The organism is Streptomyces thermovulgaris (assembly GCF_002155915.1).
GTDB classification, from domain to species: domain Bacteria; phylum Actinomycetota; class Actinomycetes; order Streptomycetales; family Streptomycetaceae; genus Streptomyces; species Streptomyces thermovulgaris.
On record NZ_MUME01000012.1, the window covers coordinates 1 to 48,309 of the forward strand.

The following is a 48,309-nucleotide window of genomic DNA, read 5'->3' on the forward strand; positions in this document are numbered from 1 at the left end:
GGACGGGAGAGACGAGGGGCGGAAGGAACGGGACGGGGGCGGGCGAGGAGCGCTCCCGTCGCCGCCGCGGTCACTCCTCGGGCGGGCTCAGCGGCGCCTGCCACACCAGCCTGGTCCCGCCGCCCTCGGGCGTGGTCCACTCCAGGTCGCCGCCCAGTTTGCGGGCCCGCTCGGCCATGTTGGCCAGCCCGCTGCGACGGCCCTCGGGCGGGATGCCCACGCCGTTGTCGGTGACCACGACACGCACCGTCCTGCCGTCGGTCTCCAGCACCGCCTCCGCGCGGCCGGCGTGCGCGTGCCGGGCGATGTTGGCCAGCGCCTCGGACAGGACGGCCACCACGTCGTCGGCGATCTCCTTGGGGACATGGGTGTCGAGCAGACCCTCCATCCGCACGCTGGGCGCGAAGCCCAGCACCGGCGTGGCCTCCTCGACCACGCGCACCGCACGGGCCCGCAGCCCGGGGGACTTGTCGTCGCCGTGCATGCGCAGACCGAAGATCGTCGACCTGATGATCTTGATGGTCTCGTCCAGGTCGTCCACCGCCCGCAGCACCCGCTCCTTGGCCCCTTCGTGGTCGATGAGCCGTCCGGCGCTCTGCAGGGTCATACCGGTGGCGAACAGCCGCTGGATCGCCAGGTCGTGCAGGTCCCGGGCGATGCGGTCGCGGTCCTCCAGCAGGGCGATCTGCTCGGCGTCCTGCCGGCGCTCGGCCAGTTCCATGGCGATGGAGGCCTGCGCGGCGAAGCCCCGCAGCGGTTCCAGTTCCTTCTCCGAGAAGTCGGGCGCCCCGGCCTCCCGGGCCAGCAGGACCACCCCCTGGATGTGGTCGTCCGAGGCCCCGATGGGCACGGCGACGGCCGGCCCCAGGCCGGCGAACCGCGGCGGGCCGGCCGAGATCCGCGGATCGTGGGCGACGTTCCGGCTGCTCACGGGTGCCCCGCTGGCGAACGCCGCTCCGGTGAGGGTGCCCTCGACGGGCAGCAGCAGCCCGCGGTGCGCCTCCGCCCGCAGGCCGATGGCCAGTTCCACCGTGAGCGTGTCGGTGCCCTTGACCGGTGTCGACATCACCGCCAGCGCGGCCCCCGTGATCTCACGCGCCCGCTCGGCGATCAGCTTGAGCACGTCCGCCGGGGCGGCGCCCGACATCAGGCTGTGGGTGATCTCCGCGGTGGCCCGCAGCCAGCGCTCGCGCAGCCGCGACTCCTCGTACAGCCGCGCGTTGTCGATGGCCACGCCCGCCGCCACCGCGAGCGTGGACAGCACCGACTCGTCGTCCTCGTCGAACTCCAGCCCGCCCCGCTTCTCGGTCAGGTAGAGATTGCCGAAGACCTGGTCCCGCACCCGGATCGGGACACCGAGGAAGGTGTTCATCTGCGGGTGGTGCTCCGGGAAGCCGTACGACGCCGGGTGCTCCGAGATCTTCGACAGCCGCAGCGGCTTCGGGTCGCGGATCAGCTCGCCGAGGATGCCGTGTCCCTCCGGGTAGGGGCCGATCCGGGCGACCTCCTCCTCGCTGACCCCGACGGTGTAGAACCCCGACAGCCGCCTGCCGTCCGGGCCGATCACGCCCAGTGCCGCGTACTCCGCGTCGACGAGCGTCGCCGCCGCCTCGACGAGGCTGTGCAGCACCTGTTCCAGGTTCAGTTCCCGGCCGACGGAGAGCACCGCCTCCAAGAGGCTGTGCACCCGGTCCCGGGTTCCGCGGGCGGCGTCCAGTCGCGCCTGCAACTCCTCCAGCAGCTCGTCCAGGCGTAGCTGCGGCAGTCGTACACGGGCCTTCCCGGACTCCTCGGAGCTTCCCACCGGTGATCCTCCAAGCCCCCACGAAGTGACGTGTCCCGTTCCGCTCACCTGACACAGTAGCGGCTGCGACACAAGCGGGTTGCAGGGTCATCACGGTGCCCGGCCGGCCTTGGCAACTGATGAAATTGCAAAACTTTGCAATTTCATAGATCCTATGGCGGTTCCCCGACCACCGAGAGAAAGCCGAGGTTCACCGCTCGATGACGTCCGTACTCAGCCGGGGCCGGTCCCGGATCGCGTCCCTGCTGCCATCACGGGCCGATCTGGCCGGCATGGGCCGCAACCCCCGCCGCGACCTGCTCGCCGGCCTGACCGTGGCGATCGTCGCCCTCCCGCTCGCCCTCGGCTTCGGCGTCTCCTCCGGGCTCGGTGCCGAGGCAGGACTGGCCACCGCGGTGGTCGCGGGCGCGCTCGCCGCGCTGTTCGGCGGTTCCGACTTCCAGGTGTCCGGGCCCACCGGCGCCATGACGGTGGTCCTGGTGCCGATCTTCGCCCAGCACGGCGCCTCCGGGGTGCTCACGGTCGGGCTGCTGGCCGGTGTGATGCTGGTCGCCCTGGCCGCGCTGCGGGCCGGGAAGTACATGCGGTACGTGCCCGCTCCCGTGGTGGAGGGCTTCACCCTGGGCATCGCCTGCGTGATCGGCCTGCAGCAGATCCCGAACGCGCTCGGGGTGGAGCAGCCCGAGGGCGAGCGGGTGCTCGTCGTCGCCTGGCGGGCCCTGGAGGAGTTCGCACGGCACCCGAACTGGGCGGCGCTCGGCTGCGCCCTCGCGGTCGCCGCGGTCATGCTCGTGGGCGCGCGGTGGCGGCCGACCGTGCCGTTCTCCATCCTCGCCGTGATCGCGGCGACCGTCACCGTCGAGGTGGCCGGTCTGGAGGGGGTGCGGCCGATCGGCGACCTGCCCTCCGGGCTGCCCGCGCCGTCCCTGGACTTCCTCGACCCCGGCGCGCTCGGTTCGCTGCTCGCCCCGGCGGTGGCGGTCGCCGCGCTGGCCGCGCTGGAGTCCCTGCTGTCCGCCTCGGTCGCCGACGGCATGACGGTGGGCCGGCAGCACGACCCGGACCGGGAGCTGTTCGGACAGGGACTGGCCAACATCGCCTCTCCCCTGTTCGGCGGAGTGCCCGCGACCGGCGCGATAGCCCGGACCGCCGTCAACGTCCGCACCGGAGCCTGCTCGCGGCTCTCCTCCCTCACCCACGCCGTCGTCCTCGCGGTGATCGTCTTCGCCGCCGCCCCGCTGGTGTCCCGCATTCCGCTGGCGGCCCTGGCGGGCGTCCTGCTGGCGACCGCGGTCCGCATGGTCGAGGTCGGCTCGCTGCGGGCCATGGCCAAGGCGACCCGTTCGGACGCGGCGATCCTCTCCCTGACCGCCCTGGCCACGCTGGCCCTGGACCTGGTCCAGGCGGTCGTCATCGGCCTCCTCCTGGCCGGTGCCCTGGCGCTGCGCGCCGTGGCCCGCCAGGCCCGCCTCGACCAGATACCCCTGGACCAGGGCGACCACAGCCGCGAGGAGCACGCCCTGCTCGCCGAGCACATCGTCGCCTACCGCATCGACGGGCCGCTGTTCTTCGCCGCCGCCCACCGCTTCCTGCTGGAGCTGAGCGAGGTGGCCGACGTGCGCGTGGTGATCCTGCGCATGTCCCGCATCTCCACCATGGACGCCACCGGGGCCCTGGTGCTCAAGGACGCCGTGGAGAAGCTCAACCGGCGCGGCATCGTCGTCCTGGCCTCCGGCATACGCCCCGGCCAGCGCCAGGTCCTGAACTCCGTCGGTGTGCTGGACCTGCTGCACCGCAAGGGCGGGGAGTACGCCACCACACCCGAGGCGATCCGGGCCGCGCGCGCCTACCTGGAGACGGCCGGCCTGCTGCAGCCGGGGGAGGCTCCGGACGCTTCCCAGCCCGCGCACGGAATTGCGCGATTGCGCAATTCTTGATGTTGTTACCGCCTGTTGCGACGCCCACGAGCAGAGCCAGGACGAAACGATGGTGACCACGCCGCTCTACCAACTGAAGGCCGAGTTCTTCAAGACGCTCGGTCATCCCGCACGCATCCGTGTCCTGGAGCTGCTCAGCGAACGCGAGCACGCGGTGTCCGAGATGCTGCCCGAGGTGGGCATCGAACCCGCCGCCCTCTCCCAGCAACTGGCCGTCCTGCGCCGGGCCGGCCTGGTCGTCTCCCGCAAGCAGGGCTCGACCGTCCACTACTCGCTGACCGATCCGCACGTGGCCGAGCTGCTGCGGGTGGCACGGACGATCCTGTCCGGAGTCCTCGCGGGGCAGGCGGAGATGCTGGCCGACCTGCAGGCGGCGCAGGGCGAGAGCCCGCGCCCGCCCGGCAGCGCCCCGGCCCGCTGACGAACCGCTCCCGGAGCCCCGCCACGAGTGGCGGCGGGCCCCGGGACCGGGCGGGACGGCCGACGGCGATTCCGGACGCCGCGGCGGCGGACGCGCCCGCGGTCGGCCGGGCCCGGGTGGCGCCGGCGCCCGCTGCTCGCTGCCCGCGGTCACGTGGCGATCGGGACGACGGCGCAGAGGAACGCGAGACGCACGAGACGCACAAGAAACACCAAGAAACACGGAGAAGGCCGCTCGTCCGGTGTGCCGTGTGCCTGTACCCGGACGGGCGTGCCGGGCACGGAACGCACCAGGGCGCACCCATGGCGGGGTGGCCGCCGTCCGCCTGGATCACGTCGATCCCGCTGATGCGCCGGCCTCGCAACGTCCTTGAGAAAGCACCACCTGCGGGCCGACACGGTCGAGCGGCGCGCCGTCGAGAGCGACGCCGAGCAGGACGGGAGCGCGGCCGAGGTCCGCTCGATCTCCGCCCAGGACGGCAGCGCACGGCGCCTGTCCACGCCGCGCACGGCGATCGGGAAACGCAGGCGGTTCTTGCGACGGGCGAGGCCGGCCGCGGTGAGGACGCCGTACAGGAGCGGCCCGGTGAAACGGCAGGTGCCGGATGCCGCCGGCGGCGCACCCGGCCCGCCGTTCCCTGCAAACGCATGTGCGAGGACTTCCCGCACGATACTTCGCAGACGCGAGGAAGCAGGCGGCTTCATCCCCGCACATGCGCCAGTATCATCGCCGTATGCGCAGCCACTGGACCGGAGGCGCGATCGCCCTGCCCGGTGCCGGCACCGGCACCATGAGGCGCCTGGGCGACCGCGGGAGACCGACCGCTGCGGTCGCCGAAGGACCGCGGACGCGCCCGTTCAGGACCACCAGGACCAGACGAGTCCGTTCAGGACCAGAGGGAGTCGGCCCCGTGACCATCCGTTCCGTCCGCCGGACCCGCCGCATGCTGCGGGTGACCGGGACAGGTGCCGTCGCCCTCGTGGCCCTCGGCGCCTGCTCGCCGCCCGGCTCGGACTCCTCCGCGTCCGCCTCCTCGTCGTCGAAGCCGTCCGGTGAGGTGACGGTCTTCGCGGCCGCCTCGCTCAAGGAGAGCTTCACCGCCCTGGGCAGGAAGTTCGAGAAGGACCACCCGGGCACGAAGGTCGCCTTCAGCTTCGGCGGCAGCGACACGCTCGCCGCGAGCATCACCGCCGGCGCCCCGGCCGACGTGTTCGCCGCCGCCGGTCCCAGGCCGATGGAGATCGTCACGGAGAGAGGGGAGACGGCCGGCGCCCCGGCCGCCTTCGTCCGCAACCGGCTGGAGATCGCCACCCTGCCGGACGCCCCCGACAAGCCGGCCTCCCTGAAGGACCTCACCAGGTCCGGTCTGAAGGTCGTGCTCTGCGACAGGACGGTGCCGTGCGGCGCCGCCGCGCAGAAGGCCCTGGCCGCCGGCGGCGTCGAGCTCACCCCGGTGTCCTACGAGAAGGACGTCAAGTCCGCCTTGAACAAGGTGGTGCTGAAGGAGGCCGACGCCGCCCTCGTCTACAGGACCGATGTGAAGGCGGCGGGTGACAAGGTGCAGGGCGTGGACTTCCCCGAATCCGCCAGGGCCGTCAACGACTACCCCATCGCCCTGCTCAAGAACGCCCGGAACGCCGAGGCCGCCAAGGCGTTCATCGCGCTGGTGCGGTCCCCCGAGGGTCAGCGGGTGCTGGCCGAGGCCGGTTTCCTCAAGCCGTGATCCCGCTCCGCAAGACCGGTGCCGCGCCCCGCCCCCCACGGGTGAGCCACGGCCTCGCCGCACCGGCGCAGACCTCCCGCCCGCGCTCTCCTGCCCGCCCCGGCCCCGCCTGGGTCAGCGGCTCCAGGACAGGACCCGCTTCCGCGTCCGCGACGACGCGGGGCACATGCCCAAGGACGTCGGCCAGGCGCCCGGTTCCGGCATCGGCGCGAGCGGCCACCGGCGACCGCGGCACCTCCGCGGCAGGCGACCCCTGCGGCTCGTGCCCTCGCACCGGGTCTCCGCACGACGGGCGGCGCAGACGTCCGGGCAAGGCCGATCCGGGGAGTGCCCGGACTCTCCGTCACGACGCGGGGCGGCGTTCGCCGGTGCGCCGTGTGCGCGTTCTGCGGGTCTTCGTGCCGATGCTCCGCGTCGCGGCGGAAGCACGACCGGGACGGTCCGGACTTTGAACTCTTCGCCGACAAAGCGTGGACATGCCAAGCAGAAGTCTTCTACCGTGGCGGCACAAGTGCAGCGCAAACCCAGCAGACCGGAACGATTTCCGGCACGGTCCGGTCCCCAACTCGTGGAGGACCATTGCCCCAACGTCTGTTTCCGCGCGCCAGAAGACACTTGATCCCCCTGCTGGCCGGGGCCTTCCTCGTCGGCGGTCCATGCTCCGCTCCCCCGGCTTCCGCCGCGCCCGCGGACATCCCCCCGCAGGAGCCGGGAGTCACCCTCCGTGTGTTCGACGTGCAGACGCCGCTGAGCAAGCTGTGCACCCTGAAACCCGGTCAGACTCCCAACCACGACAAGCTGATGCCGAGGATCGACTGGTCCACGGCCGACGACTTCGGCGGGTTCACCGACCACTTCGTCACCGAGACGTCCGGTTATCTGAACGTGCCGCGCACCGGCAGCTATGTGTTCCGTCTCACCAGCGACGACGGTTCACGGCTGACCATCGACGGCGAGACCGTGATCGACCACGACGGGCTCCACGGGAGCGAGCCGAAGGACGGTGCGGTCCATCTCACCGCCGGTGCGCACCCGTTCCGCATCGACCACTTCGAACGGGACGGCGACCAGCGGCTCCAGCTGGCCTGGAGGCCCCCGGGCGAGAGCGACTTCGCGGTCGTGCCCCGTGAGGCGCTGAGCACCGACGCCGGTGTCGTCCGGGTCACCTCACCGGGCCGCAAGGAGTGCGAGGAGAGCGGCGACTCCCCCGGCGACGGTCTGCCGCTGAACTCCGTACGCCCCGACCTGACGCTCACCGACCTGCGCCCGGAGGGCTTCAAGCCGCAGGTCAGCGGCATGGACTGGCTGCCCGACGGGCGGCTTGCGATCAGCACGTGGGGCGGCACTGACAACGTTGCCGGAGAGGTGTATCTGCTCGACAACGTGACCGGCCGGACGAGCCGGGACAAGGTCACCGTGAAGAAGGTGGCGAGCGGGCTGCGCGAACCCATGGGCATCAAGTACGTGGACGGTTCGCTGTACGTCTCGCAGAAGCACGAGCTGACCCGGCTGGTCGACAAGGACGGCGACGAGGTGACCGACGAGTACCGCACGGTCGCCACCTGGCCGTACGGCGGGAACTTCCACGAGTTCGCCTTCGGCCTGCTCTACCGGGACGGTCACTTCTACGTGAACCTCTCCGTCGCCATCGACTACGGCGGCGCGACCACCACTCCGCAGCCCGCGCCCGGACGCGGAGTCACGTACAGGATCAACAAGAGGACGGGGCGCATCACCCCGGTCGCGGGCGGCCTGCGGACTCCCAACGGCATCGGCTGGGGTCCCGAGGGCGGCATCTTCGTCACCGACAACCAGGGCGGATGGCTTCCCGCGTCGAAGCTCGTCCAGATCGAGCAGGGCCGCTTCTTCAACCACTACACCGAGCCCCCGGGCATCTTCGACGACTCCCCCGTCACCGAGCCGGTGCTGTGGCTGCCGCAGAACGAGATCGCCAACTCGCCCTCCACTCCGCTGTATCTGAAGAAGGGCCCCTTCGCCGGGCAGATGCTGCTGGGCGACGTCACCTACGGCGGTCTGCAGCGCGCCTATCTGGAGAAGGTGCAGGGCCAGTACCAGGGCGCCGTCTTCCGCTACACCCAGGGCCTCGAGGCCGGCGTCAACCGCATCGTCCTGGGGCCCGACGGCGCGATCTACGCCGGCGGTCTGGGAGCCGACGGCAACTGGGGGCAGGAGGGCAAGCTCAGGTACGGCCTGCAGAAGCTGACCCCGAACGGCAGGAACACCTTCGACATCAAGTCGATGCGTGCCGTGCCCGGCGGTTTCGACCTGACGTACACCCAGCCCCTTTCCGCCGCCACCGCCGAACGGCTCGCCGCCCGCTACCGCGTCGAGCAGTGGCGCTACACGCCCACCACGGACTACGGAGGCCGGAAGATCGCCGAGGAGACGCTTCCCGTGCGCTCGGCGACGCTCTCCGAGGACGGCCGTACCGTCAGGCTCCGGCTGGACGGTCTGAAGCTGGGCCGCGTGGTCCACGTCCGCTCCCCGCGTCCCTTCACCTCGGCCGCCGGTGAACCGCTGTGGAGCACCGAGGCCTGGTACACCCTCAACCGGATGCCCGGCAAGCAGCCGCCTCCCGCCACCCTGTACGAGGCCGAGGAGGCACGCCTCACCGGCAAGGCCGGCATCAACACCGACCACACGGGCCATTCCGGCAGCGGTTTCGTCGACCGCTACACCACCGAGGGCAAGGCCGCCACGACCTTCGAGGTGACGGTCCCGAAGACCGGCTCCTACGACGTGGGCCTGCGCTACTCCAACGGGCCGCACCCGTTCCAGGGCACCAAGTCCCTCTCCCTGTACGTCAACGGGAAGAAGGTGCGGCAGACGAGGCTCGCCTCCACCGGTGACTGGGACTCCTGGTCGACGCAGACCGAGAAGCTGGCCCTGCGCGCCGGGCAGAACACGATCTCCTACCGGTACGACCCCGGCGACACCGGTCATGTCAACCTCGACCTGATCACCGTCCGCCCGCACGGGGTCCCGGTCACCCTCTTCGACGGAACGGCCGCGTCGCAGGCCCAGTGGCAGCACACAGACGGCAGAGCCCTGCGGTGGCCGCTCACCGACGAGAAGTCGATGGAGGTGTGCTGCGGTGACATCCGCACCCTGGAGGCGTACCAGGACTTCGCCCTGCACGTGGAGTTCCGCATCCCCCAGCTGCCTCCCGACGTCACCGGACAGGACCGGGGAAACAGCGGCGTCTACCTCCAGGACCGCTACGAGCTCCAGATCCTCGACTCCTACGGCGACACCTCGCCGGCCGCCGACGGGGCCGGGGCGATCTATCTGAAGCGGGCGCCGGACATCAACGCGGCCACGGCTCCCGAGACCTGGCAGACCTATGACGTGGTCTTCCGCGCGGCCCGCTACGACGACAACGGCCGCAAGACCGCCGACGCCCGGGTCACGGTGATCTGGAACGGCAAGAAGGTCCACGACGACGTGACCGTCGACGGACCCACCGCGGGAGGCAGGGCGGAAGGCCCCGCCGCGGGGGCGATCCGGCTGCAGGACCACGGGAACAAGGTCAGGTTCCGCAACATCCGGATCACGCCTCTGCCGTGATCCCGTGATCCCCGCTCCGCCGTGATCCCCGGCCGGGTCGGGCGGGCCCTCGTGGCCGTCCGGCCCGGCCCGGGCCTGCTCCCGGTGCCGTACGCCCCGAGCCCGCACGGACTGCCGGCGGCCGAGTTGCGGCCCGAGGCGATTGGCCGACCATGGAGAAGTGCGCTGCGAGCCTCCAGGTGCACGTATGCCCACATCCGTCCACGTCGCCCGGCCGCCGATGCGCCGAACCCCGGCACACCGAACGCCGGACAAGGCACCGCACGACACCCGTCCTTGATCGTGTCCCCGTCCGCACGCACCGGCCGCGCCCGGACGAGGGGGCGCACAGCGGGAAGCGGAAACCGACGCACGCGCCCGCGTGCACCTGCGACGAGGGGAGTCATCCGTGAGCGGCTTCTCGCCGGGCTTTCGCGGCAGGACTCACGCCTTCGAGGGACGGCTGCCCCCGGGGCAGTACCCGACCGAGTCGTTCCCGGTCCTGTCCGCCGGTCCCACCCCCCATGTGCCGACGGAGGACTGGTCGCTGACCGTCACCAGCGAGACCGGTGAGAGCCGCACATGGAGCTGGGAGGAGATGACGGCCCTGCCGCAGCAGCATCCCACCGTGGACATCCACTGCGTCACCCGCTGGTCGAAGTTCGACACACGGTGGAGCGGCGTGGGGCTCGACACCCTCCTCGAGCAGGTGGAGAGCGACGCCGGCTTCGTCGTCGCGGAGTCCTACGACGGCTACACCACCAACCTCCCGCTGGAGGACCTCACCGGCAACAAGGCGTGGCTGGTCCACTCCTTCGACGGCTACCCGCTCGCCCCCGAGCACGGCGGACCGGCCCGTCTGCTGATCCCGCACCTGTACTTCTGGAAGTCGGCCAAGTGGGTCAGGGCACTGCGGTTCACCACGGAGAACGAGCCCGGGTTCTGGGAGTCGGCCGGCTATCACGACCACGGCGACCCCTGGCGCGAACAGCGCTACTGGAACGACTGATGTCCCGGTGGCTGCCCGCACGGCTGACGCAGCGGACGGACCAGACGGCGACCGGCCGCGCCCTGCGGTTCGACGTCCCCGGCTGGCCGGGCCACGCGCCCGGCCAGCACGTCGATGTCCGGCTCACCGCGGACGACGGCTACCAGGCCGTCCGCAGCTACTCCCTCGCCGCCCCCTCCGACGGGCGGATCATCGAGCTGGGAGTACAGGTGGTGCCGGGCGGTGAAGTGTCGCCGTACCTCGCCGACGACCTGCCGGTCGGTGCGCTCGTCGAGGTCAAGGGACCGCTCGGCGGCTGGTTCCGGTGGACGCCCGGGGACCGCGGACCGCTGCTGCTGATCGGCGGCGGTGCCGGTGTGGTGCCACTGATGGCGATGCTCCGGGCCCGCCGGGCGACCGCCGTCCGCACCGAGCCCTGCGTCCTGATCTACTCCGTGCGCGACCCGGACGAGGTCTGGTACGCGCGGGAGCTGAGCACCCCGGCCGCCGGCGAGGACCTGCGGATCCTCTACACCCGCCGGGCGCCCGCCGGCTCGCCCCGCCCCGCGGGCCGGATCACGGCGGGCGACCTGCCCGGCCCGGAGGACCCGCCGAAGGGCCCTGCCGCCACGACCTACGTCTGCGGCCCGACGGCGTTCGTCGAGCACGTCAACGGCCTTCTGCTGTCCGCCGGCCGGTCGCCGGAGCACATCCGCACGGAACGCTTCGGATGACACCGCCGCACGGCTCCACCACCGCACGCCTTCCTCCGCCTTCCAGCACTTTCCGCCACCGTTCAGCACCGTCCAGCAACGAGGAGTCCCCCGTGAACCAGCTCTCGGTACCGCACCTCGACGGCAACGTCCTCGCCGGCCCGCTCGCCGACGTGTTCGCCGTCGACCCCACCACCGCCTGGCACCGCTGCCCCACCTGCCGCATGCCGTCCAGCATCGGCGAGCTGCACGTCTACGGCACCGGTCCCGGCCCCGGCCTCACCGGGCGCTGCCCCGGCTGCGCCGACCTCGCCCTGCGGGCCGTCGCCCAGCCCGGCCACCTGTGGCTGCAGATCGGCAACGGCGCGGGGGCGTTCCGCTTCCCCCTTCCCCACTCCGCGCGGTGACCGGTGCCCGGACCGTCACCCGACCGTGCCGTGCGCCCGGCAACGGCTGCCGGGCGCACGGCACGGTCGGCGCGTGCAACGCTCGCGCTCCCCGCCTTCTGATCCTCGAGCGGCGCCCCCACGGCTCCGCCGGCGTGGCGAGCCGGGCAGCAGAACCGGCGCTCCACCGGGTGGGACCGTGAGACGGCCTCTCGGTCGAAGGCCACCCCTGTGGGGGCGAGGCCGGCGGCAGGACCGCCGGTACCGGCCACCCGAAATCCGGTCGACGGCCGCCTCACGGGTCCCCTACGGTCACGTGACCGTGAGCAGCAGACTTCGTGAAGTCGCGGCGTGCAACGCCCGTATCGTCGAGGAAGGCTTCTACCGGCTGGCGGACGGCCGCAGGGTCGAGGTCCGCGAGCCGCTCGCCGCGGCCCGCTCGGGCACCGTCAGCTACAGCCCCGACGCGTTGCGGAAGCTCGCCGCCGAGCAGTTCCCGCCGGCGCACCGCACCGTCTTCGAGGTCACGGCGGAGAGCAGCCTGCGGGCGGCGCGCCGTCTGCATCTGGCCGGGGCCGGGCACATCGCGGTGCTCAACTTCGCCTCCGCCCGCAATCCCGGCGGCGGTTACCTCGGCGGCGCCCGCGCGCAGGAGGAGGATCTGTGCCGCACCTCCCTGCTGCATCCGTGCCTGCTCGAGGCTCCCGACTACTACGCGGCGCACCGGGCGTCCCCGGACCTGCTCTACAGCCACCGCGTGATCTGGTCGCCCGCGGTCCCCGTGCACCGGGACGACCGCGGTGAGCTGCTGCCCGAGCCCTACCCCGTGTCCTTCCTGACCTGTCCGGCGCCCAACGCCGGGGAGGTCCTGCGGCGCGATGCGGGCGCGGGCGGGAAGATCGCGCGGACGCTGCGCGAGCGCGCCGGGCTGATACTCGCGGTCGCCGCCCGTCACGGGGTGCGCGAGCTGGTGCTGGGGGCGTGGGGCTGCGGCGTGTTCCGCAACGACCCGGAACATGTCGCCGATGCCTTCCACGCGCACCTGGCGGCCGACAGCGGCGCGTACCGGAACGTGTTCGCAAAGGTGGTGTTCGCGGTGCGGGACCGCACCTCGCGGTCGCCGAACCGGGCCGCCTTCGCCGACCGCTTCGGCGGATAACCGGCGGCCACCGGGCCGGCCGGCCTCCGCACGGGGCCAGAACGGCGTCAGGCCCCCTGGCGGGGCGGCGACGGCCGCGCCGTCGCCCGCTCGCCGAGGCGGAACCGAGCAATACGCGGTACGGGACGCCTCGCCCCGTCCGATCCTCCGGCTCAACCGGACGGACGGTCCGCCGGCTCAACCGGACGGCGCGACCGGGGACCGCGCGCCGAACCACTGCTCGGCGCCCCACTCCTCGAACCGCTCCACCTCGGTGAATCCCGGTTTCGCCGCGAGGCGCACCGAGCGGTCGTTGGCGGTCCGGGTGCAGAGCACCACCGGCCCGCCGGGGAGCACGCCGGCGGACCAGCCGAGTACCGCCGCGCACGCCTCGGCGGCATACCCGCGTCCCCACGCCTTCGGCAGGAACATGCGGCCGAGTCCGGCCTCCCCGCCCTCCGGACGGATGTGTCCCGGACGTCCTGCGTCGCGCCGTTCGAGCGTGACCGTGCCGGTCGTCGCTCCGTCGAGCTCGACCACGAAAAGGCCGGGGCGCCGCCCGGGCACCTCAGGCATCGCGCGCTCGAGCTCCTCACGCGGTCGAGGGCCACCGAGGCGGGTGTGCACCTCTGGCGAGACGAACAGCTCGGTGAACGCCGCGCGGTCCCGGGCTTCGGACTCGCGGAGCACGAGCCGCTCGGTCCTCATCGGGGCCGGCGGCCACATGACGGGGCCGAGTCCGCTCATGGCGGGCAACCCATCGCACGCCCACGAGGACGATCCGAAGAAAAGGTCTCGAGGCTCGTGGGGGAATGAGGTGTTGCCGGGCAGGCACCCGCCACCGGGCGGAATCACCCGGCACGATGGAGCACTACCGGGCCTTGCGGGCGAGCAGGTGGACCTCCTGGAACTGCCGTCGGCCGGTGGGCTGGGGCTCGCGCACCGTCCGGGCCGCCTCGGCCGGCCCGGCCTCGCGCAGCATCGCGGCGGGATGATCGGGCCACCACCGATGGGCCGGTGCCACGGCGTGGTCGAAGACCTGCGTCGGACGGGACGGGCCGTCGCCGGCCGGGAAGCCGATCAGAAGGTGGCCGCCGGGTGCCGGCACGCGGCGGAACTCCGCCGGGACGACGGGCAGTTCCCACGGCGGAGTGCGGCTGGCGGACCACCGTGAGAGCACGCCGTCGGCGATGTCCAGCGCGGTCGTCGAACCCACCGCGAACCGCAGGTGCGGATGGGCCCGCCGCGCCGGCTCGATCATCGCGGGGGAGGCGTCGACGCCGAACGCATCCAGCCCCGACTCCTCCAGGTGGGCGGTGATGCGGCCAGGACCGCACCCCAGGTCCGCGCCCCGCCCGTCCCCGTGCGCACGTACGACCTCGGCGAAGGCCCCCAGGATCACGCGGTCCAGCGGCCTGTCCCGCAGTTCGTCGCGGAACATCTGCGCATACGCGGAAGGCAACGGCGTCGTAGGCCTCGCGGGTGGTGCCGAGGACAGCGCGTCCCTTCATGTCCACGACGTTAGCCCCCGGCCGCGGGGCGCAGCGGGAAGTCATGATCTTCCTCCCGTCCCTTCACCCAGGGCTGTCGTCGGTTCGGAGAAGCCTGCATTCGCTGCACGGCGCTCGACGTCGGCTCCGGGACATCTGTCCGGCTCACCAAGCCGGAAGCCGGTCTCCTCACCCGTCGGGGACGCGTCGAGGCCGAGAGCCGGCTCGGCGAGATCGACGGCATCAGCGCCTCCGCGACGACCGACCTGCACAGCGCGGTCCACATACTCGGACGTCTCGTAGTCCGGCGTGGCCGCAGGTCAGACCTGCGCTGAGGAAGCGTCGGCAGGACCACGAACTGTGCCGACGGTCGGCCTGGAACGGCCCTCCGGCTCCATCGAAGCCAGGCCCTGCAGGCCGTACTCGCCTCAGGTTCGGCGCCGGCGCTCCGCCGAGCGTGCACTCACGGGAGATCCACAGCGATCGCCGCGATTTCTCGCCCCGCGTGGAGCGTTCCACCGCCTGCGGCCGGCCACGCTCATGGCCCTGCCGCCCGGCAGTCGGGCCGCCGCCTCGTGTGTACCGCATACTCCCGGCCTGCCACCGGCTGCCTCCGGCACCGAGCCGGAAGATTCAGCAGGAATTCGATCAGTCACGCATGGAGAGGAAACCGGACAGCGCGGAAAGGACGGCGGGCGCGACTCGGTAGTAGACCCAGGTTCCGCGCCGCTCGGACAGCAGCAGCCCCGCTTCGCGGAGTTTCTTCAAGTGGTGGCTGACAGTGGGCTGAGAGACGCCGACATCCGCGATGTCACATACACAGGCTTCCCTGTCAGGATGAGAGGCGACCTTGGAGAACAGACGCAGCCTCACAGGGTCCCCCAGCGCTTTGAACATGGCGGCCGCGATCTCGGCTTCTTTTTCGGTGAGCTCCCGCTCCGTGAGGGAGGGGCAGCATGGCGGGGCGGAGGCACCTGCCACCGACTGCGCTAGCTTCGACATGCATCTATGTTGACACTCGTTGTCACTCCCTGCCAAGATCCTCTGATTAGATGTGCGTCTAATCAGAGGCTGGGGGGAGCGTGACCGACAGGGATACTGCCGACACGACGAGGGCCGTGAGGACAGCCGTTGTCACCGGAGCCAGCAGCGGCATCGGGGCGGCAACGGCGCGGGCACTGGCGCAGAAAGGCTTCCACGTCGTACTGACCGCACGGCGGGCCGACCGGCTGGAGGCAGTCGCCAAAGAGATCCAGAACCAGGGCGGAACAGCCCAGGCGTTCCCACTGGACGTGACCGACAGAGCGGCAGTCACGGCCTTCGCGGAGCGACTTCCGGCATGTGACGTCCTGATCAACAACGCCGGAGGAGCGTACGGGACCGAGTACGTCGAGAACGCGGATCCCGCCGACTGGCGGTCGATGTACGAAGTGAACGTGGTCGGCGCACTGCACATGACGCAGGCGCTGCTGCCCCGGCTCAGGGCCTCGGGGGACGGCGTCGTAGTCGTCCTCTCCTCGACCGCCTCATTCACCTGCTACGAGGGGGGAGGCGGTTACAGCGCGGCCAAGCACGGCGCTCACGTGCTGGCCGAAACGCTGCGTCTCGAGGTGTGCGGGGAGCCGCTGCGCGTGATCGAAATCGCCCCGGGGATGGTTCACACCGAGGAGTTCTCCCTCAACCGCTACCGCGGGGACCGGGAGAAGGCCGACGCCGTCTACGCTGGTGTCCCCGACCCGTTGGTGGCCGAGGACGTCGCCGAGGTGGTGACGTGGGCGGTGACCCGCCCCCCGCATGTCAACATCGACCTGCTTGTGGTGCGGCCCAGGGCCCAGGCGGCCCAGCACAAAGTGCATCGAACGACCTGAGCCACCGGACGCGGCTGTCTCCCCTCCGGCTGAGGCAGGGGGAGAGACAGCCGTGACTCAGCACTCGGACGTGACTCAGCAACCGGAGGCGCCGGGCGCGTCGAACCGCTCGGCGGCGTAAGCGGCCAGCTGAAGAGCCGCCGTGTGGTCGATGCCGAGTTCCGTGGCAGCCTTGAGGACGGCGTCCGCGGCACTGGACGAGGTGCCCAGGTGCTTCGCGGTGGCGCGCAGCAGCTGCTCGTTCTGCTCCTTGCTCAGGCCAAGCCGTTGTGCGATGGCCTCTGCGCCGGCGGTCGCCGAGCAGACTCCGGTCTCGGGAAGTTTCAGTTCGACCGACTGGGCGGCCTCCATGTCACCGGCCAGGGCGGCCACGACGGAGCGGACCTGTTCGTAACCGGTGAGCATGAGGAAGGTCGGCGCACGGCCGTAGCTCTTCATGCCGACGGTGAAGTAACCCGGTTCGGGATGGGCCAGTTCGCGGTAACCGTGCGGAGTGACGGTGCCGCAGGAATGCTGGTTGGGGTCGATCAGCGGAGCCAGCGCACGGGGCGCGGACATGATCGGGTCCAGTTCCAGGCGCAGTTCTCTGGTGATGTCGAGGTTCGGCCGGAAGCCGGTTGCGGCCACGATCCGGTCGGCGACGATGGTCTGTTCGCTGCCGTCGTGGCCGCGGGAGACGAGTTCGACCTGGTGGCGGGTCGGGTCGTCGCCGAGGCGACGGATGGTGTGGGTGCGGAAATTCGCGGCAAGGGTGACTCGGCCCGTGCTGACGAGCATCTTCAGGCCGGAGCCCAACGCGCCGCGAGCGGGCAGTTCGTCGTCACTGCCACCGCCGAAGGAAGCACTCGGGTCGGCGGCCCGGATGGCCCATGTGATGGTGGTTCCCGGTTCGGAGTCGGCCAGTTCGGCCAGGGCCAGCAGGGTGTTGGCGGCTGAGTGCCCGGCTCCGACGACAACGGTGTGACGGCCGGCATGCCGGGACCGGTCGTTGCCCAGGACGTCCGGCAGAGCGTGGCTGATCCAGGCCGCGGCTTCCGTTTCGCCGTGGGCGGGCAGCCCATTGGCACCGACCGGGTTGGGCTGGCGCCAGGTGCCGGAGGCATCGATGACGGCGCGGGCGAACAGTTCCTCACCGCCGGACAGGCGCAGGACGAAGGGGGTCTTCTCGCGGTCGGCGGTGCGCAGCCGGTCGATGCCGAGGCGGCTGATGGCGGTGACCTCGGCGCCGTAACGGATGTGGGGCGCCAGGTCCGGCAGTTCGGCCAGCGGCTGAAGGTACTGCTTGACGAGGTCGCCACCGGTGGGCAGGGCCGACGGGTCGGGCTCTTCCCATCCTGCTGCCTCGAGCAGGCGACGGGCGGCAGGATCGATGTTGTATTCCCACGGGCTGAAGATCTGGATGTGGGACCAGGCCCGCACCGCTGCTGCTGGGGCGTCACCGACTTCCACGACGACGAAAGGGAGCCCGCGTTCGGCCAAGTGCGCGGCGGCGGCCAGGCCGACGGGGCCGGTTCCGATCACGGCCACAGGAAGGCGGTCGAGGCTGTGGGCAACCACAGTGCGGTGTCCTTTCGCAAAAGGGTGGGGTGGTCGGTCAGGCATCGTGCACGGACTCGGTCGGCAACGCGGTGGCCGGGTCACCGGTGTCGGTCCGCACGTGCAGGGCTGCGTCCTGCTGCGCCCGGCGCTGCAATGCGGCGATCGCGGCACAACAGGCGCTTGTGGCCTGCTCGTTGCCCTCCGGAGGCGGGGTGGCGGAATCGCTCATCGGATCGATCGGCTTTCTGTCGCGGAGTGTCCGAGCGGCCACGCGAGGAGTCTCACCACGACCGCTTATATAGATAAACAACGAATCAAGACTCCAGAGTCGCCCTTGATTCGATGAATGTCAACCTTGCCTCGAAGAGTCGGCGACTGTGACGAGCATCACTCTGTGTCGCGTTGCACAGGGAGCCGCAACGAGCCAATCTCGATACATGTCGAAACAACGGGGGTGCTCGGCGCGGGTCATCTGGTCCGCACCGTAGCAACACAAGGATCGGTGGCTGTGCCGACAGCCATGTCCGGCCTGTGAAGGGAACGACGCGTTCGCCACGCCTCACACCGTTCCCCGCGGACCCGGTCCCCTCCCCCGTCGATGCCCACGCGCCCTCGGTGCGTACGCCCGCCACCGGTCCGGTCGCCGCCGGCCCGCCACGTACCCACCGCGGCTCCTTCCGTGCTGCTTCACCAGTGAAACGGCTACACCATGCCCGGAAGGACATCCATGCCTCACGACTCGGCACGCGCGGCTGATCCTGTCAGCGAACCGATCGCCATCATCGGCATGGCGGGACGCTTTGCCGGTGCCACCAGCCCTGAAGAGCTCTGGGAGATGCTGCTTCAGGGCCGCGATGCGATCACGGACATCCCGCCTGAGCGTTTCGACGTCGACGCCGTCTACGATCCCACACCCGGCACCCCCGGCCGCACCGTGAGCCGGTGGGGCGGACTGCTGCGCGACATCGACGCCTTCGACGCGGAGTTCTTCGGCATCTCTCCCCGGGAAGCCGACCGCATGGACCCGCAGCAGCGCCTGCTGCTGGAGGTCGCCTACGAAGCCCTCGAGGACGCGGGGCAGCCCTTGTCGCGCATTGCGGGCACCGGCACAGGCGTTTTCATCGGACAGCTCGGCGGGGATTACTGGCACCTGCAGTACGAGGACCGGGACCGGCTGGACCTGTACGCCATGACCGGCGCGGCGGCACGTGCCATCACCTCCGGCCGCCTGTCCTACGCCTTCGATCTGCGCGGTCCCAGCCTCACCGTGGACACCGCGTGCTCCTCCGCGCTGGTTGCCGTCCACAATGCCGTCCAGGCCCTCCGGCTGGGCGAATGTCCCTTGGCCATCGCAGGCGGCGTCAACATCGTTCTGCTACCGGAAGAGGGAATCGTCTACTCCGGCGCCGGCATGCTCGCCTCCGACGGCCGCTGCAAGTTCGCCGATGCCTCCGGCGACGGCTTCGTCCGCAGCGACGGCATCGGGGCGGTCGTGCTCAAACCCCTGTCCGCCGCTCTCGCCGACGGCGACCGCATCCGTGCCGTCATCCGCGGCTCCGCCGTCGGCAACGACGGCCAAAGCAGCGGCTACCTGGTCACCCCCTCCGTCGAGGGCCAGCGCGACGTGCTGCGCCGTGCTTACGCCAACGCCGGCATCGACCCGTCCGACGTCGACTACATCGAAGCCCACGGCACCGGAACAAGTGTGGGCGACCCGGTCGAGCTCGAGGCCCTGGCCGATGTCGTCGGGCCCCGCGCCCCGGACCGACGCTGCCTGGTCGGCTCGGTGAAGACCAACATCGGCCACGCCGAGGCGGCCGCCGGCATCGCCGGGCTCATCAAGGCCGTCCTGTGCCTGGAGAACAAAACCGTTCCGCCCACCCTGCACCTGAAGAACCCGAACCCGGCCGTCGACTGGGACAGCCTTCCGCTGACCATTCCCACTCGGGTCACTCCGATACCCGAACGGGACCGGCCCGCCATCGCCGGAGTCAGCAGCTTCGGCTTCTCCGGCACCAACGCCCACCTCGTCCTGGAAGCCGCCCCCGAGCCGGCCGGAACCGGAAGGGACAGCGAGGAGCCGGACCAGCGAAGCGAGCTGCTGGTGCTGTCCGCCATGAGCCCCGAGGTCCTCACCGAGGCAGCCCGCCGCATGGCCGACTACCTCGACGGGCCGGGCACCCGGCACTCCCTGCGCGACATCTGCTACTCCGCGGCACGGCGCCGCACCACTCATGACGCCCGGCTGGCACTGCCCGCCGACAGCCACGCGGAGGCAGCCGCCGCGCTGCGCGGCTTCGCCGAGGGCGAGGACGAACCCGGCCTGTCCTTCAGCGACTACACCGACCCCGGTGCCCGTCCCCGGATCGTCTTCGTCTTCCCGGGCCAGGGCTCGCAGTGGCCCGGAATGGGACGCGAACTCCTCGACACGGAACCGGCGTTCGCCCAGGCCATGAAGGCCTGCGACAACGCCATCAGCGCCGAGACCGGCTGGTCGGTCATCGAACTGCTGCGCGCGGCCGACGAGGAACGCCTCAAGCAACTCGACGTCGTCCAGCCCACCTTGTGGGCCATGGAGATCGCTTTGGCCGAACTGTGGCGCTCCTGGGGCGTCGAGCCGGATGCGGTCATCGGTCACAGCATGGGCGAATCCGCCGCCGCCTACATCTCGGGAGCGCTGTCCCTGCCGGATGCCGCCGCCGTCATCTGCCGCCGCAGCCGACTGGCCAAACGTCTGTCCGGCCGCGGGACCATGGCCTGGGTGGCACTGCCCGCCGATGAGGCCGCGGCCTCGCTGGCCGGCTTCGAGGACAAGGTCGCCGTGGCGGCCATCAACAGCCCCACCTCCACTCTGCTGTCCGGGGACGGCGACGCCCTCGCCCGGGTGCTCGCCGCCCTCGACGCCCGCGGCGTGGACAACCGACGGGTCAATGTCGACTTCGCCTCGCACTGCCCGCACATGGACGCCCTGCGCGACGATCTTCTCACCGAACTGTCCCACCTCACCCCGCGTGCGGGCCGCATCCCGCTGCACTCCACCCTGCTGAACGAGGTGATCGACGGCTCCGGCATGGACGCCGACTACTGGGTGCGCAACATCCGCCAGCCGGTCGACTTCGTCGGCGCCGTGCGGGGCCAGCTCGACCTCGGGGACACCGTGTTCATCGAGGTCAGCCCTCACCCCCTGCTCGTGGCGGGAATCCGCGAGACCGGCCGCCTGCACACCGGTGCCGACATCACCGCGGTCGGCAGCCTGCGCCGCCACACCGGCGAACGCGCCTGCCTGCTCACCTCCGCGGCCACTCTGTACACCGTCGGCGCTCCGCTCGACTTCGACCGGCTGGCCGAGGGCGGACGCCATGTGCCGCTGCCCTCCTACCCCTGGCAGCGCACCCGTTACTGGATCAACCGCGCCCATGCTCCCGCGGCATCCGCTGCCGCGCCCTCCTCGGTCGCGCCAACCGCGGAGGAACCGGCAAAGCAGCACCGGCACCCGTTGCTGGGGCGACCGCGGCCCGCCGAGGGAACCAGCCGCGTATGGCAGGGACCGCTGAGCCTGGCGGACAACGCCTACCTGCGCGACCACCGCGTCCAGGACACGATCATCCTGCCGGGCACCGCCCATCTCGAGCTCGTCTCCGCGGCGGCCAGCACCATGCTGAGGTCGGACGCCCTGTCGGTGTCCGACGTCCACTACCACCGGGCGCTGTTCCTGGACGAGGACGGTCCCGCACCGGAGGTCAGGGTCACGGCCACCCCGCGTCCGGACGGCTCACTGCACTGCCGCATCGACAGCCAGGCCCCCGACACGGGTGACTGGATCCTGCACACCGAAGCCCGCGTCCGTGCTCTGGCCGAGGACGCACCGGAGCCGTCCGAAGCACTTGAGGCGATCCGCGCCCGTCTGCCGCAGCACCAGGACGCGGCCGACTTCTACACGTGGAACGCCGAACGCGGCAACCAATGGAACGGCTCCTTCCAGGGCGTCGCAGAGCTATGGCGCGCCGACGGCGAAGTCCTCGCCCGTCTCTCCTGCCCTCCCGCCCTCATCGACGACCTTGCCCGTCACCACTTCCATCCGGCGCTGCTGGACGCCAGTGGCCACTCCATGGCCGCGGCGCGGCCGCTGACCGTCCCCGGTGAGGACGGCGTCTTCGTCCTCGGCGGCATCGACGAAGTCCGCTTCTACCAGCGGCCGGCAGTGTCCATGTTCAGCCACGCCCGGCTGCTGCCCTCCCCGCGCGAGGACTCCTTCGTCGCCGACATCGACATCCGTGACGACGGCGGTCACCTGATCACGCAAATACGCGGCTTGCGCCTGCAGTACCTGGCCGGCCGCTCCCCCGCTCTGCTGCATCCCCGCCACGAGGTTCCCGTGACAGCGATCGGCACGCCCTCCGCCCCCACGCCCGACAGCGGTTCCGAGACCTGGCTGCACACCCTCGCGTGGGAAGAAGTCGCCCTGCCCGCGGGTGCCGCACGCACACCCGCGGAGAACGATTTCTGGTTGGTCCTGACCGACAGCGGCCCCACCGGCCGCGCGCTGATACGGGAACTGACCGACCGTGGACAGCGCGTGGTCGCCGTCACCGCCGGTGCAGGCCGTATGGCGGGATCCGGAGACCGTTACCGCATCGACCCGTCGCAAGAGGCGCACTACCGCGAGCTTCTGGGTGATGTCACCCGTGACGGCACCTGCCGCGGCATCGTCCATCTGTGGGCCCTGGACGCCCAGGCCGGCCTGGACGCCACACCCACCGAGATCCGTCGTGCCCAGCTCCTGTCCGCCCACAGTGTGCTGCTTCTGACCCGGGCGCTGGAGCACCACTCGTCCGGGAACCCACCGCTGTGGCTGGTCACCCAGCTCGCCCAGGCCACCGGCACCGGGGAGCGGGTGCGCCATCCCTTCCAAGCGGTGCTGTGGGGCCTGGGGCGCACCCTGGCCGCCGAGGCTCCCTCGCTGACGCCCCGTCTGGTCGATCTCGACCGGTCCGCCGCCAGCATCCCGGCTCTGGCCGATGTACTGCAGCGCGCCGACGACGAGGACCAGGTCGCCCTGCGCGAAGGCCGGCGCCTTGCCGCCCGGTTGCGTCCGGATGCCGACGGCGCCGCCGTACCGCGTGCGCTGTCGCTGCCGGCACCCGGTGTTCTGGACGACCTGCAACTGTCCGAGCTTCCGCCGCGCGCCGTGGCTGCCGACGAGGTCCGCATCCAGGTCAGTCACGCCGGCGTCAACTACCGCGACGTACTGATGAGCCTGGGCATGTACCCCGGCCAGGACAACCGCCCGCCGGTGCTGGGGTGGGAGTGCGTCGGCACGGTCACCGAAGTGGGCAGCGCCGTCACCGATGTCGCCGTGGGTGACGAGGTCGTCGCCATCGCCGAGGGTGCGCTGGCGCACGAGGCCATCACACGCAGCTGCCTGACCGCACCGAAGCCGGCGCGGCTGACCGCCGCCGAGGCCGCAACCCTGCCCGCCGCCTATCTGACCGCGTACCACGCGCTGAACGGCCTGGCCCGCCTCGAGCGCGGCCAGAAGATCCTCATTCACTCCGCCACGGGCGGCACCGGGCGGGCACTGCTCAGCATGGCCCGCTGGAAGGGAGCCCGTGTCTTCGCCACCGCCGGCAACGAGGCCAAGCGTAAGCTGCTGCGGAAGCTCGGCGTGGAACAGGTGGCCGATTCCCGCGGCCTGGGTTTCGTCGACGCCTTCAAACCGGCCACCGCCGAAGAGGGCTTCGACGTCATCTGCAACACACTGACCGGTGACGCCATCGAAGCGAACCTGTCGCTCATGGCCCCGTACGGGCACTACCTCGAGCTGAGCAAACGCGACATTCTCGACAACAACCGGCTGTCGCTGGGAGCATTCGCCCGCAACCTCTCCTTCCACGCCATCGACGTCGTCCACATGGTCCGGCACGCACCCGAACGGGCCGGCCGAATGCTGCGGGAGGCCATCGCCCTGGTCGACCAAGGCGCCGTCGAGGTGCTGCCGCACACGGTGTACCCGGTCGAGAAAGCCTCGGACGCCTTCCGGCTGATGGCTCAGTCCCGTCACACCGGAAAGATCGTTCTGTCATTCGAGGAGACGGCGACCAGCACGGTGCGCGGGACACGGCCCCGGCCCGTCACCATCCATGCCGACGGCACCTACCTCATCACGGGCGGAGCAGGCGGCATCGGCGGTCGCCTGGCACTGTGGCTGGCCGATCAGGGTGCTCGGCACCTGCTGCTCACCGGCCGACGCCCGATGCCCCGCCCCGACCTGCCCCTGGCGGAGGACCACCCGCAGGCCGCAGCGGTCGCCGTGCTGAGGCAGCTCAGCGCCCGCGGTGTGAAGGTGACCTACGAAGCCGTCGACGTCACCGACGCGGACGCCATGGAAAAGCTGCTCGCCTCCCGCCGCCGGACGGGAATGCCCCCTGTCCGCGGTGTCTTCCACGCGGCCGGCGTCATCGACTACATCCCGCTCAGCGAGATGACCGGTACCGAACTCGACCGGGTACTGGCTGCCAAGGTCTCCGGTGCATGGAATCTGCACCGGCTGCTGCGCGAGGAACCGGTGGACGCCTTCGTGCTGTTCTCCTCCGGTTCCGCCCTGCTCAGCTCGCCCATGCTCGGCGGGTACGCGGCCGGCAACGCCTTCCTCGACGCCCTGGCCCACCACCGGCACGCACACGGGCTGCCGGCCACCGTCGTCAACTGGGGCTTCTGGAACAGCGTCGGCATGGTGGCCCGCGCGGAACAGCGGGAGGAGCGCACCCTGCTTCCGCAGGGCATGCGTTCCTTCAGCCCCGAGGAAGGGCTGGCGCTGCTCGGAAGGATCCTTGCCGAGGGCCGGGTGCACACCGCAGTACTGCCGGCGGACTGGTCCGCATGGGCGCGTGCCTATCCGTCTGCCGCTGCCGCGCCGCTGCTCAGGCACCTTCTCAAGGACACACGAACGGACGACAAGCACGCGGCGGCATCAGACACTCGGGCGGACGTGCCCGCCGTACCCGCTGCCGCCGATCCCGCCGAGTCCCGGCGGCCCACCGCCCCACCCCTCGCTCCCGCTTCCGTTGCGGCGCCCGCACCGTCCGTGCCCGCCTCCACGACGGCACCGAGGCCTGTGACGGCTTCCGCGGCGCCGGCCGGGGAGTTGCTGGACTTCCTCAAGCAGGAGGTCGCCGCGGTGATGGGACTGCGCGCGGAACGCATCAACATCAACCGGCCCCTCAACCGGCTCGGCATGGACTCCCTCATGGCCGTGGAACTGCGCAACCGCATCGAACGCCGCTACGGAGTCAGGCTGCCCATGGTGCAACTCCTCAAGGACGGCACCCTCACCACCATCGCCCAGGCCCTGACCACCGAACTGAACTCCACCAACACCCCGGCCTGACCGGGCGAGTGACGAGGACCTCTCTGCCCATGAAGACCACCGACATCCGCATCGCCGGACTCGGCACCTACATCCCGGAGATCGTCGACGCCCGCAAGGCGGTGGAGCTCGGACTGTACGACGCCGACGACTACGAGTTCTACGGCTGGACCGGCGCCGCCGTCGCCGGCGACATGCCCGCGCCCGACATGGCGATCGCCGCGGCCCGGCAGGCTCTGGAGCGCTCCGGACTGCACCCGCACGACATCGACCTGCACATTCACGCATGCGGCCATGAACAGGGTCCGGAAGGCTGGTCGCCGCAGCACTACATCCTGCGGCATCTCACCGATCGCGACGTGCCCTCCTTCCGTGTCTGGCAGGCCTGCAGCGGCCTGATCGGTTCACTGGAATTGGCCGCCTGCTACCTCAAGGCCGTCCCTGAGCGCACCGCCGCACTGCTGACCGGTGCGGACAATGTCGGCACTCCGCATTTCAACCGGTGGGCGTTCGGCATTCAGAACGGTGTCGTGGGTGACGCCGGCAGTGCCGTACTGCTGTCGAAGGCCGACGGATTTGCGAGCCTGCTGTCGATCAACACCGGCTCCACCGCTGAAGTGGAGGAACAGTACCGGGGCAATGAGCCGCTCTTCCCGCCGTCACTGACGCTCGGCCGCGGGATCGACTTCAAGGAGCGGCTGGCCGCCACCGGTGGACTTGAGGAGACGGTCGCCGAAGTCGTGCGCCGTCAAGGAGAGCTGCGGACCGAAATCGCGTTGCGCACCCTGGCCGAGGCGGACCTGGAGCCGAGCGATGTCGCTCGGGTCTGCCATGTGTTCACCGGCCAGGAGAGCTATCTAAAGGTCATCCTCGACCCGATGGGGCTCTCCCCCGAGCAAGGCCTGCTCGACTTCGGCCGCAACCTGGGCCATCTGACCGTCAACGACCAGATCATCGGCCTCACCCACCTGGTGGAGACCGGTCAGGTCGGTCCCGGTGACCACGTTCTGATCGTGGCACACGGCGGCGGGGTGTCCATCACCTGCGCCGTCGTCCGCATCGACCAGCGGCCCGCCTGGGCCACCTCGTAACTCCGCGCCGCACCACCATGTGTGACGCCAGGGGGTCAACGTCGATGTCTTCTCTCGCCTCCTCACCACTGCTCGATGCCGAAGCCCTGATATCCACTTCCGGTCTGCTGGGCATCATGGCCACGGTGTTCGCCGAGTCCGGGTTGATCGTCTGTTTCTTCCTGCCCGGTGACTCGCTGCTGTTCACCGCGGGTCTGCTGGTGGCCAACGACCGGATCCTGCACCAGCCCCTGTGGCTGGTCATGCTCGCCATCGTTGTTGCCGCCGTGCTGGGCGACCAATTCGGCTACGCCTTCGGCCGCAAAGTGGGGCCCGCACTGTTCCGGCGGCCCAACTCTCGTTTCTTCAAACAAGAGAACGCCGAGCGTGCCCAGGAGTTCATGCTCAAGCACGGCCCGAAAGCTCTGGTCATGGCCCGCTTCCTCCCCGTCTTCCGCACCTTCATTCCCATCACCGCCGGTGTGGGACGCATGTCGTACCGCACGTTCTTCCTGTTCAACGTGATCGGTGCGGTGCTGTGGTCGGTCAGCCTCACGCTCGTCGGTTACTACCTGGGCCAAGTCGCCTTCGTCCGCGACAACATCGAAACCATCGTGATCGGCATCGTGCTGGTCTCCGGTGTTCCGATCATCGTCGAGGGCATCAAGATGCGACGCCGGGCGCGTGACACCGAGACCACACCCCCCGCACCGTCCACCACCACTGAAACGGAGCTGCCGCACTCATGATTTCAGCCCAGGACTTCTGTGCCCTCCTCGCCGACCATGGCTTCTCACTCGCCAGCGGGGTGCCCTGTTCCCACTTCGGCGGTCCGATCGCCCATCTGAGCACCCAGCCCGGCCGCTACGTACCCGCCCCGAACGAAGGCAGCGCTCTGGCCGTGGCCGCGGGCGCCGCGCTGGGTGGACGACGTGCCTACGTCATGCTGCAGAACTCCGGCCTGGGCAACCTCATCAACCCGCTTACCTCACTGGTGATGACCTATCAGCTGCCGATCCTGACTTTCACCAGCCTGCGCGGCTGGCCCGACCCGGCCACCGACGAGCCCCAGCACGCGGTGATGGGTCCGGCCACTCCGGGACTGCTCGACAGCATCCACACGCCTCACTACACCCTGTACGCCAAGGACGGCCCGGACGAGTTCTCCCTGATTCTCGAACAAGCGGAAAAGGATCTGGCGGAACAGCGCGCGCCCTTTGTGCTGGTGGAGCGCGGAGCCATCGGCAAGGCTGCCGCCGCCAACGATCCGCACCGTGAAGGACTCGCCGCCGCGGAGGCCATCCGCGTCGTCGTTGCCACCACTCCCCAGGCAGCCGTCATCGCCACAACCGGCTACACCGGCCGGGACACCTTCGCCGTGGCTGACTCCCCCAGGAACTTCTACATGCAGGGCTCCATGGGGCATGCCTCGTCCCTGGGCCTGGGAGTGGCGCTGACGCACCCGGAGCGGACCGTGGTGATCCTGGACGGGGACGGTGCACTGCTGATGCATCTGGGAGCGCTGTCGATGATCGGCCATGCCGCTCCCGCGAACCTGATCCACGTGGTGCTCGACAACCGGATCCACGAGTCGACCGGAGGGCAGGCAACCACCTCGGCCACCACCTCGTTCCCGGACATGGCCTTGGCGGCCGGCTACGCAAGCGCGGTCACCTGTGACAGCGAGGACGCGGTGCGGAGCGCGATGGCACAGGCCCAGGCTGTTCCGGGTCCGCACCTGATCAACGTGAAGACGCTACCGAGGACAGGGACGATTCCCCCGCGTGCGACGAACGCGCTCAGCACACTGGACATACGGGACCGCTTCCAGGACAGTCTCCGGCAGTGACCCGGCCCCTGCCGGATGAAGGGGGTGGTGCCCCGCACCGAACGCACGGGGCACCACCCCCTTCATCGACTCGTGCCCGTGCCGTCAGGCGCCCTGTGCCGGGGCGGGACGGTCGGCCTCCGGCTGGAGACATGCCGCCACGGTCTCGGGGTCCATCGCGGCCAGGCTGGCGAACATGCGCAGAGGTTCGGCCAAGGTCTGGCAGCACATCACGTACTGGTTGCTGCGCCCTTTGGGGATCGCCTGGACAAGCTGCTGTTCCCTCAAAGGGGCCAGATGATGACTGACCAGCGTCTGGCTCAAGCCCGTGGCCTCCTGCAACTCCTTGACGGTGCGGGGACGCTGCGCGATCAGCAGGATCAGCATCAAACGGGTCTCGTCCGCCAGCGCCCGGAGTTTGGGGGCCAGCATCCGGGCCCGTTCGCGCTCGCTGAGCCACTGGGCGGGATCACTGACCGCAACCCTCAGCTTCGACGGCCGGGCCATCGCCACCTCCCTCTCCACGCCGGCACCGCCCTCCGGTCCCGGCCCGTCCTTGCCGGACAGGCCCGGCCGGACCGCGGATTCGATCCTACGCATGGTGCTGAGCCCGGGTGATCAAGAAGCTGCGGGAGCGTCGGTGCTGTTGTGCACGACGGCGGTTTCGGCCTGTCCGATGCCGTCACCGTCGGCGATGCGGGCTCTGGGCAGAATGAAAGCCGTGGCCAATGCCCCGGCGACTGCGACACCGACGGCGATGATCAAGGTGGGGGCAAACCCGTCGACGAAGGACTGCTGGGCGGCCTCCAGCACCCGTCGGCCGGTATCACCGCCCAGCTGCTGGGCGACGACGGATGCTCCCGCCAACGACTCGCGTACCGCCTCTCCGGCCTCACCGGGCAGCTGCGCCGTCTTCGGAAGATCGTCGCGGTAGAACGTGGCGATCACGCTGCCGCTGACGGCGATACCAAGCGCACCGCCGACCTGCATCCCCACGTCCGCCACAGCGGAGCCTGCACCTGCCTGGCGGGCGGCGGAGACCATCAGGATGGCGTCGACGGCGGCCGGCAGGGCGATGCCCATGCCGAAACCGAACACGGCCAGCCCCCACAGCGCCTGGGCCTCGTCCTCGACCTGCAGGCCCGCCAGAACTCCCAGACCGGCGGCGCACAGCAGCAGACCGAACACGACCGTACTCTTCAGCCCGGTGCGCTCCACCAGCTTCGCGGAGAGGGGGGCGCCGATCATCATGGTGCCGATGGCGAGCATGCGCACGCCCGCGCCCAGTGGGTCGAGCTCGAGCACCGACTGCAGGTACTGGGTGAGCAGATACAGGCCGCTGTAGAGACCGAAGGAGGTGCAGGCGATCGCCAGGGCCCCGCCACCGTAACGCGAGTTGAGGAGCAGACCGACGTCGAGCATCGGGTAGGTGGTGCGTCGCTCCCACACCAGGAAGGCGACCATCAGGCCCACACCCACGAAGAGCGAACCGAGCGTGATGATGTCGCTCCATCCGTTGTGCGGGGCCTCGACCAGGCCGTAGACGATGGCCACGAGGCCGGCCACCGACAGCAGGGCTCCCACAAGGTCCAGGCCGGGGTGACCGGCAGCCTTGGACTCGGGGATCAGTCTGGCGCCGCCGATCAGAGCGACGGCGGCCAGCGGCACGTTGATGATGAACATCGAGCCCCACCAGAAGTGTTCCAGCAGCAAGCCGCTGACCAGCGGCCCGAGCGGAACGCCGATGGCCGCCGCACCCGACCAGATGCCGATCGCCTTGCCCTGCTCCTCGGGCGGGAAGACGTCCTTGATGATGGCGAGGGTCGCGGGCATCATCAGTGCCGCCGAGACACCCATCAGAGCCCGGAAAACGATCAGCAGCTCGGCGTTGGACGCGAATGCCGCACCCAGGCTGGTCAGCGCAAAGGCCGCCAGACCGATGGACAGCAGCCGTTTGCGGCCAAAACGGTCGGACAGACCACCGGCCATGAGCAACAGCCCGCCGAAGGCCAGCGCGTAGGAGTCGACCGTCCACTGCAGCTGGCTGCTGGTGGCGTTCAGATCTTTCTGGATGCTGGGCAGGGCAAGGTTCAGGATCAAGGTGTCCAAGCCGATCAGCACCAGGCTCAGACACAGGATGCTCAGGATCTGCCATCGTCGGGGATGGCCGGCGGAGTTGTTCACTCACATACTCCTCAAACGCGTCATGTCGACGCCCGGACAGGGCTTTCCGGAGGCCGACCGTGACTGCGGGGGATGTGAGGCAGGCCGGCCTCCGACCACCCCCACATTAAGCAGCACCTCCTGATATCAACAGCGATCGCTGTTAATATCGGCCGAGTTTGTGCGCCAGATTCAGCCATCTGACCGATCTCTCCACAACCACCCTTCCCGGCCGGGAAACCGCCCCCACGAGGTGCACACATCTCGAGCAAGGCCCGCACGGGCACTCGCCTCACCCATTCGGGTGTCACCGTGTCGAGCTCTCCGCGTGCACCAGTCACATATGGCAACACCCCTGCTCAGCCCGCCTCTCAACACTTCAAACCCATCGAGGACCACACACCCCGGGACGGACTGCAGAGTTGGCGTAAAACGCCCCCCGCAAGCAGAGAAACCCTCGAACACTTAGACCGTCATCGATACATTTGGCGAGAAGCAGCACGGGGGCCTGCACAAAAGGCCCTACAACGGGGTATTCAGGGGGACTGGAGCACATGCGTACATCCGGCAGGCGAACACATACAGCCACGCCCTCGCCGGCACGGCGATAGGGGCCTGCTCCTCGTCTCACATCCGGGGTCCGTGCGTGGCGGCACGGTCCTGACATCACCTCAGAACACACCTGATGCATGCGCGGTATGACGCGTCGGCACGCTGTCTGCTGCGCTCACGAGGCTGGGGCCGCCGCTGGCGACGGCTGGTTCCAGCCCCTTCCCGAAATCCTCGAAAGGGAAAGCGATGTCAGTCTCTGCTCAGCCACGCCTGGCCCTGGTGGGCGACCGCGGCAACCATAACGAGCCGTCCCATCCGAAGATCGACGCGATGCGTGAGCAGTGGGATCTGGCCACTGAATGGGTTCCGACCACCGACATCCACGACGCCTCCCCGCTGGAGAGCTTCGACGGCATCTGGGTGGTGCCCGGAGCACCGTACGTCAACCAGAGGGGCGTGCACATCGCCGTGCGGCACGCACGTGAGAACCGGGTGCCGTTCCTGGGCACCTGCGGCGGCTTCTTCAGCGCCCTGATCGAATATGCACAGAACGTGCTGCACCTGCCCGAGGCGGAAGGTGCGGACGAGAATCCCGAGAAGCTGATGCCCCTGGTCACGCCGCTGAAGTGCTCCTTCCGCGGCGAAAAGGCACCCTTGAGAGTCAAAGAGGGCTCCCGTCTCGCCGCACTCTACGGCACAACCGAGGTGGAAGAGATCTTCCACTGCGACTACGGGCTGTCCGACGCCTTCATGAGCGCCGCCAACCAGGGCGCCCTGCAGATCAATGCCTGGGACGTCGACGGTGCACCCCGTGCCCTGGAGCTCATCGGCCATCCGTTCTTCATAGGCAGCCTCTTCCAGCCCGAGCTGTCCTCCGCACCGGGCGCCGAGCACAAGATCCTCAACGCGTTCCTGTCGGCCGTACGCACCAAGGCAGGTGCCGTACCGACGTCGACGGGCTGACGACCCCAACCCCTCTGCGGCCTTGTGAGACCGTGCGTCGTGTGTGCGCACGGCCCGGGCATCGCCGTGCCCACCTCGTCCCGCACCGTGCGGAAGGATCCCAGCTCGCCATGAAGTCCGACCAGTACGGCCTCTCCCGGCGCGGTTTCGTCCGCGGCAGCGTCATCGGCGGTGCCAGTCTCGGTGCCCCCGCTCTGCTTCCGGTGCTCTCGACGCATGCCGCCGACGGTCCCGCGGCAGCGGACGCGACGGCTTCCAGCGGCGCTCCACGGGCAGCTTTCACCGATCACTCCGCCGCCCTGAGCCCGGACAGGACCGTCGCCACGGCATGCCAGTTCTGCAACTCCAACTGCCGCCTCCATGTCGACCTCAAGGCCGGCCGCATCCTCGCTGTGCGCGGCGAGGACAAGGACCCCGTGCAACAGGGTCAGGTCTGCGTCAAGGCGGAGCTGATGCCCCAGCTGGTCTACAACGCGGAACGACTGACCCGGCCTCTGCGTCGCGTCTCCGGCGCAAAGGGGTCGCCCAGCTCAAAGTTCGAGGCCATCAGCTGGGACGAGGCCCTGCGCACCATCGCCGGAAAGCTGCTGGCCCTGCGCGACGCCGGCCAGGCGCACACCATCGCCAACCGGACCACAGGCCGTCTGCCCCGCGGCACCGGATCGCTGGTGGCCCGTCTGTTCGCGATGCTGGGCAGCCCCAACAACACCGATGTCGGCCCGGTCTGCAACGACGCGGGGGGCAACGCCCTGGCGGCAACCTTCGGTCTGGGCACCTTCACCAACGGCTACGGCATCGACGGTGCCACCGGCAGGGACGACCTGGGCTCGGCTCGCCACTACCTGCTCCTGGGCACCAACCAGGCCGAGACCCACCCGGTGACCTTCGACTACCTGCTGCGCAGCCGTAAGAGAACCAAGGCCACCCTGACCGTGGTCGACCCGCGTCTGACCCCGACCGGAGCGGTGGCCGACCGGTGGGTGGCACCCAAGCCGCACACCGACTTCGCGCTGCTGCTGGCCATGCTCCACCACATCGTGGAGGAAGGCCTGTACGACAAGGCGTTCGTCGAACGGTGGGTGGTCGGCTTCGACGAGCTGCGCGCACACCTGAGGAAGCGCCGGTACACCCCCACATGGGCGGCGAAGGTGACCGGTCTCGATGCCGCCACCATCAGGGAGATGGCCGAGGAGTACGCGACGGCGAAACCAGCAGCAATCTTCTGCAACGCAGGCATCTCCCACCAGCTCGGCGCGTTCGACACCTACCGGGTGGCAGCGTTCCTGGCGGCGGTGACCGGCAACATCGGCCGGCCGGGCGGTGGCTGCAACTTCATGCACAACACCTGGCCCGGCGACCTGCACCTGCCGCCACTGAAGGCCGAGGTGCCCGAGCGGCGCGAGGCACTGCCGGTCGGTCCGGACTACTTCGCCGAATCTATCCTGACCGGCAGGCCGTACCGGCTGCGCGCGGTGATCACGCAGGGCAACCCGCTGGTGTCCTCCGCCAACACCACCAAGGTGAAGAAGGCGTTCGAGCAGCTCGACTTCTACGTCTACACAGGTCTGTTCATGGAGGAGGCCGCGTACTACGCCGACATCATCCTGCCGGTGTGCAGCGGGCTGGAGATGGAGGGCGTCTACATGCGCCGCGACGACCGGGCCATCCGCTGGCAGGAGCAGGTTGTGGACCGGGTGGGTGAGTCCCGGCCGGACTGGGAGATCTGGATCGGCCTGGCGCACGCCCTGGCGGAGCTGGACACCCGCCGCCCCGCCGTCGAGTGGCGCGAGGCGTTTCCGAAACGCTGGATGGACTACAAGGAGTTGTGGGACGACTTCGTCGCCCACACCCCCGGCATGGGCGGCATGACCCGCACCCGGATGCGGAAACGCGCCGAGCCGCTGCGCTGGCCGTGCCCCACGCCCGAACACCCCGGGGTCAGCACCCTGTATCTGGACCACCCCAGCTGGTACGAGGCAGCGGAGTCGCTGGACCCGGCCCACCGGGGCAAACGCTTCCTCACTCCAAGCGGCAAGGTCGAGTTCTTCACCCCGGAACTGGAGAAGAAGCTGGCCGTCACCGGGCACAGCGCCCTGCCGGTCTTCTACACGCATCCCGAGGTCACGGGGAGAAACCCCACTCTTGCCTACAGCCGTACGTTCGTCACCAATCCCGTCAACCCCCAGGCCGTCACCCACCCGGTGCGCCTGGGGGTGCCCGGCGACGACGCGGTGCACCGCGCCTTCCCCCTCATGGGCATGACCGGTCGGCCCAGTGCCGTGCACTTCGCCGAGGTCACCCACTGGACGCCCACCGGAAAACAGCTCAACGGCATCCGCTTCATCCAGATTCACCCCGACACCGCCCGCCGTGCCGGCATCCGCGACGGCGACGACGTCCGCGTCGAGAGCCCGCGCGGCTCGGTGACGGGCACCGCACTGCTGTGGAAGGGAATCAGGCCGGACACCGTGTTCGTCCCCAATACCTTCGGACCCGCCCAGAAGGTCGGTGACCTCTTCGACGACCCCCGCTACGAGGCGGCCAACACCCTTCTCGACGACCGCTACTACGACAACCTCTCCGGCCAGCAGGCCTTCAAGTGCTTCGCCTGCCGGGTCGTCAAGGCCTGATCCGCCGCTCGAGCCCGGCACCATCCGTTCCCACCGCTGGAGGCAGCGCATGACCGCCGTATCCGACCCTCGTCTCGAGGCGGAGTCCGTCACCGTCAGGACATTGCCCGGCTTCGACGAAACCGTCCGCGTCCTGGGCTCCAAGAGCTACACCAACCGCTACCTGGCCATCGCCTCCCTGTCCGGGCAGGAAACGGTCATCGACAACGCGCTGCTGTCCGATGACACCGTCTACCTCGCTCGTGCCATCGAAGCGTTCGGCCACGTCACCTGTGACATCGACTGGTCGGCCGCCCGCATCCGGGTCACTCCCACGGGCAAGCCGATGCGTGCGCCGGACGAGGAGATTTTCGTCGGCGGCGCGGGCACCCCGTTGCGGTTCCTGATCTCCATGGCCGGGCACGCCGAGGGCACCACCGTCATCACCGGCAATGCCCGCATGCAGGAACGTCCCATGGGCGACCTGCTCAAGGCGCTGCCCGCACTCGGTGTGAACGCCACCGCGGTGCGCGGCAACGGCAGCCCGCCCATCCGCGTGGTCGGCGGCTCCTTCAAGGGCGGCTCCACCTCCATCAGCGGCGCCGTCTCCAGCCAGTTCACCTCCAGCCTCATCATCAACGCGCTGCGCGCCCAGACCGACACCGAGATCGTCATCAGTGACGAGCTGATCTCCAAGCCGTACGTGGACATGACCCTCGCCGCGCTGAAGGAGATGGGCGTGCGCGTCGACCGCGACGGCTACCGGCGCTTCACCGTCCCGGCCGGACAGCAGGCCCGCGGAGGCCGGGTCACCGTGGAGCCGGACGCCTCGGGCATGTCCTACTTCCTGGCTGCCGCCGCCATCCTCCAGTCGCGGGTCGTCATCCCCGGCATCGGTGCCGACTCCCACCAGGGCGACGTCCACCTGGTGGAGGCACTGGAGCGGATGGGCTGCCGCACCGAGGTCACCGACGACTCCGTCACCCTGACCGGCGGGCCGCTGCGCGGCATCGACATCGACATGGAGGCCATGCCCGATGTCGTGCCCTCCCTGGCGATCGTCGCCGCCTACGCCGAGGGCACCACCCGCATCACCAACATCGCCTCCCTGCGGGTGAAGGAGTGCGACCGCATCGCCGCCGTCACCACCGAACTGCGCAAGATGGGCATCGAGGTGGAGGAACACGCCGACGCCATGTACATCACCGGCGGCACCCCGCACGGCGCGGTCATCGACACCTACGACGACCACCGCATCGCCATGGCCTTCGCCATCGGCGGCCTGCGCACCGAGGGCGTGGTCATCAAGGATCCCGGTTGCGTCGCCAAGTCCTTCCCCACCTTCTGGCAGACCCTCGACACCCTCCACCCCACCCTGGAGAGCACCGTATGAGCGCATCCGAGACGGCATCCACCGGCCCGGGCATCCTGCTGGTGCTCGACGGCTGGGGCCGGGCTCCCGCGGCCGACGACAACGCCCTGGCCCTGGCGCACACCCCGGTCCTGGACGAGCTCGTCACCCGGTTCCCGAGTACGCTGGCCGACGCCTCCGGCGAAGCGGTCGGCCTGCTCGCGGGCACGGTCGGCAACTCCGAGATCGGCCACATGGTCATCGGTGCCGGACGCCCCCTGCCCTACGACAGCCTGCTGGTCCAGCGGGCCATCGACAACGGCACGCTGCGCACCCACCCCCGGCTGAGCGCCGTCCTGGACAGGACGGCTGCCGCAGGGCGCGCCCTGCACCTGATCGGGCTGTGCTCGGACGGACAGATCCACGCCCATGTCGAGCACCTGGGTGATCTGCTGACCGCCGCGGCCACCCACCAGGTGAAGCGGGTGTTCATCCATGCCATCACCGACGGGCGGGACGTGGCCGACCACACCGCCCCGGCCTATCTGGCGCGGGTGGCCGAGCTCGCCGACCGCGCCGGAACGGGACGGCTCGCCACCCTCATCGGCCGCGGTTACGCCATGGACAAGGCGGGAAACCTCGACCTCACCGAACAGGCGGTCGCCCTGGTCGCCGACGGCCGCGGTATGCCCGCCGACAGCCTCGACCAGGCGGTGGCCGCCTCCGGGCGCGGCGACGAGTGGGTGCCCGCGAGCGTGCTCACCACCGCCGGAAGCACGGCCATCGCCGACGGTGACGCGGTGGTGTGGTTCAACTTCCGCAGCGACCGCATCCAGCAGTTCGCCGACCGTCTGTACGAACACCTGGTAGCCACCGGACGCTCGGTGGACATGCTCAGCCTTGCCCAGTACGACACCCGCGCTGCCATACCCGCTCTGGTGGAGCGGGCGGACGCCTCCGGTGGCCTGGCCGACGAACTCGCCGCGGCCGGACTGCGCAGTGTCCGCATCGCCGAGGCCGAGAAGTTCGAGCACGTCACCTACTACATCAACGGCCGTGACACCTCAGTGCGCGCTGTCGAGGAACACGTACGGATCACGGGCGAGGGCAAACCCGACTACATCGCGCGTCCGCAGATGAACCTCGACCGTGTCACCGCGGCCGTCCTCCAGGCCGCCGGCCGCGCGGACGTCGATCTGGTCGTCGCCAACCTGGCCAACATCGACGTGGTCGCGCACACCGGTCATCTGGCCGCCACCATCACCGCCTGCGAAGCGACCGACGCCGCGGTGGGACGGATCCTCGACGCGGCCCGCGACAACGGCCGGTGGGTGCTGGCCGTCGGCGACCACGGCAACGCCGAGAAGATGACCAAGCGGGCCCCGGACGGCACCGCCCGCCCTTACGGCGGGCACACCACCAACCCGGTGCCCCTGGTGATCGTCCCCGCGCAGGAAAGCCAGCCGGTGCCGTCGCTGCCGGAACAGGCCACGCTCGCCGATGTCGCTCCCACCGTCCTGCGTCTTCTGGGGCACAAGCCCGGATCCGCCATGACAGGAAGGCCCCTGCTGTGAGCCCGCTCGCCCTTCCTCCCGTCCAGGCCGCAGGGCACCGGACACCCTGCCCGACCAGATGCCCGGCCAGGCCTCACCTCGTGACGGCCCTCGCCGAGGACGCCGCCGTCCATCCGCTGGACGCCGGCATCGAGGCCAGGCTGTGTGAGCCCGCCGACTGCTTCGCACAGCCCTGGGCCCGTACATCCCGTCCGCAGACGAGGCCCGCATCACCCTCCATGGCCTGCTGCCCGAACCGCTGGAAGCACCTGATGCTTCATCAGCGGGTCCCCGCACACCGGTCACACCGCCGATGGGATGTGCGTCCCCTCTCGCGGCGTCCGGTCATGTCCGGTTCACCGCTCCCCCGCCAAGGGAAATCCCGGAGCCCGGACCACTGAACCCGGTTCCTCACTCCGGCACACCGGCGTCGAAGAGCCGCCGCCCATCTGCGTCAGATCCACCGCAGCCTGCGCGGGCAGCCCCTCAGGGCACTGCTGTCTCGCGTCCACCTCAGGGCACCGCCAACCCCGAAGGATCTGCCATGGAAGTACTCGTATGCGTCGTGCTGCTCACCCTGGCCACCGCCGGGCGTCCCGACGGCGTTCCCCGTCTCACCGCTGTCGTCAGTATCGGCGCCTTCCGCGGAGGGCCGGCACCGGCCGCTCAGGTGTCCGCCGGTGCCGGCTCCGGCACGGCGCGCACTGGTCCGTCCCGCACACTGCAGGACTTCGCGACCGCCTGGCGGACATTCCTCCAGTCGTCGCCCCCGTGACCTTCCAGGACTCAGGGACACCCCACTCACCTCATCACACATGCCGCGATCACGCACGACGAAAGAAGGGCCCCCAGTGGTGTTCAGCAAGAAGCGCCGTCTCGTGTGTCTTGCCTCAACGGCTTTGATGGTCATGTCCCTCGCGACGGCGTGCGCGGACAAGAAGGGCGGAGCAACAGGTGCTCTCCAGGTCAGCGGGTCGACCACGGTAGCACCCGTGGCCGCGGATGCGGCCCAGGCACTCAAGGCCGAGGGGCTCGACATCACCGTGGCCACCCAGGGCGGGTCCGCCGGCGGCATCTCTCAGCTCGCAGCGGGCCAGATCAACATCGCTATGACCTCCAAGCCGTTGGCCGACGAGGACAAGGCCGCCCACCCCGGCACGGACTTCCACCCCATTCAGATCGGTGCGGACGCCGTCGGTGTCATCGTCACCAAGCAGGTCGCCGACGGCGGCGTGAAGAACCTCACCGCGGCGCAAGTACGCCGCCTGTTCGAGGGGAAGATCACCAACTGGTCCGAGCTCGGCGGCCCGAACCTCAAGGTCTTCGTGTACGACAAGGAACCCGGGCGTGGTACGCGGGAGGTGCTCGACAAGTACCTCTACGGGGAGGAGGAGCCTCCGCCGCCGCCCAAGTCGGGCAACTTCGCCATCGTCGGCGGCAATCTCGAGACCCGCAACAAGCTGAAGTCGACCCCCGGCGCTGTGGCACCGCTGTCCACCAGCTTCATCGAAGGACACAACGATCTGCAAGCGGTAACGCTGGACGGCGTCGCACCGACCGCCGAGAACATCGCCTCCGGCAAGTACCCCATGTCCAGGCCGCTTTACTTCCTGACCGACGGTGAGCCGAAAGGAAATGCCAAGAAGTTCATCGACTACGTCCTGTCCCCCAAGGGCCAGGCGCTGATGACCAAGCACGGCTACCTGACTCTCGAGCAGATCGGGAAGTAGCCGATGAGCACCAGCACACTGACCCGGCAACCGATCACGCCGGATCCGGACACACGCCCCCATCCGTCGAAGTGGATCTGGGGTTGGCTGTACGCCGGGGCCTCTTCCGTGGCAGCCCTGCTCCTGGTGCTTGTCGGGTACCTCGGTACAGGAGTCGGCAGTGGCGAGGTCGACTGGCCGACGCTGCTGACCGAATCCGCTTGGAGCCCGGCCAGTTCCGTTTACGGCGGCCTGGCGATGATCTACGGCACAGCCGTCGTCTGCGTCCTCGCCCTCGTCCTCGCCGTACCCGTCGGCTGGGCAGCCGCTGTCGCGCTGTCGGAGTATCTCCCGCCCCGCGTGGCCCGGCCGTTGCGCCTGTGCGTGGAATTGCTCGCCGCTGTGCCCTCCATCGTCTACGGTCTCATCGGCATCATCGTCATCCGCCCTGTCATCGCCCGGCTGGCCGACGTACCGGGCGGTGACAGTCTCGTCGCCGCCGGCATCGTCCTCGCCGTCATGATCACTCCAACGATCGTGGCCGTCAGTGTGGACGCGCTCGCCGCAGTGCCCGACCGCTACCGGGAAGCCGCCTTCTCCCTCGGTCTGACCCGTCGCGAAGTCATCCGCTCAGCCGTATTGCCGCTCGCACGGTCAGGCATGCGGGCAGCCGTTCTGCTCGGCATGGCCCGAGCGCTCGGCGAGGCCATCGCAGTCTTCCTGGTCGTGGGCAGAGCCGACGGGCGGCTCCCCACCAGCTTCGGCAGCTTCCTCGACTCGTTGGTCCATCCTGGCCAGACGCTGACGACGAAGCTGGCCGGGCCGGAACCCGTCCTGGCCGGCACCTCCGGCCCTCACTTCGCGGCTCTGTGCGGACTCGGTTTCATTCTGCTGGCGCTGGTGGCCGCGGCAACGTTCTGGGGCACGCGAGGTCAGAGGCACAGCACGACGGCCAAGCGCACCCCCCGGTACCGGGCCTCGCCCCGGATGCGTGCGCAACGAGATCAGCTCGCGAAGACACTGCGGCTGGGAGCCTTGTTGCTGCCCAGCGTCCTTCTCGTGGGTATGCTCGCTCTTCTGGTGACGCGAGGAAGCAATGCATTCCATCCGTCCTTCTGGTTCACCTCGGCAACAGGGGCGGCCGGTGGAGGTGTGCGCGACCAGATAGCCGGCACACTCCTGCTGGTCGTCACGACGGGCCTTCTCTCCCTGCCGCTCGGCTTCGGCGCCGGCATCCTGATCGGTGTCCACGCGTCCACCCGCACCGCACGGCTGCTCCAGACCCTGACGGTCGTTCTCGGAGGTGTGCCGACCATCCTGCTGGGACTGGCCGGGTTCGTCATTCTGTCCACCGCCATGGGATGGGGCAGGTCCTGGTTGGCAGGAGCCATTGTGCTCGTCCCCGTCGTCGTGCCTGTGATCGCGCTGTCCACCGCCGCCCGGGTCAGAAGTCTGCCGTCCGAATTGAAGGAAAGCGCGCTGTCGCTGGGTCTGACCCGTGCTCAGCTCATCCGGTCGGTCGTCGTACCCTACGCCTGGCCCGCCACGGTCACCGGCCTGCTCCTCGGTCTGGCCCGCGCGGCCGGCGAGACCGCTCCGCTGCTGTTCACCGCCACGGTCTTCTTCGGGGCTCCCACGCTGCCGAGCGGCATCGTCGAGTCTCCGGTGCAGGCACTGCCGACCCACATCTTCACCCTCTCCCAGGACTCGGGGGATCCCCAGGCGGTCGCCCAGGCATGGGGAAGCGCCATGGTCCTGGTCCTCATCACCGCGGTCCTCCTCAGCGCGGCGGTCGCGCTGCGCAACCGCTTCGAAGGAGAGCGATGGACAACATAATCACCGTGCGCCACCTCCGTGTGCACAGCCGTGACAAGACCCTGGTCGGTCCTGTCTCCTTCAGCCTCGAACCAGGGTCCACCACCGGCCTGTGCGGGCCGTCGGGCGCCGGCAAGTCCACCGTTCTGCGTGCTCTGGTGGACCTGCTTCCGAACGGGCTCACCAGAGACGGTGACCTGCAGGTGCTGGGACGGACGATCGCACCGGGCAAGGGAGACGCCAACCTGCGGGCCAAGGTGGTGCTCGTACCCCAGACACCCGTGGTTTTCGGCGGCAGCATCCTCGACAACGCGCTCTTCGGGCTGCGGCACGTCCTGCGGGCTCCTCGAAAGGTTCTGCGTGAGCGAGCGGAACAAGCGCTGCACGAGGCCGGGTTGTGGAAGGAGGTCTCCGACAGGCTCGATGCACCGGCCCATACCCTGTCCGTGGGACAACGGCAGCGGCTGTGTCTCGCGCGTGCACTGGCCCTGGAGCCGGCAGCGCTTCTCCTCGATGAGCCCACCAGCGCACTCGACGAACAGAGCCGGGACACAGTCGAGAAAACGATAGCAGCGCTGCACGGACGCCGCGCGGTCCTTCTGGTGTCCCACGACCCGGCCCAGGTGGAACGTCTGTGCGACACGATCATCCGTCTGGACCAACCCACGGCAACTTCCCCCACCGTCACGGTCTCCTGATCGCCACAAGCCCGGGAGGACACCCCTCAATACCCTGTTCTCCCGGTTCCTCCAGCCCTGCACCGCAGTGCCTCAGCCGCCATGGTGCGGGGCTGGAGTCTGCCCCCACGGCGCGCTCCGGCCTGTTGAACACCCACCTGACTGCGCCGATGCAGGATCTGCCCCAGCGCTGAGCGGACCCCTTCACTCAGGCGGCAGTAGACGAGGCGGCCCTCACGCCGGCTCTCGATCAGACCAGCGCAGCGCAGCCGCTTGAGGTGGTGGCTCACCGTCGCCTGCGACACCCCGACATCGGCCAACTCGTGCACGGCGACCTCGGCACTTCGACGTTCGGCCAGATGCATCAGCAACCGCAGGCGGACCGGGTCGGACAGCGCCTTGAACAGGGCGGCGATCTTCTCGGCGTCAGCAGCGGACAACGGCTCCTGCCCCAGCGGCGGGCAGCACTGCAAGGGCGTGGAGACATCGGCCACGGAGCGTGGAGTCAAATTAGACATGCCTCTATATTGACCCTTATCAAACCAGCTGGCAAGAGTGCCGCACACCCCGCCGCGAACGCCGCGAAGAAGATTCGACAAACTTCTATATTGACAGATATCAATCAAGGAGGCATGCTGATCCATATCGACAAACATCAACGACCCCACCGGTCCGGCCGCCGGCGCCGTCGTGCACGAAGGGACACGCATACGCTTGTCCTCGCTGCGGGGAGCACGGCTGCCCCAAGCTTGCTGTCCGCCCGGTCGGCATCAAGAGCCACGGCCACGCCCCCGCTTTTCTGGCCATGACCGGCTACGAGCAGGTCCGCTCCGCAGCGGCCGCCCTCACTGGCGACATGGACGCCGCCGACCGTATGGAACCGTCCCTGCCGGAAACCCGCATATGCGACGGCACGGACTGTTCGACACCCCGGCACCGCCGGGGCGGAGACGGGAAGGCTGCTGCGCCGTCCCAACCCTGCAGCCGATCCAGCTCGCTCTCGCCTCCGTCGGCCCCACCGCCTCCACAGGCAGTTGCTGTGACGCCTGACCGCGCCCGTCTCGGGATCGCCTCGATCCCGAGGATCCGTCCCTTCCGAAACCAGTAGGAGGAATGCCTCGTGTCCCGAATACAGCTCGCTCTGCGTGTCCCCGACCTACGCGCAGCCATCACCTTCTACAGCAAACTGTTCGGCGTCGAGCCGACCAAGCTCCGCGACGACTACGCCAACTTCGCCATCGCCGACCCCCCTCTCAAGCTCGTTCTCATCGAAGGAACAGCAGGCGAGGACACACGCCTGGACCACCTCGGCATCGAGGTGGCATCCACCCAGGAAGTGAAGGAGGCAGCTACTCGGCTCGCTCAGGCCGGGCTGGCCACCGCCGAGGAGAACGACACCACCTGCTGCTACGCACTCCAGGACAAGGTGTGGGTGCGCGGTCCCGGCCAGGAGCCATGGGAGGTGTATGTCGTCAAGGCAGACGCCGATACCCTCGCCAAGCAGCCGACCGGCTCCTGCTGCACCCCGGATGACACCGCCGTGCCCGAACAGCAGCCTGCGGCAGCGAACTGCTGTTGACCATCCGATGATTCGTTTCAATGCCTGACAGCGCGCGGATGCGGCCGACTTCGATCAACGACTGCATCCGCGCGCCACGGCAAAGAGGCCGACGGAACCCAAGGCGAAGCCGCCGACATCACCCAGGGCCCGGAAGCTCAGCACCAGTAAGTCGGCGTCCTTCGCTGCCTGGCAGAGCACTTCGACGGGACGGCCGAGCACACGCTCGATGATCACTCCGACACCGGCATGGCGCAGCCGCAGGCCTTCGGCAGATTCACCGAACAATTGCTTAATCCAATCCCGGTTGGTCTCCGTACCGGGGAACGGTACCTGCGCCAGAAGCTGCCGGACATGGAGGAACTTCAGCGGTACCCCGTACGGCTTGGCCTCGCGTGCGCCCATCCGGCAGCGGCCCGGCTCTTGGCTCTCGGACGAGCCGTCGAGGCCTACCGGTGACGGTGCGCGGCATGGTCTCCACCTCCTGCCGCAGTGCGGACAGACCCCGGTCACCCGCGCCTCGCCGGCTCTCCCACAATCCTCCGACAGGCCCGGCCAGGTGGGACCGAACGGCCCCAAGATGGTCCGAACGTCCTGATCCGCCCTGGCGGAGCCCCCTCGTCCCACGGGCCGCCCCCTTGGCCAGGCACCGAGTGCTGCGGGCCGATCGGTCTTCCTCTCCCGCGGACGGGTCCCTCGAAGCCGGGAGGGGAGGAAGAGTTCGGGCTGGTGAGCAGCGCAGGACCGGGCCGTGGGTGAGGCCGGGCCGCGGAACCGGGGAGAACGGCTGTCATGTCTCTGTCCTCCTCGGGCCCGTCCCCGCATTGGGGCCGACCGGCCCTGGTGGACCGGAGGTTCCGGTGGTGCACTGGTGTCAGCGGGTAGGACCATGGAAGACGCGGAGAAGCGGCCGGCAGCCGCGCACCGCGCAATCCGGATCCACGAGAAGCGGATGTCCTTCCCGCCTCGTCCTGTTGTCCTCGCCTCGCCCGGCAAGGCCGTCCACCGCGGTGATGCAGGGAGGCTTCCCGGCCCCCGCCGAGGTGCCGACGGTCCCGACCGGCTCCCGCCGTGTGGATGCGGCCGGGGTACGGGAAGTACGGACACTTGCGACGCTCTCCCCTCACCTCACCGCGGCTGCCTTCGGCATGCGGAGGAGGCGGACCGCACAGGCGCTCGGCCCGGCCGGGGAAGTCCGGGGCGGAGAGCATGCGCAGCAGCCCGCACCAGCCGGCGACGGGATGACACGCGCCGTCGTAACGATGGGGTGCAAGGCTCCGTTCAAGGACATCGTCGAGCGCAGGGTGCGGTGGAAGGTCGGTGCCCTTACGGTGCCGGAGGGCGACGGCCGGGTGAGCGGGGCGGTCTCCGAGGCCGATCTGCTGCCCGAGGAGGAATTCCGGGACGGCGACCGGGACCGGTTCACGCAGCCGCACCGGGCGACCGGCCTCGCCAAGGCCGGGGCTGTCTCCGCCGACGTCGCCCTCGTCGGGTGCGACGACGGCCGTGTGGCCGAGCCCAAGGACCTGGCGCGTGTGCGCCCGGCGCATGTGCGCCTCCTGGCCGGGGACGCCTGCGGGCCGGACCTGCCGGAGCGCGCGGGAGCCCTCGCCAGCGACCTCGTCGTCGCCGTCACCGGCCGCGACGAGGACAACCTCGTCATCGGCCTGCTCGCCAAGCGGAGGTTCGGGGTGGAACGAGTGGCCGCGCGCGTCAACGAGGCGGAGAACGCCTGGCTCTTCGACCAGCGGTGGGGCGTGGACGTGGCCGTGCCCGCGGCCACCCCGCTGCTCTCCCTCATCGAGGAGGCCACCGGTGCCACGGACACCGTGGCGCTGCTGCGGCTGGGCAGGGCGGGCGTCGAGGTCGTCGAGACCGCGATCACCGAACGGTCCCGGGCCGCGGGGCGCGCACTCGGCGAGATCGCCCTGCCCGCCGGCACCGTGGCCGCCACCGTCGTACGCGGCGGCCGGCCCGCGGTCCCCGGCCCCGGGCTGCGGCTGCTGCCCGGGGCCGGGCTTCTGCTCGTGTCGCACGAGGCGACCGAGCAGGAGATCCACGCGGTCTTCCGGTGAGCCGGGCCCGGCCCGGTCGGAAACCCCTGATCAGTGCCTCCCGGAGCGCACGGTCACGGCCGGACGGGCCGTCGAGGCCCACGGTGACGGCCGGTTGCATGGCGGCGGCCTCCGTCCCGTAAGAAGCTGAAGGGGGAATGCACGAGTCCGGCTGCGCGGATGGGCCGGGCGCCGCCTGCGTACTCGGCGCGACGAGTACTCCCGCCCCGGGGATTCCCGGCCCTCGCCACGGCGTATGCGGCCCCGTGAAGGAGTCGGAGCCGTGGCACGCAGCAGGAGAGGAGACGGGCACGGTGACGATTCCCCTCGTGGTGGGCGTCGACGGATCCGAGGCGAGCCTGGAGGCGGTCGACTGGGCCGCCGCCGAGGCGGTCCGGCACGGAGTCCCGCTCCGTCTTCTGCACGCGGCGGCCGGTGAGCCGGAAGCGTCCGGCGTGATCAGCGCTGCCTCGGAGCGTGCCGGAAAGAGCGCACCAGCGGTGCGGCTGTCCAGCGAGGTGTCGCACGAGGACGCGGTCTGCGCCCTCGTCGGCCATGGGCGCAACGCCTTCGCACTGGTGCTGGGGAACAGGGGACTCGGAGGTCTTCCCGGCATGCTCCTCGGCTCGGTCGGCCTCGCCGTGGCGGCACGCGCCGGCTGCCCGGTCGTGGTGGTCCGGGGTGCTCCGGAGCATCGCAACACCCGTTTCGGATGTGTCGTCGTGGGGGTCGAGGACGGGGAGGGCAGCGGCACAGCCGTGGACTTCGCACTGCGCGAGGCCCATGTGCGGCGCTGCCGGCTCGTGGCGCTGCACGCCTGGAGCCCACCGTCCGGTGCCTGTACGACACCGCAGGCCTCGTCGTGGCAGCTGGAGGCCCACCGGCGCCCGCCCGCCCAAGTGCTCGACGACGCTCTGCGCCGCCCTGCGGAAAAGTACCGTGACGCCGAGGTGAGCCGGCGGCTGGTCGAGAAGCCGGCACGTCCGGCCCTGCTGGAGGCCGCGTCGGCGGCGGATCTGCTGGTCGTGGGGGCCCGGCGACGACTTGACCACCCGGGCCTGCAGCTCGGCCTGATCAATCACGCACTGCTGCATCACGCACCGTGTCCCGTCGCTGTCGTCCCCCGGAGGTGACCGCGGCAGGACGTGGAGACGACGCAGAGCGCGGAGACGGAGTGTCGTCGGCCTCCAGGCCGGCCGCCGGTCCCGCAGGGCTCTTTCAGTCCTGTGGCGGGGCCGGCCGGACACGCCCTCCGGGACATGGCCGTCCTCGGCACGGCATCCGCCGGTTCGCCGGACCGCCCTCGCGAACCCGCACGGAGTCGGGGTGTCCCGGTGGGTGCGTTTCGGGGATCGTCCGTCCGGACGGCGATCCGTGCGGTGACCGAGACCACGCCGTCGACGCCCCGGCACAGCTGCTCGATGACGGGGACCGGACTCCTCTGCTCCACGGTGCCCGTGAGGGTGACCCGCCCCTCGCGCACTTCCGCGGTCACGTCCCGGGGATCGAGCCCCAGGGTGCGATGCAGAAGATCCTCGGTGATCTCCTCGCGAACGGCCTCGTCACGGCGGAGGAAGATCCGCAGCAGATCACCGCGGCTGACGATGCCCAGGAGCCGATCGGCTTCGCCGACCACGGGCAGCCGTTTGACCTCCTGGGTCTCCATGAGGCGGGCGGCCTCGGCCACGGTCCGCTCGGGCCGCGCGCACCGCGGGAGCGGACATCAGCTCCTCGGCCCGAGCCCCCTCGGCCCTGGCACGCTCCCACGCCTCGGGACGAGGAACGGGGATCCTGCCCGACGGGTCGGTCCGGTCGGCACCCTTGCGCAGCAGATCGGCCTCGGGCACCACGCCCACCGGACGGTCGAGCTCGTCCACCACGGGCACGGCGGTGACGTCGTTCTCCTCCAGCAGCCTGACGATCTCCTTGAGCGGTGTGTCGGGCCGTGCCCGGACGACGTCCCGGGACATGAGCTCCCCGACTGTTCGGTGGCGCATGGCGCCTCCCGGGGGCGGGACACCCGTCTCGCCGGCACGGGGCCGTCGCTTTGTGCGGCGGTGCGGCCCGCGGGGCAGGTCGGATACAGCACCATTCCGGGGAGAGGGCGGCGACCGCGCGAACCCGCCTCGGCGGCCGGCTCGTCATCGGGAGCCCGGCGGCCGGCGTGGCCGGACGCGAACGGCCGGCCGCGCGGTCACCGTGGCTCCGGCCGGCGGGCGGCGAGCCGTTCGCGCGCCTCGGTGCAGGTGTCCGCGCCGCTCTTTCCTGAGGCGTGGCGGCGGTCGAGGTCTGCTCCGGGGCTCCCGGTGCTCGCGGTCCTCCCGGCCGTGGCCGCGACCGGGGAGGTCCCCGGACGAGCCGCGCGTCAGGCGGATCACGGCCCGCACGACGAGGCCGATCAGCGCGATCCGCAGCAGGGGCACGAAGGCGATCCAGGCCAGCCGCCGTTCCGGTGCATCACGGTGTCCACCTGCGCTTGCGAGGTTCCAACGGCGCCTGCCCCTGTGTTCACGGTGAGCCCTGCGGGGCGGGGGACCCAAGGGCTCCTCGGTCCCGCCCCCGGACCGCCCGGCATCTCTTGCCGCCTGCCGGCAGGGGACGGCCTCTCCGCCGGCCGGACGGGTCCCGGCGCGGGGAGTGCGGGCGCCGACGAGCGTCGGACAAGGGGCCCGAAGTCCCGGCCGGAGCCCCGCGTACGGCAGTCCTTCCCGTGCCGTCGTCACGGAGCGAGGGAGAAGTAGTTCTCCTCCTCCTGGGCGAAGTGGAGGCGCAGCACGGTGTTCAGGCCGTAGAGGCACGAGCGCAGGTCGTCGAGCTGGTCGGGGGAGAGACCTCCGCTCTCGTGGGCCAGTTGCACATGGGTGGCGACACGGCGGGAGAGGCGTTCGATCTCGGTGTGGGCACGGCTCATGGTGGCGGTCGCCTCGGGGCCGCCGAGTACCGGCGCGAGCGCGGGGTAGAGCTCGTGCTCCTCGGCGTGCTCGTGCGGCAGCAGCCGTTCGGTCAGCAGCCGGTGGGTCTCCTCGACGGCCGCCAGGGCCTCGGGGCCGGGGCCGTCGGAGAGGCGGTCGGCGGCGTCGCGTACGGATTCGAGGACGTCCTGGAGGTCGTCGTGCTCGGCGGCGAAGCGGTGGATGAGGGCTTCGGCGTCGGGGGTGAGGGCCGGCCGTACTGCCTGGTCGACGCGCAGGGCGCGCAGGGCGTTGACGATGACGGCGACGTCGATGCCCTCCTGGAGCAGGGCGCCGACGGCGGGCGGGAGGAGACCGGCGGCGGCCGCGGCCATGGCGGCCAGCGACATCAGCATGCCGCCGAGAGCGCTCTGGACGGCGATGCGCCGGGCGCGCTGGGCGATGATCACGGCGTCGGCGAGGCGGTCGACGCGGTCGCTGGTCAGGACGATGTCGGCGGCCTCGGAGGAGGCGGTGGAGCCGTGGGCGCCCATGGCGACGCCGACGTCGGCGGCG

34 protein-coding genes and 2 pseudogenes are annotated in these 48,309 nt (G+C 70.1%); 24 read left to right on the forward strand and 12 right to left on the reverse strand.

Annotated features, from left to right (window positions below; genetic code table 11):
* Positions 1–70: 70 nt before the first annotated feature.
* Positions 71–1,804 carry a sensor histidine kinase gene (locus CCN35_RS01320; protein ID WP_067389718.1) on the reverse strand — a complete coding sequence of 578 codons (1,734 nt, stop codon included), beginning with the start codon at positions 1,802–1,804 and terminating at the stop codon, positions 71–73.
* A 200-nt stretch (positions 1,805–2,004) separates the two neighbouring features.
* On the opposite strand from CCN35_RS01320, the gene CCN35_RS01325 reads away from it, so the two are divergent.
* The 8 genes from CCN35_RS01325 to CCN35_RS01365 all read left to right on the forward strand — a co-directional run bounded on the left by CCN35_RS01325 (position 2,005) and on the right by CCN35_RS01365 (position 12,698).
* Positions 2,005–3,741, forward strand: a complete 1,737-nt coding sequence (locus tag CCN35_RS01325; protein WP_067389715.1) for a SulP family inorganic anion transporter — start codon at positions 2,005–2,007, stop codon at positions 3,739–3,741.
* 52 nt (positions 3,742–3,793) lie between these two features.
* Entirely contained in the window at positions 3,794–4,162 is a 369-nt protein-coding gene (locus CCN35_RS01330; protein WP_067389795.1) for an ArsR/SmtB family transcription factor, read from the forward strand.
* Between the two features lie 943 nt (positions 4,163–5,105).
* Entirely contained in the window at positions 5,106–5,885 is a 780-nt protein-coding gene (gene modA, locus CCN35_RS01340; RefSeq protein WP_211285481.1) for a molybdate ABC transporter substrate-binding protein, read from the forward strand.
* A 579-nt stretch (positions 5,886–6,464) separates the two neighbouring features.
* Positions 6,465–9,473 (forward strand): 3-keto-alpha-glucoside-1,2-lyase-like domain-containing protein, encoded by a 3,009-nt coding sequence (locus CCN35_RS01345; RefSeq protein WP_086791284.1) that lies wholly within the window; start codon positions 6,465–6,467, stop codon positions 9,471–9,473.
* A 388-nt stretch (positions 9,474–9,861) separates the two neighbouring features.
* Positions 9,862–10,461, forward strand: coding sequence for a sulfite oxidase-like oxidoreductase (locus CCN35_RS01350; protein ID WP_067389709.1), 600 nt, complete (start codon positions 9,862–9,864; stop codon positions 10,459–10,461).
* Entirely contained in the window at positions 10,461–11,174 is a 714-nt protein-coding gene (locus tag CCN35_RS01355) for a ferredoxin reductase (RefSeq protein ID WP_086791287.1), read from the forward strand. The genes CCN35_RS01350 and CCN35_RS01355 overlap by 1 nt, the downstream gene beginning before the upstream one ends.
* A 92-nt stretch (positions 11,175–11,266) precedes the next feature.
* A complete protein-coding gene (locus CCN35_RS01360; protein ID WP_086791289.1) occupies positions 11,267–11,560 on the forward strand; it encodes a DUF6510 family protein in 294 nt (97 codons plus the stop codon).
* Between the two features lie 301 nt (positions 11,561–11,861).
* Complete coding sequence (locus CCN35_RS01365; protein WP_067389786.1) at positions 11,862–12,698, forward strand: TIGR02452 family protein; 837 nt, start codon at positions 11,862–11,864, stop codon at positions 12,696–12,698.
* 177 nt (positions 12,699–12,875) lie between these two features.
* Here the strand turns inward: CCN35_RS01365 and CCN35_RS01370 are convergent, their stop codons facing one another.
* The 3 genes and pseudogenes from CCN35_RS01370 to CCN35_RS01380 form a co-directional block, all read right to left on the reverse strand.
* Entirely contained in the window at positions 12,876–13,424 is a 549-nt protein-coding gene (locus CCN35_RS01370) for a GNAT family N-acetyltransferase (protein ID WP_067389703.1), read from the reverse strand.
* 124 nt (positions 13,425–13,548) lie between these two features.
* Positions 13,549–14,188 (reverse strand): annotated as a pseudogene (locus CCN35_RS01375) (class I SAM-dependent methyltransferase).
* 627 nt (positions 14,189–14,815) lie between these two features.
* The gene (locus CCN35_RS01380) at positions 14,816–15,169 is read right to left on the reverse strand and encodes an ArsR/SmtB family transcription factor (RefSeq protein ID WP_067389699.1); all 354 of its coding nucleotides are present in this window, start codon (positions 15,167–15,169) and stop codon (positions 14,816–14,818) included.
* A 116-nt stretch (positions 15,170–15,285) separates the two neighbouring features.
* On the opposite strand from CCN35_RS01380, the gene CCN35_RS01385 reads away from it, so the two are divergent.
* On the forward strand, positions 15,286–16,035 hold the full coding sequence (locus CCN35_RS01385) for an SDR family oxidoreductase (RefSeq protein WP_067389784.1): 750 nt from the start codon (positions 15,286–15,288) through the stop codon (positions 16,033–16,035).
* A gap of 75 nt (positions 16,036–16,110) precedes the next feature.
* On the opposite strand, the gene CCN35_RS01390 is transcribed toward CCN35_RS01385, so the two are convergent.
* Entirely contained in the window at positions 16,111–17,592 is a 1,482-nt protein-coding gene (locus CCN35_RS01390) for an NAD(P)-binding domain-containing protein (RefSeq protein ID WP_067389696.1), read from the reverse strand.
* A 37-nt stretch (positions 17,593–17,629) separates the two neighbouring features.
* Positions 17,630–17,845 (reverse strand): hypothetical protein, encoded by a 216-nt coding sequence (locus CCN35_RS01395; RefSeq protein WP_086791293.1) that lies wholly within the window; start codon positions 17,843–17,845, stop codon positions 17,630–17,632.
* A 456-nt stretch (positions 17,846–18,301) separates the two neighbouring features.
* Here CCN35_RS01395 and CCN35_RS01400 point away from each other — a divergent pair, with 456 nt between their 5' ends.
* From CCN35_RS01400 to aepY, 4 genes are read left to right on the forward strand one after another with little or no spacing between them, the layout of a single operon-like run.
* Positions 18,302–24,961, forward strand: coding sequence for a type I polyketide synthase (locus tag CCN35_RS01400; RefSeq protein WP_086791295.1), 6,660 nt, complete (start codon positions 18,302–18,304; stop codon positions 24,959–24,961).
* Between the two features lie 29 nt (positions 24,962–24,990).
* Positions 24,991–26,031, forward strand: a complete 1,041-nt coding sequence (locus CCN35_RS01405) for a ketoacyl-ACP synthase III family protein (RefSeq protein ID WP_067389689.1) — start codon at positions 24,991–24,993, stop codon at positions 26,029–26,031.
* Positions 26,032–26,075: 44 nt separating this feature from the next.
* A complete protein-coding gene (locus tag CCN35_RS01410; protein ID WP_067389686.1) occupies positions 26,076–26,759 on the forward strand; it encodes a DedA family protein in 684 nt (227 codons plus the stop codon).
* Positions 26,756–27,859: a phosphonopyruvate decarboxylase gene (aepY, locus tag CCN35_RS01415; RefSeq protein WP_067389683.1), complete on the forward strand. Its 1,104-nt coding sequence runs from the start codon at positions 26,756–26,758 to the stop codon at positions 27,857–27,859. Before CCN35_RS01410 ends, aepY begins: the two co-directional genes overlap by 4 nt.
* Positions 27,860–27,943: 84 nt before the next feature.
* On the opposite strand, the gene CCN35_RS01420 is transcribed toward aepY, so the two are convergent.
* Together CCN35_RS01420 and CCN35_RS01425 are read right to left on the reverse strand one after the other, a co-directional pair.
* The gene (locus CCN35_RS01420) at positions 27,944–28,345 is read right to left on the reverse strand and encodes an ArsR/SmtB family transcription factor (protein ID WP_067389781.1); all 402 of its coding nucleotides are present in this window, start codon (positions 28,343–28,345) and stop codon (positions 27,944–27,946) included.
* Positions 28,346–28,456: 111 nt separating this feature from the next.
* Positions 28,457–30,022, reverse strand: a complete 1,566-nt coding sequence (locus CCN35_RS01425) for an MFS transporter (RefSeq protein WP_067389681.1) — start codon at positions 30,020–30,022, stop codon at positions 28,457–28,459.
* 777 nt (positions 30,023–30,799) lie between these two features.
* On the opposite strand from CCN35_RS01425, the gene CCN35_RS01430 reads away from it, so the two are divergent.
* From CCN35_RS01430 to CCN35_RS01465, 8 genes are all read left to right on the forward strand, one after another.
* Positions 30,800–31,516: a glutamine amidotransferase-related protein gene (locus tag CCN35_RS01430; RefSeq protein WP_067389678.1), complete on the forward strand. Its 717-nt coding sequence runs from the start codon at positions 30,800–30,802 to the stop codon at positions 31,514–31,516.
* A gap of 110 nt (positions 31,517–31,626) precedes the next feature.
* On the forward strand, positions 31,627–34,146 hold the full coding sequence (locus CCN35_RS01435) for a molybdopterin-containing oxidoreductase family protein (RefSeq protein ID WP_169721323.1): 2,520 nt from the start codon (positions 31,627–31,629) through the stop codon (positions 34,144–34,146).
* 49 nt (positions 34,147–34,195) lie between these two features.
* A complete protein-coding gene (gene aroA, locus CCN35_RS01440; RefSeq protein ID WP_067389672.1) occupies positions 34,196–35,518 on the forward strand; it encodes a 3-phosphoshikimate 1-carboxyvinyltransferase in 1,323 nt (440 codons plus the stop codon).
* The gene (gene gpmI / locus CCN35_RS01445) at positions 35,515–37,050 is read left to right on the forward strand and encodes a 2,3-bisphosphoglycerate-independent phosphoglycerate mutase (RefSeq protein WP_086791297.1); all 1,536 of its coding nucleotides are present in this window, start codon (positions 35,515–35,517) and stop codon (positions 37,048–37,050) included. The genes aroA and gpmI overlap by 4 nt, the downstream gene beginning before the upstream one ends.
* A gap of 523 nt (positions 37,051–37,573) precedes the next feature.
* Entirely contained in the window at positions 37,574–37,804 is a 231-nt protein-coding gene (locus CCN35_RS01450; protein ID WP_067389666.1) for a hypothetical protein, read from the forward strand.
* A gap of 133 nt (positions 37,805–37,937) precedes the next feature.
* Positions 37,938–38,759 carry a phosphate ABC transporter substrate-binding protein gene (locus tag CCN35_RS01455; RefSeq protein ID WP_281254781.1) on the forward strand — a complete coding sequence of 274 codons (822 nt, stop codon included), beginning with the start codon at positions 37,938–37,940 and terminating at the stop codon, positions 38,757–38,759.
* Between the two features lie 3 nt (positions 38,760–38,762).
* Positions 38,763–40,574, forward strand: a complete 1,812-nt coding sequence (gene pstC, locus CCN35_RS01460) for a phosphate ABC transporter permease subunit PstC (protein WP_086791299.1) — start codon at positions 38,763–38,765, stop codon at positions 40,572–40,574.
* Positions 40,562–41,251, forward strand: a complete 690-nt coding sequence (locus CCN35_RS01465) for an ATP-binding cassette domain-containing protein (RefSeq protein WP_067389660.1) — start codon at positions 40,562–40,564, stop codon at positions 41,249–41,251. Before pstC ends, CCN35_RS01465 begins: the two co-directional genes overlap by 13 nt.
* Positions 41,252–41,277: 26 nt before the next feature.
* Here the strand turns inward: CCN35_RS01465 and CCN35_RS30145 are convergent, their stop codons facing one another.
* Positions 41,278–41,874, reverse strand: coding sequence for an ArsR/SmtB family transcription factor (locus CCN35_RS30145; protein ID WP_425444272.1), 597 nt, complete (start codon positions 41,872–41,874; stop codon positions 41,278–41,280).
* Positions 41,875–42,350: 476 nt separating this feature from the next.
* On the opposite strand from CCN35_RS30145, the gene CCN35_RS01475 reads away from it, so the two are divergent.
* A complete protein-coding gene (locus CCN35_RS01475; RefSeq protein WP_067389657.1) occupies positions 42,351–42,809 on the forward strand; it encodes an ArsI/CadI family heavy metal resistance metalloenzyme in 459 nt (152 codons plus the stop codon).
* Between the two features lie 54 nt (positions 42,810–42,863).
* On the opposite strand, the gene CCN35_RS29910 is transcribed toward CCN35_RS01475, so the two are convergent.
* Positions 42,864–43,679 (reverse strand): universal stress protein, encoded by an 816-nt coding sequence (locus CCN35_RS29910; RefSeq protein WP_086791301.1) that lies wholly within the window; start codon positions 43,677–43,679, stop codon positions 42,864–42,866.
* Positions 43,680–44,050: 371 nt separating this feature from the next.
* Between CCN35_RS29910 and CCN35_RS01485 the strand changes: the two genes are divergently transcribed.
* Positions 44,051–44,863 carry a potassium channel family protein gene (locus CCN35_RS01485; RefSeq protein WP_245862976.1) on the forward strand — a complete coding sequence of 271 codons (813 nt, stop codon included), beginning with the start codon at positions 44,051–44,053 and terminating at the stop codon, positions 44,861–44,863.
* Between the two features lie 293 nt (positions 44,864–45,156).
* Positions 45,157–45,975 (forward strand): universal stress protein, encoded by an 819-nt coding sequence (locus tag CCN35_RS01490; protein ID WP_086791303.1) that lies wholly within the window; start codon positions 45,157–45,159, stop codon positions 45,973–45,975.
* 203 nt (positions 45,976–46,178) lie between these two features.
* Here the strand turns inward: CCN35_RS01490 and CCN35_RS01495 are convergent.
* Positions 46,179–46,839, reverse strand: a pseudogene (locus CCN35_RS01495) (CBS domain-containing protein); the annotation flags it as partial.
* Between the two features lie 722 nt (positions 46,840–47,561).
* Positions 47,562–48,309, reverse strand: a 748-nt coding sequence (locus CCN35_RS01500; protein WP_143631349.1) for a hemerythrin domain-containing protein, incomplete at its 5' end; no start/stop codon positions are given.

Excerpts from the sequence above, each read along its gene's own strand:
- CCN35_RS01465 (WP_067389660.1), top strand. The coding sequence starts at position 40,562 with ATGGACAACATAATCACCGTGCGCCACCTCCGTGTGCACAGCCGTGAC.
- aroA (WP_067389672.1), top strand. The coding sequence starts at position 34,196 with ATGACCGCCGTATCCGACCCTCGTCTCGAGGCGGAGTCCGTCACCGTC.
- CCN35_RS01400 (WP_086791295.1), top strand. The coding sequence starts at position 18,302 with ATGCCTCACGACTCGGCACGCGCGGCTGATCCTGTCAGCGAACCGATC.
- CCN35_RS01485 (WP_245862976.1), top strand. The coding sequence starts at position 44,051 with ATGGGGTGCAAGGCTCCGTTCAAGGACATCGTCGAGCGCAGGGTGCGG.
- CCN35_RS01405 (WP_067389689.1), top strand. The coding sequence starts at position 24,991 with ATGAAGACCACCGACATCCGCATCGCCGGACTCGGCACCTACATCCCG.
- CCN35_RS01325 (WP_067389715.1), top strand. The coding sequence starts at position 2,005 with ATGACGTCCGTACTCAGCCGGGGCCGGTCCCGGATCGCGTCCCTGCTG.
- CCN35_RS01450 (WP_067389666.1), top strand. The coding sequence starts at position 37,574 with ATGGAAGTACTCGTATGCGTCGTGCTGCTCACCCTGGCCACCGCCGGG.
- gpmI (WP_086791297.1), top strand. The coding sequence starts at position 35,515 with ATGAGCGCATCCGAGACGGCATCCACCGGCCCGGGCATCCTGCTGGTG.
- CCN35_RS01420 (WP_067389781.1), bottom strand. The coding sequence starts at position 28,345 with ATGGCCCGGCCGTCGAAGCTGAGGGTTGCGGTCAGTGATCCCGCCCAG.
- modA (WP_211285481.1), top strand. The coding sequence starts at position 5,106 with ATGCTGCGGGTGACCGGGACAGGTGCCGTCGCCCTCGTGGCCCTCGGC.
- CCN35_RS01430 (WP_067389678.1), top strand. The coding sequence starts at position 30,800 with ATGTCAGTCTCTGCTCAGCCACGCCTGGCCCTGGTGGGCGACCGCGGC.
- CCN35_RS01380 (WP_067389699.1), bottom strand. The coding sequence starts at position 15,169 with ATGTCGAAGCTAGCGCAGTCGGTGGCAGGTGCCTCCGCCCCGCCATGC.
- CCN35_RS01410 (WP_067389686.1), top strand. The coding sequence starts at position 26,076 with ATGTCTTCTCTCGCCTCCTCACCACTGCTCGATGCCGAAGCCCTGATA.
- CCN35_RS29910 (WP_086791301.1), bottom strand. The coding sequence starts at position 43,679 with ATGGTCCTACCCGCTGACACCAGTGCACCACCGGAACCTCCGGTCCAC.
- CCN35_RS01370 (WP_067389703.1), bottom strand. The coding sequence starts at position 13,424 with ATGAGCGGACTCGGCCCCGTCATGTGGCCGCCGGCCCCGATGAGGACC.
- aepY (WP_067389683.1), top strand. The coding sequence starts at position 26,756 with ATGATTTCAGCCCAGGACTTCTGTGCCCTCCTCGCCGACCATGGCTTC.
- CCN35_RS01355 (WP_086791287.1), top strand. The coding sequence starts at position 10,461 with ATGTCCCGGTGGCTGCCCGCACGGCTGACGCAGCGGACGGACCAGACG.
- CCN35_RS01455 (WP_281254781.1), top strand. The coding sequence starts at position 37,938 with ATGTCCCTCGCGACGGCGTGCGCGGACAAGAAGGGCGGAGCAACAGGT.
- CCN35_RS01435 (WP_169721323.1), top strand. The coding sequence starts at position 31,627 with ATGAAGTCCGACCAGTACGGCCTCTCCCGGCGCGGTTTCGTCCGCGGC.
- pstC (WP_086791299.1), top strand. The coding sequence starts at position 38,763 with ATGAGCACCAGCACACTGACCCGGCAACCGATCACGCCGGATCCGGAC.
- CCN35_RS30145 (WP_425444272.1), bottom strand. The coding sequence starts at position 41,874 with ATGGATCAGCATGCCTCCTTGATTGATATCTGTCAATATAGAAGTTTG.